Source organism: Pontixanthobacter luteolus (genome assembly GCF_009828095.1).
Taxonomy (GTDB): Bacteria; Pseudomonadota; Alphaproteobacteria; order Sphingomonadales; family Sphingomonadaceae; genus Pontixanthobacter; species Pontixanthobacter luteolus.
Genome location: NZ_WTYP01000001.1, coordinates 678,088 through 735,758, shown reverse-complemented (window position 1 = coordinate 735,758; position 57,671 = coordinate 678,088). Strand labels below are relative to the sequence as shown.

Below are 57,671 nucleotides of genomic sequence, written 5' to 3'. Positions count from 1 at the left end.
CCTTCATCAGACCAACGAACAAAACCCTGTTCAGGTCCGGCTATTCCAATTTTCCGTCGTGCAGGCGCAAAACGCGGTCCATTCGGCCAGCAAGCCGCTCGTTATGCGTGGCGACAATTGCTGCACTGCCCTGCCCGCGAACCAGCGCGAGAAATTCATCGAACACCTTGTCGGCAGTCGCTTCGTCCAGATTGCCAGTGGGTTCATCTGCCAGCACCAGCTGCGGGCTGTTGGCCAGCGCGCGCGCAACCGCGACACGCTGCTGTTCCCCGCCTGATAGCTGGCTGGGCCGGTGGTCGAGCCGGTGGCCAAGACCCAATGCGGTCAGCAATTCGCGTGCCCGCGTCTCGCATTCCGCCTGAGGTTTGCCGAGGACCAGCTGCGGCAGGATTACGTTCTCCTCCGCGCTGAAATCGGGCAGCAAGTGATGGAACTGGTAAACGAAGCCCAGATGATTGCGGCGAACCTCTGTCCGGCCATCTGACGGCAGAGCGCTGGCATCGATACCCGCAATTTCGATCTTGCCGCCAAAACCGCCTTCGAGCAGCCCGACCGCCTGCAGCATTGTCGACTTGCCTGATCCAGACGGGCCGAGCAGCGCAACGATCTCGCCCGGCTCAATGGTCAGATCGACCCCGCGCAGAACATCGATCCGCACACCGCCCTGTTCAAAGGACCGTGTCAGGCCGGTAAGTTTCACGACCGAGTTACTCATAACGAAGCACCTGTACGGGATCAGTGCCGGATGCCTTCAGCGCCGGATACAGCGTCGCGAGGAAACTTAGGCCCATTGCCAGCAGGCAGATCCCGATCACTTCGGCGGGATCGACCCGCGCGGGCAATTCGGTGAGGAACCTGACAGATGGGTCCCACAGTGTGGCGCCGGTCATCGCCTGTATGCCGCCCGAAATACCCTGCCTGAAATACAGGATCAAAAAGCCAAGGGCCAGGCCGCTAAGCGTGCCGAATGCCCCGATAACCGTGCCGGTCGTGACAAATATCTTCAGGATATTGCGGCGCGTCGCGCCCATGGTTCGCAGGATCGCGATATCGCGTGTCTTGGCGCGCACCAGCATGACGAGCGAGGAAAGGATATTGAACGCCGCCACCACGACAATCATCGACAGCGCGAAGAACATTGCGACCCGTTCCACCTCAAGCGCTTCGAAAATGCTTGAATTGATTGTCCGCCAGTCATTGATGACCGCCCGTCCCTGCAGCCTCGGCTCCAGCGGGGCAAGAATACGCCCGACATCCTCCGCATCCGTGGTTTCGACTTCGATCAGACCGATGGAATCGCCGGTCAGCAGCAATGTCTGCGCATCCTTGATCGGCATGATCACGAATACCTGATCGAAATCGTAAACCCCGGTTTCGATCAACGCAGCAACTTCATAACCGACCTGGCGGGGCACTGTCCCGAACGGGGTTGCCCTACCCTGCGGATTGAGCACAGTCACCGTATCACCAATTCGCGCGCCCAAATTCATTGCGAGGCGCGAACCGATCGCGACCTTGCCGGATTCGGGTGCGATCGCCGACAGATTGCCCTGCACCAGATTTTCACCCAGCTTCGCGATATCCTGCTGCGTATTCCCTCGCACATTCACCGCTTCGACTCGTCCGTTGAAGGTCATCAGCAGAGGCTGCTCGATCAGCGGGGATGCACTGACAACGCCGGGCGTATCGCGAACCTCTTCCAAGATTTCTTCCCAGTCCTGCAGCCGCCCGCCGTAGGCCTGGATGATCGCATGGCCGTTCAGGCTGACAAAACGGTCGAGCAATTCGCCTCTGAAACCGTTCATCACGCTCATCACCACAACCAGCAATGCGACGCTGAGCATGACCACGCCCACGCTGATACCGGCGACGAGGGCAATAAAGCCTTCCCCTTTGCCCGGCATCATATAGCGCCGCGTGATAGTCCATTCGAATGGTGAGAGGAGCAAGGTGCTGAGCTTTTCCCGTTGATCGTTGCGCGGATGTTTAGGGTGGCTTTCCTGTCGCTGCAATGAAATCCCTTCATTAAACCGGGACTTCACAGGTTCAGGTCAACAGAGCCGGTGTATTCGGGCCTTGTAATCAGCCCGTAACATCGCCATTGAGCGCCCCGTGATGCGCGATACTCGGCGCATGTTTCGAACACGCATCGGGCGGTCACCAAATGAACCTTACTCACCCGTTTCTGGACGACGACGGCGACAAACTTCGCGAGGAGTGCGGCGTTTTCGGCGCAATCAACGCGTCAGACGCCTCGACAGTCACCGCGCTTGGCCTCCATGCCTTGCAGCACCGCGGACAGGAAGCCGCCGGGATTTCCAGCTTCGACGGCAACAGCTTCTTCACCGTGCGCGGCATTGGCCATGTGGCGGAGAATTTCTCGACCGCAGAGGCGCTGTCGCAGCTTCCCGGCTTCATGGCCGCAGGTCACGTGCGTTATTCCACGACCGGCGGCTCGGGCCTGCGCAACATCCAGCCGCTTTATGCGGATCTGGCCAGTGGCGGTTTTGCCGTTGCCCATAACGGCAACATTTCCAACGCGCAGACACTGCGCGACGATCTGGTCCGCCGCGGCGCTATTTTCCAGTCGACCTCCGACACCGAAGTGATCATCCACCTGGTGGCGACCAGCCGCTACCCCTCGATGATTGAGCGCCTGATTGACGCGCTGCGCCTTGTCGAAGGTGCATATTCGCTGATCGTGATGACCCCCGAGGGGATGATTGCCTGCCGCGATCCGCTGGGCATCAGGCCGCTGGTCATGGGCAAGATGGGCGATAACATCCTGTTCGCCAGCGAAAGCGTCGCGTTTGACGTGACCGGCGCTGAATTTGTTCGTCAGGTCGAACCGGGCGAGATGATTCACGTCGATTTCGACGGGGAAATCAAGTCAATCCGCCCGTTTGGCGATCACCCGGCCCGCCCCTGCATCTTTGAACACGTGTATTTCAGCCGGCCCGATTCCATTTTCGATGGCCGTTCGGTCTATTCGGCTCGCAAGGCGATTGGCGAACAGCTTGCGATCGAAAGCCCTTGCGACGTCGATCTGGTGGTACCGGTACCAGACAGCGGCGTTCCGGCGGCAATCGGATATGCCCAGCAATCGGGCATACCGTTTGAACTCGGCATCATCCGCTCGCACTATGTCGGGCGCACATTCATTCAGCCATCCGACGGTGCCCGCCATTCCGGCGTCAGGCGCAAGCACAACGCCAATCGCGGCCTCGTTGAAGGCAAGCGGATTGTGCTGATCGACGATTCGATCGTGCGCGGCACCACCTCGATGAAGATCGTCGAAATGATGCGCGATGCCGGCGCCAGCGAAGTGCATTTCCGCGTCGCCAGCCCGCCAACGGCGCACAGCTGCTTCTACGGCGTCGATACGCCGGAACGTTCAAAATTGCTGGCCGCGCGCATGGATGTTGAACCCATGCGCAGCTTCATCAAGGCAGACAGCCTGGCATTTGTTTCCATTGATGGGCTGTACCGCGCTGTCGGGGAAAAACCGCGCAATTCAGCTTGCCCGCAATATTGCGATGCCTGTTTCACCGGCGATTACCCGACCCCGCTGACCGATCTGAACGCACGCGATCAGGAAGATGCGCAGCTGAGCTTCGACAAGGTTTCGGTATGACATCTGGCAAGCCATTCGAAGGCAAGTTGGCGCTGGTCACCGGCTCCAGCCGCGGGATCGGTGCAGAAGCGGCAAAGGCGCTGGCAAAGGCTGGCGCGCACGTAATCCTGACCGGGCGCGATGTAAAAGCGCTCGAAGCGGTCGAGGACGAGATTCACGACCTTGGCGGCAGTTCGACGATTGCGCCGGTCGACCTGACCGAAGCTGACGGGATCGTACGGTTGGCCTCTGCCATTTCAGGGCGGTGGGACAAGCTGGACTTCCTCGTGATTTCGGCAGCTTACCTGCCGACGCTCACACCGGTTACACAAATCGACCAGAAGCAATTCAGCCAGGCCATTACGGTAAACGTGCTGGCAACGCAGGCTTTGCTGGCCAGTTTCGATCCGATGCTGAAACGTGCCGATGCCGGTCGCGTTATCGGCCTGACCAGCAGTGTCGGGTCGGATGCGCGGGCATATTGGGCGGCCTATGGCTCGACCAAGGCAGCCTTCGAATCGCTGCTCGACAGCTATGCCCAGGAAGTCGAGAAAATCGGCAATGTGCGCGTCGCGATCGTCGATCCGGGCGCGACTCGCACCGGAATGCGGGCCAAGGCATATCCCGGCGAAGACCCGAAAACGGTCAAGTCACCGACCGTGGTCGGCGACCGCATTGTGCAGATGCTGCTCGATGATTTCGCAACCCGCCACCGCGAACGGGTGGTAAATCCCTCTTAACCTTTCTGCATAACCTGCGCGTAACCAGCTTAAGCCACTTTGTGCAAAGCCTGACCGGAGATCCGCCGGTAAGGTTTGAACAAGTCCTCAAGTCGCAAGGGTACCCGAATGTTGGTAGAGAGCCACGACAGCTACGAAATGGCAGCGCAGGAAGATCGCTGCGCGCCGCGCACCAAGATGATCATCCCGGCACAGCTGCGTGCATCAGGGGGGCGCGCGTTTCAAACCGTGGTCCACGATCTGTCGATTTCCGGTTTTTCAGCCGCAGCAATCAGCAGGATGCATCCGGGTCAGGTGTGCTGGATATCCCTCCCCGGCCTCGAATCGCTTCAGGCAGAGGTCGTTTGGTGGGACAATTCGATCGTCGGCTGCGCATTCATGGAACTGCTCAGCCCGATCGTGCACGATAACATCCTGCAGCGTTACAGCCCGTCCACGGTGTATCGCAGCACGCTGTAAGCAATCACAATCAAACGTCCGCAGCTTTGCCCAAGGTGCGGAACACGGAAGCGAGCCGGTCACCCGGGCGGCTCGCTTCTCATGTTTTCAGGTCAATTGGCGGCAATCGGTTCGGGCGCAGGGGTCAGCGCCTGCTGAACCGCTTTGTAAAACCGCTCACGTTCTGCCCCGACGCCGTCGTAATCGGTCGCCGTGGGCCAGTTGCTGTTCGATGCAATCACGAGTTTGCGGGCAGGATCAATGAAGATGCCCTGGCCGAAGATGCCCTGCGCCGCGAACGAGCCGTCATCATTGGTCCACCACTGATAGCCGTAGCCACGGCCCGGCGCGCCGATATCAGCCTGCTTGGTTGTCGCCGCTGGCAGCCAGTCATCGGGCACGACTTTATTGCCATCCGCAATCGCGCCGCCGAGGATGAACAGACCGAAACGCCCGAAATCACGAGTTGATGCCTGAATGCAGCAGCCGCTGATTTCATGGCCCGTTGATCCCAGAAGCCAGGTCGCATCCTGTTCCATCCCGAACGGCTTCCAGACCTTCTCGGACAGATATTCGGCCAGCGGTTTACCCGTGGCTTCGCTGACGAGAACTCCGATCAGATTGGTCTCTCCGGTCTTGTAGACCCATTTCTCGCCCGCCGGTGCCTCGCGCGGCAGCTTGCGCATATAGCTGACCGTAGCATCGAGACCGTCTTCAGCCTTGTGTTCATTGAACAGGGCCACGTCCGATTTCGGATCGGTATAGTCTTCGTTCCATCGCACACCGGATGTCATGGTAAGCAGCTGACGGATGGTCACGTCGTCATATGCCGATCCTTCCAGGCCCTTGATGTAGGCACTGACCTTGTCGTCCAGGCTCTTGATCGCACCATCTTTCACCGCTGCACCAACCATGGTCGAGGTCAGGCTCTTGGCGACGGAGAAACTGGTCCATTTGCCTTCGGGCCCGAAATCCAGACCATATTTTTCCATCACCACCTTGCCGTCATGAATAATGACGAGGCCGGACGTGCGCTGGTTTTCCATATAGGCATCGACATCGAAATCGAGATCGATCGGATCGCCTTTGGGCAGCGGATAGACAGTGTCGCCGGCCTCGATCACTCTGGCTTCTGACAACACCGGTATCGCATCCAGCGCACGGAATGCGGCATCGCGTTCATCGACCGACCAGAACAGGACATTCCTGTCGGTCGGCATGTTTGCCAGAACGCTGCGCGTATCCTTGTCGAGCGAAAGCCAGAAGCCCCCGGCGCCGATTGCCAGCACCGCCAGCAGCCCGATAATCCATTTCTTCATTGCCTGTTCCTCCCCAAAGCCGGCTTATTTCTTTATCAGCGTAACCTGGCTCACATCGATGCCGCCACCGCGAAAGCCCCCTTCGCAGTACATCAGATAGTACCGCCACAGCCGTGTGAACCGTTCGTCAAACCCGGCGGGCAAGCGACCTTCCCTGGCTGCAAGGTCGAAACGTTCGCGCCAGATTTTCAGCGTTTCAGCGTAATCCAGACCGAAATCTTTCTGATCGCGCCATTCGAGGCCGCGCTCGCTTGCGAGCCGCTGAAACTCGCTGTTGCGGATCAGCAGCCCGCCGGGGAAAATATAGGCCTGAATGAAATCGGCGCTGGCGGCGTAGGCATCGAACAGTTCATCGTTCATCGTGATGTACTGGATCGCCGCCCTGCCGCCCGGTTTCAGATTGCGCGCGATACAGTCGAAGAAACTGGGCCAGTATTCGCGGCCCACCGCCTCCACCATCTCAACGCTGACAATCGCATCGACCTGCTCAGCGGTATCGCGGTAATCCTGCTTGCGAAATTCGATCGCGGGATTTTGATGCGTGCGCGCCCATGCCAGCTGTTCGTCCGACAAGCTGATCGCGGTGACATTCGCACCCTGACCGGCAAAATGATCGGCCAGCGCACCCCAGCCGCACCCGATTTCCAGCAGCGTTTCCGGATTGCCAAGCCGCGCGGAAAGCGCATCCCATTTGTGCCGCTGTGCCGCCTCCAGATCGCCATCTGCGGCGAAGATTGCCGAGGAATAGCTCATCGTCGGGTCCAGCCATTCGGCGTAGAAATCATTGCCGAGGTCGTAATGCGCATGGATGTTGCGCTGCGAACCTTCCTTGCTGTTCCGGTTCAGCCAGTGGGTGAACGATGCTGCCCAGCGAAACGGACCCTTTGCGCGGCCGGTTTCACCCAGCGACACCGCATTCTGGTTGAAAATCGCGAAAATCGCGACGGGGTCTGCGCTTTCCCATTCGCCTGCATCCCAGCCCTGATACCAGCCAATCGAACCGTTGGTGGCCAGCCGGATCAGCGCCCGCCAATCATGCAGCGTAATTTCCGCATCAATTCCCGGCGCACGTCCGCCAAGCACGCGCGTGGTGCCATCGGGCAGTTTGCCGGTGATCGATCCTGTCACCAGCCCGCGGTCGATCCGGTCGATAATCTTGTGAAAGCCGGGGGCGATCAGGCGGCTTAACAGGCCCGGTTTGCGTTCAAAACGCGAACCGCCTTTGATGAGCTCGCGCCCTCTGCCGATACCCTGCGGTCTTCCGATATCCTGCGAAGTCATGCACGCCCTATGCCGCGCTGCCGATGCAGGGGCAAGAGCCGCCCCCGCTAATCACCCTTCATTTCGCGGTAGGCGGAAAGCGCCCTTTCGCGGGCTTCCTTGTGGCCGATTATCTTGGAAGGATAATTCTCGGGCTTGCAGCCATGTTCTTCCGGATCGTGGATTTTCGCATCGGGCAAATCTGCCAGTTCAGGCACGTATTCCCGGATATAGCCCGCTGCATCGAATTTGTCCGACTGGCTGAGCGGCGCCATGATCCGCACGAACATATTGCTGTCGACGCCGGTGCCGCTGACCCATTGCCAGTTCACACCGTTGGATCCGTAATCGGCATCGACCAGACAGTCCCAGAACCAGCGTTCGCCGTGGGTCCATTCGATCAGCAGATGCTTCACAAGAAAGCTTGCCGTGATCATCCGCACGCGGTTGTGCATCCAGCCGGTTTGCCACAGCTGCCGCATACCGGCGTCGACGATGGGATAACCGGTTTGCCCCTGCTGCCACGCCTCCAGATCTTCCTGGATCAGATGTCCGCGATTGGGGTTGCGCCATATCCCGCTGTCATAGCCATCGCGGTAACTTTCCTTGGGATAGGCCGGAAACTGGCAGATCACGTTTTGCGCATAATCGCGCCAAATCAGCTCCTTCTCGAAGGTTTTCCAGCCCTGGTTGCGCTTGTCCTTGAACCGGTGCCATATCTGTACCGGGCTGATTTCCCCGAAATGCAGATGCGGCGACAGGCGCGATGATCCGTCCTTCGACGGCAGATTGCGGCCTTCGTCGTAATCGGCGACGTGATCGTCCCACCATTCCAGCCGTTCATGCGCGGCATCTTCGCCCACGGTCCAGAAATCATCCAGACCGCCAGACCAGTCGGGCCTGGTTGGCAGCAGGCCCCAATCGGCCAGATCATCGCTGGCAGGCCATTTATCAGGCGAATGCAGCGTCTCCGGCTCCGGCAAGTCATCGCGCGGCGGCATCTGTTGCAGGATGGCCTTCGAGAACGGAGTGTAGATTTTATAGGGGTCGCCCGATCCGGTCGTCACATGGCCAGCCGGAAACAGGTAGCAGCCATCATGCAATTGCAGGTCGAGCCTGTCCGCCAGTCTGCCCTGCGCCTTGCGCCACCAGGGTTCGTAATGGCGATTGGCGTGGACGGTTTCCGCGCCTGTTTTTTCGGCGATCCTGACGAGTTGTTCCACCGCATCGCCGCGCCGCAAGACAACGCGCGAATTGCGCGCGCCAAAGCTTCTGGAAAGGCTTTCCAGCGAATGATGCAGCCACCAGCGCGATGCGCCGCCATAGGCGTGATCGCCCGCAGCGTCATCGTCCAGCACATAGACCGGGATAACCGGCCCGGCCTGAGCCGCAGCGAACAGTGCCGGTTGATCGGAAAAACGAAGGTCGCGGCGAAGCCACACGATTTGCGGTTTGGTCATGCGACCAGAACCCACCTAGCGCGCAGGAAGTTCCTCACATTTCACATCGGGCAGAGCGGCGGTGAAACGGTCCCGGGCGCGCGGGTCGTAAAAGCGGGCATCGCGCAACACGATCGAGCCATCTTCAATTCGTTCGGCGAAAGGTGCACGGGACCAGAAGAGGAAAGCGTCGATCTCTGAATTGCGCGTGATAGTCTCAGGCTCACAGACCGAGGTCGAGAGGGGTTTCAGCCGCGTTGTCCCCTGAGCGAAAGTGTATATTGCGCTCTGCCACACGCCTTCGGGTTTTCGGACGATCACTTCGCGCTGCCAGAAAGCGATGGGCAGCGGGCTAACGATCACTTCGGCATCCGCGCCGAATGCATAGTGGGAATGCGAACCGCGCCAGGCAATGTTGGAAAATGCGCCGTTCAGCGCGATGTAAATCAGCGCTGCGGCTATCGCGAGGCGCGCCGGACGTTTCCACTCCCCACTCCGCTTCTCCCGCCGCAGCGAGAACCACGTGGCAACGCCCATCAGCGCCCACAGCCATACATCGATGATGAACAGCGTGTCGCCGTAGGACCAACGCGATGAGAACGGCTCCAGCAGGCGGATGCCGTAGACATTGAGCCAGTCGAGCGCCGGATGCGTCAGACATCCGATGAAGCTGAGCAGATACAGCCATTTGAAACTCACCGGCAGGCGGCTTTCGGGCCGTTTTCCGCGCTTCGCCTGCCAGCGGTCGAAACCCCATAGCAGCCCGGCCAATATCAGCGGCAGCAGCACCAGCGCAGGCGGTCCGTGGGTGATGCCGCGCCGGAAACCGAGGTGTTCTGCGCCGTCCAGCCAGAAGAAACACGCCGCATCAACATCGGGCAGGTTCGCGCCGATAATCAGCGCGGGCATCGCCAGCCCGGTTTTGCGTTTCAGCCCGGCCTGCCCCAGCAAGGCCCCGACCAGCGAGTGGGTTAGATTATCCAACGATCACACCCGATCAATCGGTCGGGTGGCCCTCGCTCGGATCGACAGTCCACGTCTGGCCCTTGCCCAGCAATTTGGCGAGGTTCGCTTCCTTGCCAGCAGATGCGCGCGAGCGTTCTTCGATTACGGCTGCTTCAAAGGTCGGCGCAGGATCGTCATAGATCACGCCCAGCGCCATCGGGAACGGGCCGAACGGCATTTCGACCAGCAGATGCGCCATCGGACGATTGGTTGCATCGTGCACCAACACGCCTGCAGCTTCCCAGTCGCCATCCGCGACATCGACCACGGTTAGCGCCATCTTGTCACGGTCGAGCGCGATACCCTTGTCGAAACCGGTCTTCGGATCGCCGAACAGCATCGGTTCGCCGTGGGTCAGCCACAGCTGCCGGTCGCCTGCACCCTTGGGCGCAGCGAAATCTTCGAACACGTCTTTGTTATAGACGATACAGTTCTGGAAAATCTCGATAAATGCCGCGCCCTGGTGGGCGTGCGCTGCCTTCAGAACATCGGGCAGATTTTTCGAAACATCGAACCCGCGGCCGACGAAACGGGCACCGCTGCCGAGAGCGAAGGCGCACGGATTGGCCGGGCGGTCATACGAACCGATCGGAGTCGACGGGCTCTTGGTCCCTTCGCGGCTGGTCGGCGATGCCTGCCCCTTGGTCAGACCGTAAATCTCGTTGTTGAACAGCATGATCTGCATGTTCACGTTGCGGCGCAGGACATGCATCATGTGATTACCGCCGATGGACAGACCATCGCCGTCGCCTGTCACCAGCCAGATATCGAGATCCGGATTGGCCAGCTTCACACCCGTCGCGATCGCTGGTGCGCGGCCGTGGATCGTGTGGAAGCCGTATGTCTCCATATAATACGGGAACCGGCTGGAGCAGCCGATGCCGCTAATAAACACGGTGTTCGACGGGTCCGCGCCAAGCTGAGGCAAAGTGCGCTGCACCGCCTTCAGGATGGCATAGTCACCGCATCCGGGGCACCAGCGGACCTCCTGATCCGTTTCCCAATCCTTCAGCGTGGTCTCGATCTTTACGGGTGCGTTCATGCGTCCAACTCCGGGCTGGGAAGCTGGGCTTCGTTGACCGCAACCTCTCCGCCTTCATTTCCGGGAATATCGTCGAAATATTTGCCGATGGCGTCTTCCAGTTCGGCAATTGCGAAAGGCTGGCCGCTGGTCTTGGTCAGCGGCTGCGCATCGACCAGATACTGATCGCGCAGCACAGTCTTGAACTGGCCGGTGTTCATTTCCGGCACCAGCACGTGATCATAACTCTTCAGCAGTTCGCCCAGATTACCCGGCAATGGCCAGATGTGGCGAACATGGATCTGGCTGACGTCGAGGCCCTTTCGCCGTGCGCGGTTTACGGCCTGATGGATCGGACCATAGGTCGAACCCCAGCCGACCACGGCCAGCTTGCCGCCCGCTTCGCCCAGATCGATTTCCTGGTCGGGCACTTTCACGCCCAGCACCTTGGCAACCCGGGCATCGGTCATCGCCTGATGGTTGTCCGGCGCGTAATCGATGTGGCCGGTATCTACCGCTTTCTCGATCCCGCCGATGCGGTGCATCAGATCGGGCGTGCCCGGCTTGATCCACGGGCGTGCACCCTTCCCGTCGCGCTTGTATGGCAGCAGCTCCTCGCCGTTCTTCTCTGTCAGGAATTTGGCCGGGAACGGCTCGTATCCCGCAGGATCGGGGACTTTCCACGGCTCTGCCGCGTTCGCGATGTAGCCATCGGTCAGCAGCATGACCGGAGTCATGTATTCGACCGCGATACGGCACGCCTCGATAGCGCATTCGAACGCATCGCCGGGACTGCGGCAGGACACGACCGGCATCGGCGCATCGCCGTTGCGGCCATATACGGCCTGATACAGGTCGCTCTGCTCGGTCTTGGTCGGCAGGCCGGTGGACGGGCCGCCGCGTTGGCTGTTGACGATCACCAGGGGCAATTCGGTCATGATCGCAAGGCCCATAGCCTCCGTCTTGAGCGCAATGCCCGGACCGGACGAACTGGTAACACCCAGCTGGCCGGCATAACTTGCACCGATAGAGGCGCAGATAGCGGCGATTTCATCTTCCGCCTGGAAGGTGGTGACACCGAATTCCTTCAGCCGCGCAAGATGATGCAGGATCGCGCTGGCCGGGGTGATCGGATAGCCGCCAAAGAACATCGGCAACTCAGCCAGCTGCGCACCTGCCACCAGACCCAGCGAAATCGCTTCCGCACCGGTGATGGTCCGGTAGAGGCCCGGCTCGCTCTTGACCGGATCGATATGCACCTTGTGCAGAGGGCCCGAAAGCTCGGCGGTTTCGCCGTAAGCATGGCCCGCATTCAGCGCGGCAATATTGGCGTCGGCAATTTCAGGCTTGTTCTTGAACTTCGCCTTCAGCCAATCTTCGATCGGGCCGCGGTCGCGGTCAAACATCCACAGCGCAAGGCCCAGCGTCCACATGTTCTTGGACCGCAGCGCATCCTTGTTGCCCAGACCGAACGGTTTGACCGCCTCGATCGTGAGCGCAGAAATGTCGAATGCCAGAACGTCCCATTTGGCAAGACTGCCGTCGTCCAGCGGCGAGACATCGTATTTGGCCTTGTCGAGATTACGCTTGGTAAATTCGCCCGTGTCGATGATCACCAGCCCGCCTGGCTTGAGCGCGGCGATATTCACCTTCAGCGCCGCCGGGTTCATGGCAACCAGAACATCGGGGGCATCGCCGGCCGTGTTGATTTCGCGGCTGCCGAAATTGATCTGGAACGCCGACACACCAAACAGCGTGCCCTGCGGCGCACGAATTTCCGCCGGGAAATCGGGGAAGGTCGCCAGATCGTTGCCGGCCAGCGCGGTCGAAAGCGTGAATTGCCCGCCGGTCAGCTGCATCCCGTCACCGGAATCTCCGGCGAAACGTACGACGACCGCATCGGGTGCTGTGGTGGGGTTTTCCGCGGCTTGAGTAGCCATCAATATTCCTTTTCGTGCGCGTTATCTGCGCGCCTTATTTCGTCAGGCCCGTATAGGCTGTGGGGCACCTATGCTCCGGAACCTGCTCCCGCAATGAAGTTTTTCTCCTAGATTGGCAAAAAGTCGAGTGGAAAAACTCTGCATCAGCGTTAGACCCTGCAACCAGATACAAATCGGGAGAAAGATAATGAGCGGCACCGAACCATTCGTGCGCGATGATGTCAAAGCGCTTCTGGCGATGCTGGAACAAATGGGCGGGCCGCCGATGGAACAGGTTCCGCTGGACGAAGGCCGCGCGGGATACATCGCGATGGGCGCGCTGGTCGAAGCCGATCCGCGTGATCTTGCCGTTATCAAGGATCTTACCTGCCCCGGTCCGGCAGGCGACATTCCGCTGCGGCTGTATGATGCGCGCGAAAACAGGGAGCCCGGACCGGTTATCATGTTCTATCACGGCGGCGGGTTCGTGATCGGCAATCTTGAATCGCATCACGCCCTGTGCACCGAAATCGCAGCGGAGATGGATTTGCCCGTAGTCGCGGTGGATTACCGACTGGCACCGGAGGCACCCTTCCCCGCCGCGCCGGACGATTGCGAAGCAGCAACGCGCTGGGTGGCCAGCGGGCCTGACGAACTGGGCCGCAAACCAACCGGCCTGATCCCGATGGGCGACAGTGCCGGCGGGAACCTGACAATTGTGACCGCCAATGCGCTGGCGGCCAATCCGGCAGATGTTCCAATGGTGATGCAGGTGCCGATCTATCCGGTGGCAAGCGAAGTCACCAGTGATCAGAGCCACGCCGATTTCGCTGAAGGGTTCCTGCTGACCGCATCGACAATGGCGTGGTTCCACGAGCAATATCGCGGCGCGGAGGACGATGTCCGCAATTTCCCGATGCTGGAGGAAAGCCCGGCCCGCGTGCCAACCGTGCTGTGCACTGCGGGCCTTGATCCGCTGCGCGATTCAGGGCGCAAATATGCAGCCAAGCTTATTGGCTTGGGCACAGATGTTACCTATCTGGAATTTCACGGAAACATTCACGGTTTCACCAATCTTCGCAAGGCAATACCCAGCGCGCAGAAAGACACTCACGATCTGATCGCAGCTATGAAAAACATGATGGAGCGCCATTATCCATGAATGACCTGACTTCCCTGCCGACAGCTTATCGCCCCTGCGTTGGGGTGATGCTGGTCAATGCCAGCGGCATGGTGTTCGTGGCAGAACGGCTCGACAGCCGGCACGGAACGGATCACACCTCCGGGTTCTGGCAAATGCCTCAGGGCGGGGTCGATCCGGGGGAAGACCTGGAGCAGGCGGCATTGCGCGAGCTGGCAGAGGAAACCGGCGTTTCCGGCAGCATGGTAACCTTGCTTAAGAAAACACGTGAACCGATCCGCTATGATTTGCCGGATGATCTTATCGGCAAGCTGTGGAAGGGCCAGTTTCGCGGGCAGGAACAGGTGTGGTTCCTCGCGCGGTTCTCCGGCAGCGACGCCGATATCGATCTGGAGGCGCACGATCCGCCCGAATTTGCGCAATGGAAATGGCTGGAACCGGATTTGCTTCCGGACGTCATCGTACCGTTCAAACGGTATGTATACCGCACCGTGCTGGACGAATTTCGCGACCTGATCTGACAGGTCAGGCGCACAGCAGGCAGCCAGCGAGGCAAGCACGGGCCGATCAGCGGCCTGCGCTCCTGAGCCTCATTTAGTTTTGCGTAACCTGCGCGTCGGGCATGACCGCCTCTGCCCGTAAGACCTGAGGCTGCGGCCCGCGCGAGATCGCCGTGGCAAGCTCATCCGCTTCCTCGCAGCTATTACCGCACAGCGATTTCAGCTTAGACAGGTTGAGCCGGGCTTTTTCGATTGCGCCCTTTTCGACCAGAGCCTCGCCCTCGCCCGAAATGGCAGCGAGGTTTTCAGGATCGCGTTTCAGCGCATCGCGGTAATACCGGATCGCCTTGCCCTGCAGCCCTTCGCGGCGGGCGGCCTCTGCCAGATCGAGGTAAATCGGCGTGTGTGCCGGATCGACAGTAAGGGCAGCCTCGAACGCGTCGATCGCCTTTTGTGGCTGACCGGCTGCCAGCGCAGACTTCCCTTCCGAAATCAACATTGCCGCGCGCGGATTGGGTGCACGGTCGTCTGCCTGCCCGATGCTGGCGGTAAGGCCGAGAGCGAGCGAAAGTGAAAGTGCGGCTGGTCCAAAGCGCATCAGTAACTCCTTAAAGGCAGGCGATTCGCGTGTTTCGGTGTCTGCCATGGCTCATCAAGTTAACATGGAGAAGTCAGGCTAGCGATGAAAAATCCGTCCGTACCGTCGTGATACGGAGTGAGCCGGGTTCCCTCACCGTGGGCACGCCCAATCGGCAATTCCAGCTTGTCTGCGCTCCATCCGGGATTTGCAGCGAGGAATGCCGCGATGCGGTCCTTGCCTTCTTCATCAAGCAGCGAACAGGTCACGTAGACAATCCGCCCGCCTGGCTTCACCAGCTGCGCGGCGATCGAAAGCAGCCGCGACTGGATCTCTGCAAACCGTAGCAATTCGGCCTTGCCCAGCCGCCAGCGCGCCTCCGGATTGCGGCGCCAGGTGCCAGTGCCGGAACACGGTGCATCGACAAGCACGGTATCCGCCTTGCCCTGAAATTCGCTGAGTGCTTCCAGTTCCTTGCCCGGATTGAGCAGGACCGACTGGATCATCCCTGCCCCGGCTTTTTCAGCGCGAGGGGCAAGGCGCGAGAGGCGGCCACGGTCTGTATCGCTGGCGATCAGCGTGCCTGTGTTTTCCATCGACGCAGCAAGCGACAGTGTCTTGCCCCCTGCCCCGGCACACAGATCGATCACGGTCTGGCCCGGCTGAGCGCGCACAGCGGTGCAGGCCCATTGGCTGCCGTGATCCTGAACTTCCACCTTTCCGTCGCGGTAGGCATCCCATTGTTCCACCTGCGTGCCGGATTCGTAACGCAGGGCGTTCGGGGCAAGCAGCGGCTCACCGCCCTCTGGCAATTCGATCGTATCGCGGGCGGCTTTCAGCGTGTTTATCCGGATGTCGAGTGGAGCCCGCCCAAGCAGCGCCTCCGCTTCGGGCCCGGCGATGTCGGATTTGGCGAGGTGCCGCACGACCCATGGGGGCGCGGCGCCGCCAGTGGCAGCTGCCTCACCCTCGCCGATTGCAGGCGGGCCGTAATTCGACCCGTCGAACAATTCGGCTATTTCCGGCTGGAGTTCAGCAAGGCGCAGCATGGCCGTGCGCCCGCTAAGCGGAACCGGGCCGCATGCCCTGATCGCGCCATAAACCAGTTCGCGGATCGCCCGGCGGTCCTTCGAACCGGCGTAACGATTGCCGCGGGCCCATTCCGCAATGATCCGGTCAGCCGGAGCGCCGCGGTTCTGGGCTGCATCGATGATACTGTCGAGAATACCAATCGCTGACTGGACGCGTGCAGCGGGCGTCATTCTCCGCGCTCTGGCTGGCTGCGGAACAATTCCTCAAACTCGTCAGCGCGGGGCGCCGGCAGGCATCTGAATTCGTATCGGGCACCGCTTTGACTGGCTGCGCGTTCGTTCATCTGGTGCACCATTTTTCCTGCCGCGCTTTCGCATTCGGCGGCTGTTTCAAAAAGAATTTCAGGACGCTGGAGATCGATTTCCCCGGGCCTGTCCGGGTGCCAGCCCAGGATCAGGACCATAAGGGGAATAAGTTCGATCATGCAGCTGCCTTACCGTGTCGGGTAATTCGGTGCTTCGCGGGTGATTGCAACGTCATGGACGTGGCTTTCACTCAGCCCGGCACCCGTGATGCGGACGAATTTGGCCCGTTCGCGCAGGTCAGGGATCGTCGCCGAACCGGTGTAGCCCATGGCAGCCTTGATCCCGCCGACAAGCTGGTGAACCACGTCTCTTGCCGGTCCCTTGTAAGGCACCTGACCTTCGATCCCTTCCGGAACCAGTTTGAGCGCGGACACGTCGGCCTGGAAATACCGGTCGGCACTGCCGCGCGCCATTGCGCCGACACTGCCCATTCCGCGATAGCTCTTGTAGCTGCGGCCCTGATACAGGAACGTTTCACCAGGTGCCTCTGCCGTGCCTGCCAGCATGGAACCGATCATCACGGTGGATGCACCCGCGGCAACCGCCTTGGCCGCATCACCAGAGGTCCGCAGACCGCCATCGGCGATAATCGGGACGCCCGACTTCGCAGCTTCTTCCGCGCTTTCCATGATCGCGGTCAGCTGCGGCACGCCGACACCGGCGACGACGCGGGTTGTGCAGATCGAACCGGGACCGATCCCGACCTTCACCGCATCCGCGCCCGCATCAATCAGCGAACGGGTCGCTTCTGCCGTGGCAACATTACCGGCGATGATCTGGACCGAACTGGAGATTTTCTTCGCCCGTTCGACCGCCCGCGCAACGTCCTTGTTGTGGCCGTGCGCAGTGTCGATGATCACGACATCGCATTCCGCTTCGATCAGCGCCTTGGTCCGTTCGAAACCCTTGTCGCCAACCGTGGTGGCGGCGGCAACGCGCAAGCGGCCAGCTGCATCCTTGGTTGCATCGGGATAGTTGACCGCTTTTTCGATATCCTTGACCGTGATCAGGCCAATGCAGTGATACGCCTCGTCAACGACGATCAGTTTCTCGATCCGGCGCTGGTGCAGCAGGCGCCGTGCCGCTTCTTCGCCGGTGCCGAGCGGGACGGTCGCCAGATTTTCGGTCGTCATCAGTTCGCGAACCGGCTGCTGCGGATTTTCCGCAAACCGCACATCGCGATTGGTCAGGATGCCCACCAGCTTGCCGTCGCGGTCTGCAACCGGGATGCCGCTGATGTTGTGCTGCGTCATGATCGCCTGCGCATCGCCCAGCGTCGCCTCAGGCGTGATCGTGATCGGGTTGACCACCATGCCGCTTTCATAGCGTTTTACCGCCCGCACTGCCGCAGCCTGTTCGTCAATTTCAAGATTGCGGTGCAGCACGCCAATGCCGCCCAGCTGCGCCATGACGATCGCCATGTCCGCCTCTGTCACCGTGTCCATCGCCGCCGACAGGATCGGAATGTTCAAACCGATTTCGCGGGTCAGCATTGTGCTGGTGTCTGCCATGCTGGGCAGAATGTCGCTTTCGGCCGGACGCAATAAAACGTCGTCGAATGTCAGGCCGAGGGGGATATCCATAATCGCCACTTTCAAATCTGTTGCGCGAACCATTCGCGCTGTGTCCCGGGAATCGCCGGGAGCGTTTTAGTGGCGGTCCATGTAACGATGGATTGTGACACTCGCTAGAGGGGGCGAGCGAATTATCCGCCTTCGTGCCTATTCGGGGGCAGCTGTTTCATCAAAGCTGCACTCCGGACCCGGCGCCCGCCTCTACTCAGGGGTGAGACACCTTCGACGCGAAATGACGCACCAGAGCCATATGCAGCAGGACATCCTCCGCTGCTCCGCCAAGCTCCAGCGCGCCGATTTCATCATTGGCGCGGTGATACCGTTCTGCCGTATAGCGTTGCATCAGGTCGGGCCGCGCAAACGCGCTGGATATCATCAACGTGGGCACATCGCTTTGCAACAGCGCCCAGCCATCCTGCCGCCGGACAAAGCGCGCGGCATAGTCGCGCTGCTCGACCTTGCGTCCGGCACTGTTGATGACACCTTCCACTTCCCTGTCGAGCGTGGTCAGATTTTGCCCGACAATCGCCACCGGCCCTCCGGCAGGAGCGAGGGCAATGGTGTCGATATTGAATGCAGCAACAATCGATTCGAGCGGCAGCGGCGGATCGCGGGTGAAAGCGCGCGCGCCAAGCAGGCCCCATTCCTCTGCCGTCGTGGCGACAAAATACACATCACGGTCCATCCGCGCGCCTTTTGCCAGCCGTCTGGCCAGCTCGGTCAGAACCGCGAGACCGCTGGCATTGTCGACCGCGCCGTTGCACACACGGTCAGTGCTGCTTTCATCGCCGCAGGTCCCGAAATGATCCCAGTGGGCCAGCAGCATTACTGCCCCAGCCGTGGGGTCCGAACCCGGCAATTTGGCAATCAGATTATGCGTCCGGACCGTGCCGGGTGTGGAGCGCGCCTCCAATGTAGCCTTGAGGTCGAGCGGCATCGGGCGGAAATCCGCCCTTCTCGCCTGCTCCAGCAGCGCCGCGACCCGTTCACCGCCAAACAGCGCCTCTGCCGCGTCCATCGCCATGATGCCATCGACTACCGCGCCGTCGCTTTCGCCGGTCAGCCGGAACCCGCCATTGGCCCGCGCCAAAGCTTCGTTTTCGAACTGAGCGTTGTCAGTGAAGATGGTGAGCACCGCAGCGGCCCCGTTTGCCACCAACGCTTCACGCTGGCCGGCACGGGCATCGTTTTCGGCAAACAGCACGGCAACGCGACCGGTCAACTCGGGTTGTTCCAGCGATCCGCCAAGCGGGCCGACGAACAGCACGGGCGCATCTTCGATCAAGGCGCGGCGAGCGGCGGTAAATAGTTTCAGGCGGCTTTCGGGATAGGCGAGATATCTGCCCCTGCGCGAAAATCTGGCAGAACTGCTTTCAGGCGCTCGCAAATCCAGGTCGACCGGGGCGAACCACGGATGTGCCGGATCATTGGTTGCAGAAACGAGACCGGCCGCCTGCCACGCTTCGGCCAAATAGCGCAGCGTCTTGCGCTCCCCTTCCGTGCCGGGCTTGCGCCCTTCGAATTCATCGCTGGCGAGGATGGAGATATGATCGCGCAGATCGGCTTCGATAGTTTCCGCCGCCAGTGGATCCGGCCCGGCAGTGCGCGTGGCAACACAGCCCGACAATGCGGACAGCGCAGCCATGCCGGCAACCAGACGGAATATCGCCCCCATTTATGCTCTCGTATCGCCCCTATTCAGCGGTCCAGCCGCCATCGATGCTCCAGTTCGCACCGGTAACATTTCCGGCCTCTTCCCGGCACAGAAACACTGCCAGCGCTCCGATTTCCGAAGGCTGAACGAATTTCTTGGTCGGCTGTTTCGCCAGCAGGACGTCATTGATGACTTCGTCCCGGCTCAATCCGCGCGCCTTCATCGTATCGGGAATCTGCCCTTCGATCAGCGGGGTCCAGACATAACCGGGACTGATGCAATTCGCGGTGACGCCCGTCTGCGCGAGTTCCAGCGCGATCGTTTTGGTAAATCCGTCGATCCCGTGCTTCGACGCGTTGTATGCGCTTTTGAATGGCGATGCGGTTTTCGAATGCGCGCTGGCAGTGTTGATGATCCGACCCCATCCCTTTTGCTTCATGTGCGGCACAGCAAGCCGCGAGGTGTGGAATGCGGCAGTCAGGTTCAGCGCGATGATCGCGTTCCATTTGTCGACCGGAAATTCATCGACCGGCGAAACATGCTGCATCCCGGCATTGTTTACCAGGATATCGACCGGGCCAGCCTTCTCCATCAATTCCTCGCAGCCCTCCGCCGTCAGCAGGTCCGCCCCGACATGCGAGGCGCCCAGTTCATCGCAAAGTTTCGCAATCTCATCTGCATCGCCAAAGCCATTGAGGACGACCTCTGCACCCTCGGCGGCAAATGCACGGGCAATGGCCAGACCGATGCCAGAGGTTGAACCAGTAATCAGCGCACGTTTGCCGGAAAGGAACATTTGAAAACTCCGCGGGTTCTGTAAATAGGGACAATAAGTTCGAACGGACATTTGCGGCCAGCACCGCGGCTGTCCAGCACTATCGGCACCGGATGCCGACTTGAGGGGAATTCAATGCGTCTTAATCGCTTCGACACGAACAACATCAATGTCGGCACCACCGGCGGCAGCCGCTTTCCCGGCGGCGGCGGCGGAAAGGTCGGCTGCGGTACGATCGTGATCGCAATCATCGCAGCGCTGGTTTTCGGGGTGGACCCGATGCAGACGATCGGCGCACTCGGCGGCGCGGACCAGACCGGCCAGATCGAACAGCAAGGCTCCGGCCAGTCGGCAGAGGAAATCTGCACCTCGAACCAGTATTCGATGGAAACATGCAACGCGCTGAGCTCGCTCAATTCCACCTGGCAGCCAGTGTTCCAACAGGCAGGCGTGCCGTTTCAGCAGCCGATGCTGCGGTTTGCCACGTCGGACCGCTTCACCAGCGGCTGCGGCGCTGCCAGCAGCGGCATGGGCCCGTTTTACTGCCCTGCCGATCAGGGCATCTATATCGACACGCGGTTCTACGACACGATGGACAGGCAGCTTGGCGCGCGAGGTGATTTCGCCCGCTATTACGTGATTGCCCATGAATACGGGCATCACATCCAGACGCTGACCGGCGTTTCCGCCCAGATCCGCAGTTTGCAGCAGCGCAATCCGCGCGATGCAAACCAGCTTCAGGTGTTGATGGAACTGCAGGCCGACTGTTATGCTGGCGTATGGGCGGGCAAGAACCGCAACCTGATCGAACCGGGTGATATGGAAGAAGGGCTGAAAGCGGCGAGCGCCATTGGCGACGATACGCTGCAACGCAATTCAGGCCAACGGGTCAATCCAGAGGCATTCACTCACGGAACCAGCCAGCAACGGATGCAGGCACTACAGTTAGGACTTAAGAGCGCAGATGACACACAGTGTGACCGGATTGTCGAACTCAGTTAAGCGCGGGCTGGCGGCAGCATTGCTCGCCAGCTCGTTCCTTGCCGCGCCTGCTGCCGCGCAGGATCAGGACGAGGTCGTAACCGGCCGCAGTCCTGATGTGCGCGACGTTGCAACAACACCAATCCAGGATCTTAACCTGATGAAGGACGAGGTTCCGGAGGCTCTGAAAGACGCGGTGATCGCGCCTTACGCGAGCGAGAAGCTGATCGACTGCGATGCCATTAGGGACGAAGTGACCCGGCTCGACCGGGTGCTAGGCGACGATCTCGATATTGCCACCGATGACCGCCGCGATCTGACAGTGGGCAAAGTCGCGAAGAGCGCGGTCGGATCGCTGATCCCGTTTCGCGGCATCATCCGCGAGGTGTCGGGTGCAGCCGATCGGCAGCGCGATTTTCAGGAAGCAATCCTGGCCGGCGCAATCCGCCGCGGGTTTCTGAAAGGTCTGGGTGAAGCGCGCGACTGCCCCTATCCGGCGCGCCCTGCGTTCATGAAAATCGCAATCGACCGCGATGACGAGGTTGCATACGATGACGATGCGAACACCGAGGCTGTGACCACTCCTGATCCGAACAACCCGTTCTGAGATTTGGAAGTCGCAGTGATTGCGGGCTGTATCTGTTCAGTCCGGTCAAACAAAAAAGGGCGGAGGTCAGACCCCCGCCCTTTTTGATTCCTGCTGATGCTGCGGTCAGCTTTTTGCCTTCCAGGCCTTTATCTTCTCATCAAGCGCTTTCAGCACTTCCGCGCGCATTTCAGAGGGCATTTCCGGGTTTGACGCGATGGCCTTGCGCGCTTCTTTCAGGCCGGTCAGCGCATTTGCCATAATCTCGCTGGTGCACAGCTTTACGATCTTGTGACCATCCTTGCCGGTGACCTCGCCCGCACCGCCGCCGGCTTTGCAGTCGGCTTCGATCCTGGTCATGTCGCCCTTCTCGTCCTGCAGTTCGATCATCACTTCGCGATAGGTCTTCATCGCCTCTTCGATCTCGACATCAACTTCGCTCAGCTCTTCGCGCAATTCGCGCATCATTTCCTCACGCTCCTCTTTTGAAAGTTCGTGATCGCCTTCGATATGGCGAATAACCTTGCGTTCCCGGCGGACGTCCTTGCCGTTCTTGTCCTTTTCAACTTCGCGGATCACGTAAACGTGCTTTCCATCATCTGCCGCCGTAGCTCCGGCTTGCAGAGCCAGCGCCGAAGGAGGTGCTGGAGGAGCCGCCGGCGCGGGCGGAGCGATCCCGCCAATCGCCGGGGCCGCAGGCGCAGCCGGTGCGACCGGCGCAGGCGGCGGGTTCGGCGTGGTTATCGATTCTGCGTAACTGACCGATGCGGTAAGCGGCAGCGCCACCAGTGCGGCACCGATCAGCGCACGCCCTGCGATGCGGCGGCGGGTTGAAATATCAGACATAGTCAGGCTCCTCAGACGATGGATTATGCTTTTTTCGCCAATGACCGGACAGGCCATCGGTGCAGCGAGTGAAATCGGACGCGGCGCATTGGCGCTGGCCGCGAAACTGGCGATCACGGAGGCGTAGGCGGCTTTTTCGCCCTCCCCGCGAGACGCAATGACACGGGCATCGCAGGCGGCTTCCTGATCACGGCGCATCGCACGCCAGCCAAGCCAGCCGAGCGGATTGAACCAGTGCAGCGCAAACAACGGCTGGATCATCACGTTCACCAGCAGGTCGTGCGCACCGTGATGGGCAAACTCATGTTCCAGCGCAAGATCGCGTTCCTTGCGATTGCTGCGCGCCATGAAACCGGTGGGGAGCGCCACGACCTTGTCGAAAACGCCGAATGCGACAGGGGACTTGGTCGCAGGCGTTTCGACAAGGCGGATGCGGCCAGCCTCTCCCACCGGGCGCGCATCTTCCAGCAATTCATCCCGCATCCGGAAATAGAATCCGAAGCGGACAACCAGAAACACCGCAGCCCCGAGCAGCCAGATGCCCAGCACCAGCAGCGACCAGTCAATTGGTGCGGGGGCCGCTGGCAACGTAGACGATGCCTCTGCCGGGCCGGCCGGAATAAACGTGAAGCTGCCTTGCGACGTTTCTGCCGCCGGCAGCGGTTCGGCTGGTGCCAGCCATGCCGGCAGCACGATGGGCGGCAGGACAAGGCGGGCTAGTGGCAGAAACCACAAGGCATAGGCCGCGTGCGGGCCGAAATACCGCGCCACCGGCCTGCGAAGTACAAGGACCAGAGCGATTAGCGCAGCGGTCCAAACGAGCGTGTCGAACAGAAACGACTGAAATTCGCCGGTCATTTGCGCAGCTCCTTCAGCAGAGCTTCCATTTCAGCGAGATCATCCTCGCTCAGCGCTTCAGCCTCGGCCAGCTGTGCAAACAGGGGCGCTGCCCTGCCGCCAAATAACCGGTCAACCAGCCTGCGCGATTCTGCGCCGGTATAGGCGGTGCGCTCTATTGCCGGTGAATAGAGGAAGCGGCGCCCGTCGGGGGTTGTTGCCGCAGCCTGTTTCGCCACCAGACGTGATAGCAGCGTCTTCACTGTCGCCAGGCTCCAGTCGCGCTGCTCGCAGACCGCATCGCAAACTTCGGTCGCGGTCAGCGGGCTGCGTTCCCACAGCACCTCCATCACCGCGTGTTCGGCTTCGCTTATCCGTTCGGGCTTTTCATCTTTCGGCAACGCCACGTAACCGTCTCCCTTCTTCGATTACATCTGTAGCCATTACGACTACGTCTGTAAACATGAAGCCTGGATGAACGCACATTGCCGCTCGTCGAACGACATGAGGTGTTAGCCTGCTTTGCGGAAACGCTTGAGGTCGACAGCCATTTGCGCAGGGCGAAAGCCCTGGCCCGAGAAAAGCTTTTTCAAATCTGAAAAATGATCGAAATGCTGGAGCTGCCGGTGGTAGTAATTGATGTATTCGAGCCCGGCCAGAACCGCGGCTAGCGTGGCGCATATGCGATCAGCAAGCGACGCTGAAATGGCAGGTGATACCCACGCCGCCGCGACCGCGATACCTGCCGCTATCACCAAGATTAGCAGGATCCATTGCAGCCTGTCCGCCCATGCAAGGACCTGGCGAAGAGGGCCGGGCCTGCCTTGCATCTTCAACATTTTGCCGCGCCAGTAAAACCCGCCTAGCAGCAGCAGCACGGACATCGGGATGATTGCGATGCCCGACAAGAGCCCGATCCGGGTGTCCTCCGAGATAGCAACAAACAGCATTGCTGACGGAATGAACACGGCATTCGCGACTTCCATCCGCCAGTATCCAGCAAGGCGTTTTTCAAGCGCCGCCTTCCTGCCCGATTTCACGACATGTTTGCCGTGTGGGCAGCATCAGACAAGCGATTAGCCAAGGATCAGTATACCCGCTTCTTCGGCTTGATGTATTCCGCATCGTCGGTGAGCGTGTATTCGTGGACCGGGCGGTAGTCGATCTTGACCTCGCCGCCCTTGCCGCCCCAGCCGTTGAACCAGGCTGCAGTGTGCTTCATCCAGTTGGCATCATCGCGATCGGGGAAATCCTCGTGCGCGTGGGCGCCGCGGCTTTCCTTGCGGTTTTCAGCCGACGACATGGTCACGCTTGCCTGAGCAATCAGATTGTCGAGTTCCAGCGTTTCGATAAGGTCGCTGTTCCAGATCAGCGAACGATCCGACACCTTGATGTCGTCCATCTTCTTGTAGGTATCGGCAAGCTGCTTGACGCCTTCCGACATCAGCGCGCTGTCACGGAAAACGGCAGCGTGTTTCTGCATTGTCTTCTGCATGTCGGCACGGATTTCCGCAGTTGGCGATCCGCCATCCGCGTGACGGAAATGATCCAGACGGCCAAGCGCAAGATCGGCGCTGTCCTTGGGCAGTTCGGCCTGCGCCGCACCAGCCTTGGTAATTTCCTTCAGGCGGTGACCGGTCGCGCGGCCAAACACCACGAGGTCGATCAGCGAGTTCGAACCGAGGCGGTTTGCGCCGTGTACCGAAACACAGGCAGCCTCGCCCACAGCAAACAGGCCCGGAACCACCGTATCGGGGTTTCCGTCTGCGCCGATGGTAACGACTTCACCGTGATAGTTACAGGGGATACCGCCCATATTGTAATGGACTGTCGGGGTTACCGGCAGCGGCTGCCGGGTCAGGTCGACACCGGCGAAAATCTTGCCGCTTTCGGTGATGCCCGGCAGACGTTCCGCCAGAACCTTCGGATCGATGTGATCGAGGTGCAGATAAATGTGATCGCCATCGGGGCCAACACCGCGTCCTTCGCGCATTTCCAGCGCCATCGAACGGCTGACGACATCGCGCGATGCGAGGTCTTTGGCCGACGGGGCATAGCGCTCCATGAAACGCTCGCCTTCGGAGTTGGTGAGGTAACCGCCTTCGCCGCGGGCACCCTCGGTGATCAGCACGCCTGCGCCGTAGATACCGGTCGGGTGGAACTGCACGAATTCCATGTCCTGCAAAGGCAGTCCGGCGCGCAGCACCATGCCGCCGCCATCACCGGTGCAGGTGTGTGCGGAGGTCGCAGTGAAATAGCAGCGACCATAACCGCCGGTTGCCAGCACGACGTTCTGCGCACGGAAACGGTGGATCGATCCATCGTCCAGACACATCGCGATCACGCCGACGCAGCGGCCTTCGTTCATGATCAGGTCGAGCGCAAAGTATTCGATGAAGAAGTCCGCATCGTATTTCAGGCTCTGCTGATACAGCGCGTGCAGCATGGCGTGACCGGTACGGTCGGCTGCGGCACAGGTGCGCTGGACGGGAGGCCCCTCGCCCATGTTCTGCATGTGGCCACCAAACGGGCGCTGATAGATGGTGCCGTCTTCATTGCGCGAAAACGGAACGCCTGCGTGCTCCAGTTCGTAAACCGCCGCTGGCGCTTCCCGCGCGAGATATTCGATTGCGTCCTGGTCGCCCAGCCAATCGGCACCCTTTACGGTGTCGTACATGTGCCACGACCAATGGTCCGGCGTGTTGTTGCCGAGCGAGGCAGCAATGCCGCCCTGCGCTGCAACCGTGTGCGAACGGGTCGGGAAAACCTTGGAGATATTGGCGGTCTTAAGACCGGCTTCCGCGCTGCCCATGGTGGCGCGCAGGCCCGAACCGCCAGCCCCCACGACGACGACGTCATAGAGGTGGTCGATGATCTTGTAAGCCGGTGCTTGTGATGCGGCGTCAGCCATTTATGCGGCTCCTCCGAGAGCGAGACGGACAACGCAGAAGATACCGAATGCGGCTCCGCCAAGCGTTGCGAGATTGAGAAGTGCGAGCACGCCGAACTTGTTGCCCGCCGTGTGAACGTAATCTTCGACCAGAACCTGCAGACCGAGGCGCGCGTGCCAGAATACGCTGATGATCAGCAGCACCATCGCAGTCGCCGGGATCGGTCCCGCCAGATAGGAACTGACCGTCTCGTAAGACAGGTCAGGCAGCAGGATGAAGCTGGCCATCAGCCAGATGCTCAGCACGACATTGCCGATCGCGGTGAAGCGCTGGACCAGCCAGTGATGCGCGCCCTCGTGTGCAGAGCCGAGCCCGCGCACTTTACCGATGGAGGTTCCGTTACCCATGGTTCAATTCCTCAGAGCAGGATGATCGCGGCCCAGAAGGCGGCGGTCAGCAGAATGGCGATGATCGGGCTGGCGATGGACCACATGCGGTTTGCGTCCAGTTCATACCCCGCGCCGATATCCAGCACGAAGTGGCGCAGACCGGAACAAAGGTGCGTGAAGAATGCCCAGGACAGGCCAATCAGCACGATTTTGAGCAGGATCTTCACGATCGAGGACAGGATCTCTGCACCGCTAAAACTCAGCGCGCCGAAATCGGCCCAGACCCAGCCCTGGAAAGTCGCATAGGCTTCCGGGCCGCTGGCCAGCGCACCGAGCCACCAGAGCAAGATGCCAAGGCCGACAATCGCCATCCCGTCACCGGTAACGCGGTGAAGGATCGAGACCAGCATGTGCGGGCCCCATTTCCAGATCGAGAGGTGCGGTGAGAGTGGTCTGTTCGACATAAGCCTATCCGGTAAGTCCCTGTTTGCCCCGCGCATCGCCTGCGCAGCGCGACGTGAGCCCATCCCCTTAGCGCAATGTGTGCATGAAACAAGGCAGACAGCGTGGACTTCCCTTGCAAATTTTCGGATAGGGTTTGCATGACGCACATCTTACTTACCGGATCGAGCCGCGGCATCGGCGCGGCGATCCGCAGCCAGCTTGAAGCAAGACCCTCTGCAGAATCGATCAAGGTTGTCGGGCACGCCAGCAAGGCATCGGGCTCCGGCACCCTCGGCGCGGACTTTGCCCAGCCGCCTGCACCGCAGATATTGTGGCAGGAAGCGCTGGAAAAATCCGGCGGCACCATCGATGTGCTGATCAACAATGCCGGACTGTTCAAGGGATGCCCGCTCGACTGTTCGGATATCGAATGGCTCGACGCGTGGGAGGAAACACTGCGCATCAATCTGACTGCATCCGCGCAGCTTTCGCGCTTTGCCGTGCGCCACTGGCAGGAACGCGGCGTTCCGGGCCGGATCGTGCACATCGCCAGCCGCGCTGGCCACCGCGGCGACAGCCCGGCACACTGGCATTACGCAGCTGCCAAGGGCGGAATGCTGGCGATGCACAAGACCATCGCACGCGCCTATGCCAAGGACCGGATTTGCAGCTTTGCCATCACGCCCGGATTTACCGACACCGCGATGGCCGGCGACTATCTGGAGAGCCGCGGCGGCCCCGGCCTGCTCGCAGACATACCCTTGGGCCGTGTGGCGCAGCCTGACGAAATCGCCAACATCGCGGTTTATTGTGCGCTCGACGCACCGGAAAGCATGACCGGGACCACAATCGATGCCAATGGTGCCAGCTATGTACGCTAAACTCGCCTCGCTCGCTCTTTTGGCAGGAACATCCCTGCTCGCCTCATGCGCTAACGCATCGGCGATCAACTCTCCTGCCCTGACGGAGATTCCCGCTGACCAGGCCGCCTGGGCGGCTGAATGCGAACGGTGGGACAATTGGGACAAACCCGCCCCACCGTTTCAGATTCACGGCGGAACCTATTATGTGGGTACCTGCGGCATCTCGGCAATCCTGATCACGGGTGACGAGGGCCACATTCTGATCGACAGCGGAACAGAGGCGGGCGCAGATGTCATCGCGGCGAATATCCGTTCGCTCGGCATCGATCCGGCAGCAATCGATATACTGCTGCACAGCCACGAACATTTCGACCATGTCGGCGGCCATGCGACGATACAGGCACTGACCAATGCGCGCGTCGTAACCTCGCTGGAAGCGGCAGAGGTGCTCGGCAGCGGCATCATTTCGGAGGATGACCCGCAATACGGCACTCACGAGCCGATGACCCCGGTCGCAGCCAACACTCTGGTTCTGGACGGCGAGGTCATCACGCTAGGCAGCCTTGAACTGACCGCAATCGAAACGCCGGGCCACAGCCCCGGCGCGCTCAGCTGGGCATGGCGATCATGCGAGGGGAGCGATTGCCGGTCGATCGTCTATGCCGACAGCCTGTCCCCCGTGAGCCGCGAGGGTTACAAATTTAGCGACCACGCAGCCTATCTTGGCAATTACCGGCAAGCGCTGGGCCGTGTCGCCGCGCTTGATTGCGAGATTCTGCTGACCCCGCATCCATCCGCAAGTGACATGGTGCGCAGGATCGAAAGCGGCAACGGGCTTGTCGATCCGTCCGCTTGCCAGCGCTATGCCGACAGCATCAATACGCGCCTCGATGAACGGCTGGACAGCGAAATGGGCGCACCAAATGGCGGATAGCTGGAAGGTCACCGCCTACGGCAAGAAGCCGCTGATCCAGGGCGCTTTGCTGGCGCATGACGACGCGCTCGACTGGGACCCCGAAGTAGTTCTATCCGGCTGCGAAATCGCAGACGATCAACCCGACGACTGGATGCTCGAGGCGTGGTATCCGCGCAAGCCCGGCGCCGCCGACAAACAGGCGATCAAGGCGTTGTTCGCCGGTCAGGCCCCCGCACTTTCGGTCGAGAAACTGGAAGATCAGGACTGGCTGACACTTAGTCAGGAGGGAGTCGAACCGATCACCGCCGGCCGGTTCCACGTCCACACCCCCGATCACCCGCCCAGCGAAGACGGGGACCTGACCAGTTTCGTGATCCCCGCCAGCCAGGCTTTCGGCACCGGACAGCATGAAACGACCGCCGGATGTCTCGCGATGCTTACCTTGATGAAAAGCAGCGGCGTAACTGCGCGCAATGTGGCGGACATCGGGACCGGCACCGGACTGCTGGCCTTTGCCGCGCTCGATCTGTGGCCCCGCGCCCACGCGACCGCCAGCGATATCGATCCGGTCTGCACCGGTGTGGTGGAAAGTAATGCGGAAGCGAACGGTTTTGTCATGGGGCACCGCGCGGGCGAATTGACCATGATCATAGCCGACGGGATGGAGCATCCGCTGCTGCAGGCGCGCGGCCCATACGATGTACTGATCGCGAACATTCTGGCCGGGCCGCTGGTGGAACTTGCCCCCGGCTTTGCAGCCAGCGTGCCTGCTGGCGGGCATATCCTGCTGGCCGGACTGCTTACAGAGCAGGAGCAAAACGTGCGGCGGGCTTACAGGCGCGCAGGCTTCCGCCTCGCCAAGCGGCTGGTAAACGGGGATTGGTCAATATTGTGGCTGCGCAAGCGGACAACCGGCTGAAAACGGCCCTAGGCATAGCGCGCAACTCCGCCGCCTGGCTTGCGCTGGTGGCCGGGCTGTTCATGGCCAGCGCCTGGATCGGCAGCTCCGTCCCCCGCAACGCCGATTGGCAAGAGGCCGATGACGGGGTGACAATCCTGATCGAGACCAACGGTGTCCACACCGCAATCGTGATGCCGGCGATCACCGATCAGAAGAACTGGCGCACCCATTTCCCGACCAGCGATCTGAAATTCGATCTGGCCGGTTACACCCACGTCTCTGTTAGTTGGGGAGAGCGCGAGGTTTTCCTAAACACGCCCGCATGGGCCGACATAACGCCGTCCACGGTCATCGGCGCGGCAACCGGCGGTGATGGTTTGCTGCATATCGCCCATTATGTGCGCCCCGCCCCTGCATCCAACATTCGCCCGCTGACCATCAGCCGCGCGCAATATGCGCGCCTTGTCGGCGCGGTGGAGAAGAATGTCCTGCCCGTTGCCAACCGCGAGCGATATCCCGGCTATGGCGGGCAGGACGTGTTCTACGATGCGCCGGGCACCTATCACATCGGCAACACCTGCAATCAGTGGGTCAGCGACACTCTGGCGCAGGCCGGCATCAGGACCGGCTGGTGGACACCCTTTGCCGGCGGGGTGATGAAATGGGTTCCGCCGCTGGAACAATGAACGGCGCCGCAACTGCCAGACCGGCGTTCTTCATTGAGTTTTCAGGATTAACCGCGCAGGATGCCTACAGGAGCAATCAATGAACGCGGCGCAGCAGACACTTCTAAGCAAAATCGGCGAGCACATGATGCACGCGATGTATTTCGACCTGTCGCGGTACCTGATCGCGGCGGGCGTGCTCACCGCGATCCTGTGGGCAGGCGGGCGTTGGCTGGAAGTCCGCCGTATCCAGAACCGCCGGGCGAAACGGCAGGATTACACGCGCGAGTTCTTCTCCTCCATCCGCACTGTGTTCTTCTTCGGAGTAACCACCATCAGCACGCTGGTTATGCGCGAATACGGGCTGGTCAACTTCACGATCCAGGAATTCTCGATTCTCACCCTGGCCTGGCAGACCGCAGTGATGGTGATCGCGCATGATGCGTATTTCTATTGGATGCACCGCGGCCTGCATCACCGTAAGCTGTTCAAGGCGACCCACCTGCATCATCACAAATCGCGCACCCCCACGCCGTGGGCAGCCTACAGCTTCAGCACTTGGGAGGCGATTACGGAGGCTGCCTTCGTGCCCCTGTTCCTGCTCGCAACCAGCCTGCTGGGCATCACCTATGTCGGTTTCGCGATCTTCCTGTTCCTGTGGCACATGATCATCCGCAACGTGATTGGCCATGCGGGCATCGAGATTTATCCGCGGGGCTGGGTCGATAACCGCGTCACTCAGTGGTGGAACACGACCACGCATCACGACCTCCACCATTCCAGCGGCAATTATAATTTCGGGCTGTATTTCACCTGGTGGGACCGTTGGATGGGAACCGAGCATCCGCGCTACAAGCAAGAATTCCGCAAGGTCACCAGCCGGCAGGGCGAAACGGTTACGGGCGAAGCTGCCGTAAACTAGGTTCCCCCGCGCCTTCGCAGCACAGGATCAGGAACCGCAGCCGCCCGCAGGGTTTGATGATGTAACCGATCACATCAAACCAGCGAGCTTTTCATGACCAAGACACTTCTCATCACCGGCGCATCCACCGGCATCGGCGCCGCCACCGCACGCGCCGCTGCCAAAGCAGGCTGGAACGTCGCCCTGCTCGCCCGTTCGAAAGACAAGCTTGACCAGCTGGCGGATGAAATCGGCGATTGCGCGCTGGCTGTCGAATGCGATGTGACAGACCGGGCTGCGGTGAAAGACGCAGTGGACCAGACCGTTGCAAAATTCGGCGGCCTCGATGCCGTGTTTGCCAATGCTGGCACCGGGGTAAACACACCCGGCGTGGAAAAGGGCGATCCCGACGAATGGCACGACATGATCCACCTGAACATTCTCGCGGTGCTTTATACAGCTCACGCATCCTTGCCTGAACTGCGCAAGACCAAGGGACATTTCGTCGTCACCGGTTCCAAGGCGGGCCGGGAGCATTTCAAAGGCTCGATCTACAGCGCGACCAAATGGTTCGTGCACGGATTTGCCGGTAATCTGGCAGAGGAAATGCGCGAATTCGGCGGGCGCTGCACGGTGATTTCGCCGGGAATGGTCAACACGCCGTTCTTCGACGAACCAAAGCCGGAAAAACTCCAGCCCGAAGATGTCGCAAACGCGGTGATGTTCGCGGTCGAGCAGCCTGAAACCTCCGCTATCCGCGAGATTCACCTCATGCCCAACGACTGACGCGGGTCCTTCAACCCGCCCGGCAGTCAGCCGATCAGCCAGCCAGTGCTTTTTCGAGCGCAGCCAATGCGGCGCGGGTGAAATCCTCCATATTGGCAATCCGGTCGTTGCTGCCGGTCTCGGATACTGACACGAATTCTGCATCCGGGCTGACGATGGCGACACAGCTGCGCCCGGCGGGGGCGCCAGTCGGGTGTGTGCTGCCCCCTACCGAACCGCTTTCGGCGATGCCCCAGTCGGCCCCGAAATTGTCGCGAATGGACCGCGCCTGTAGCAATGCGTATTCCTCGCTCGCGCCGCGCATCCCATGATAGGCTTCGCGCGGCTGGGCAAAAAGCACGTCCCGCGCGCGGAAGGAATAGACCACCCCGCCCCCGACAAAGAAATCCAGCGCACCCGGCACGGTTAGCAGCGAGGCCGCAATCAGCCCGCCTGTCGCCCCGTCGGCCACAGCGATCTTCTCCCCCCGTTCGCGCAGCAAGCCAGCAATACGGAGCGCCTGCGGATGTGTTTCGGTAAGCATCAGCTGTTCAGCCCTTTCATCCCGGATTGCCAAGGATCGAACCTTCGGCAAGTTCGGCGTGACCATAGATCCCAAGTCTGGCTTTAAACAGGGGATCATTGGAACTTGCATTGCAAATGCGCCCGCCCCCAATACTTTCCAGCCAGTCGTCGCCAGAGGCTCTTACGCTTGAGCAACTACCGGCACGGCATTTGCAGCGGTTTTCGGACACGAGATCAGCGATCAGCTGTTTCGCGCCCTCCGCCTCATCGAAGATTGCGCCATGTCAGGAACACGCCGAACAGCACTTCGATAATCGCGACCGTCAATGTCACTCCGTCGGGAAGCGGTACGAAGCTGTAGATCCCGGCAAAGCCTGCGACCGTGACAAGCGCAGCAAGCAGCCAGAACAGCTTGTCTCCATAGGCGGTTCTGAACGCAAAATAGTGCGTCCCGACCATGATCGCCGACAGCGGCATGACCAGACCTAGATCGTAATTCAGGAAGAGCCACGCCGCGAACAGACCGGCGATCATCGCAATGGTCGATTCCATCACCAGCGGCCCGCCCGGATTGCCCGCCATTTCCTTCCCGCGCTTCAGAAATACGCGGTTCACAAGCAGCGCCGCAGGATAGATCAGCATCCCGCCAAAAAAGAGCACTCCAAAGCCGGTCGCGATCCCGGCGCGCGTTTCAGCAAGCCAGGCCGCCGTCCAGATCAGGCCCGAGATGATTACACCCGGTCCGCCGCCCGTATAGGCGCGGCTCAGATCGCTCTGTGCTTCTGAGATCTGCATGTGTTCCCCCTTGCGACAATATCCGTCAGCCTGCGGCCTTTACGATTTCGGCCCAGCCTGCTTCGTCAATCGTTTCAATCCCGAGATCCTGCGCCTTTTTCAGCTTGCTGCCCGCGCCGGGCCCGGCAACCAGCAGGTCGGTCTTGGCACTGACAGAACCGGAAGCTTTCGCCCCCAAGCGTTCAGCCTGCGCCTTGGCCTCGTCGCGGCTCATGGTTTCCAGCTTGCCGGTGAACACCACGGTTTTGCCGGCCACGGGGCTGTCCAGCGTTTCGACCTCGTAACGCGGCGGGCTGACTTCGCTCAGCAGGTCTTCCCAAACCGCAACGTTATGCGGTTCATGGAAAAAATCGCCCAATGCCTCGACCACCGCGCCGCCGATCCCGTCTATACTGGTCAGCAGGCTGGCGGCTTCTTCGTCGCCGGCGCGGGCCTTCTGCGCGGCATCGCGGATTGCGGGCAATTCGTGGAAATATTTCAGCAAATCGCGTGCGGTCACCGCGCCTACGTGCCGAATGCCGAGGCCGAACAACAGCCGCGCAGCATCGGGCTGGCGGCGGTTTTCCACCGATGCCAACAGTTTCTCCACAGACTTGTCCTGCCACCCCTCAAGCGCGAGAATCTCGTCCTTGCGCTGGTGCAGGCGGAATATATCTGCCGGACTTTCCAGCCAGCCAAGCGCAAAGAACTGGTCGATGGTTTTCTCGCCCAGCCCGTCGATATCCAGCGCCGCACGGCTGACGAAATGCTTCAGCCGCTCGGTCCGCTGTGCCGGGCAGATCAGCCCGCCGGTGCAGCGCACATCGACCTCGCCCTCCTCCGCCACGGCTTCGCTGCCGCATTCTGGGCAATGGTCGGGAAAGACATAGGGTTCGCGCTGTTCATCGCGGGTCAGGTTCTCGACCACTTGGGGGATAACATCGCCGGCGCGCTGGACCTTGATCCGGTCACCGGGCCGAACGCCTAGCCGCTCGATCTCGTCCTTGTTGTGCAGCGTCACATTGGTCACCGTGACCCCGCCGACCAGCACCGGCGCGAGGCGGCCGACCGGGGTCAGCTTGCCTGTGCGGCCAACCTGGATGTCGATGTTTTCCAGCGTGGTTTCGGCCTGTTCCGCAGGGAATTTGCGGGCAATGGCCCAGCGCGGAAACTTGGTCACAAAACCAAGCCTTTGCTGCCAGTCCAGCCGGTCGACTTTGTAGACAACTCCGTCGATTTCATAGGGCAGGTCAGCGCGCGCCGCCGCAATCGCAGCGTAGGCGGCGAACATCTGGTCGAGAGTTTCGCAGCGCTGGAACAGCGGTGAAACCGGCACGCCCCACTTGGCCAGCTGCTCCACCACATCGACCTGCGTCGCGCCCGGCACTTGCGACACATCGCCCCAGCCATGCGCCCAGAATTTCAGCGGGCGTTTCGCCGTGACGCTGGCATCTTTCTGGCGCAGGGAACCGGCAGCGGCGTTGCGCGGATTGGCGAACAATTTCCCTCCGGCTGCCTCCTGCGCCGCATTCAGTGCAGCAAAATCGGCGCGCGCCATGTACACCTCGCCGCGAATTTCGAACACGTCAGGCGCGTCGGCAGGCAATTGCTGCGGTATGTCGGAGATATGCGCAACGTTGGGCGTCACATCTTCGCCAACCTGCCCGTCCCCGCGGGTCGCCGCGCGCACCAACTTGCGGTTTTCGTAGCGCAGCGAGCAGGATAGCCCGTCGATTTTGTCCTCCGCTGTGAAGGCGATCGCGGCGTCTTCCGGCAGTGCAAGAAACCGCCGGACACGGGCGACAAACTCCGCCACTTCCTCGTCCGCGAATGCATTGTCGAGGCTCATCATGCGAACTTCGTGGCGGACCTTGCTCAGCGGTGATGCTGCGATCTGGTGCCCGACCTTCTGCGAGGGACTGTCGGGCCGCACAAGATGCGGAAACTGCGCCTCCAGTTCGGCATTCCGGCGCACCAGCGCATCATATTCCGGATCGGAAATTTCCGGCGCATCCTTGGCATGATACAGTTCGTCATGCCGCGCAATTTGCCTTGCCAGGCGCATGAGTTCATTGGCAGCTTCGGCTTCGGTGATGTCCGGCATTTACACCCCTTCCAAAAGCCTGTCTGCCTGCGCCCGTGCTTCATCGGTCACCTCGGCACCCGACAGCATTCGCGCGATTTCTTCCTTGCGCTGACCCGCATCCAGCAAGCCGACCGAGGTCCGGGTAACGGTGCCCTCGGATGACTTCGCAATCATGTAATGTTCGCCGCCCCGGGCGGCCACTTGCGGGCTGTGCGTTACGGCGAGCAATTGCCCGCCGGACGCTAGCCGTGCCAGCCGGTCGCCAATAGCGCTGGCCACCGCGCCGCCGACCCCGCGGTCGATCTCGTCAAAGATCACTGTCGCCGCGCCGCCTTTTTCCGCCAGCGCGACTTTCAGCGCCAGGATAAAGCGGGACAGCTCGCCGCCCGATGCAATCTTGCCCAGCGGGGCGAAATCGGCACCCGGATTGGTCGCGATAAGGAATTCCACCCCATCCATCCCGCTCGCGCCCCAGCGTTCTTCCGGCAATTGTTCGACCGAAGTTTTAAACCGCGCGGCATCCAGTTTCAGCGGCGCCAGTTCTGCAGCAACCGCCTTGTCCAGCCTGGCCGCGGCTTTCACCCGCGCTTCGTGCAATGCGCCTGCCTTTTCGCGGTACGCATCGCCCGCTGCGCCAGCCGCTTTTTCAAGCGCGCCGATGCCAGCCTCCCCGCCTTCGATGGCGTCAAGCTGGGCGCGCATTTCACGCGCCAGTTCGGGCAGCGTGTCGACGTCGCAGCGATGCTTGCGCGCTGCCGCCCGCAGTTCGAACAACCGTGTTTCCGCATCATCGAGAGCGGCTGGATCGTGGATCAGCTGGTAACCGGCTTCGGTCAGCTTTTCCTCTGCCTCCCCCGCCTCGATCACCGCACGATCGAGCGAGGCCAGCGCATCAGACAACAGCGGATGTTCTTCCGCAATCCGGTCCAGCTTGCGTGCAGCACTGCGCAGCGAGGCAAGCGGCGAGTTCGACCCGTCCCAAACCTTGCGCAAATCTTCCAGTTCGCCCTGCAGCCGCTCGCCCTTCTGCATGTCGGCACGCAATCCGGCCAGGCGCGCTTCCTCGCCCACTTCGGGCTGCAGTTCGGTCAGTTCGGCGAGATGCGCGATCAGCAGATCCTGATCTTCTTTTGCCTGGACGATCGACGCCTTGGCTTCTTCCAGCGCAGACATCGCCTGTCGCCATTCGCCCCATGCTGCCGCGACAGCGCCGGTGTTTGCCCCGGCATATCGATCGAGCAGCATCCGGTGCCCGCGCGGGTTTACGAGGCCGCGATCATCATGTTGACCATGCAGTTCGACCAACGCGCCCGCCATTTCGCGCAGCAGTGCCACGCCAACCGGCTGGTCGTTTACGAATGCCTTGGAACCACCATCTGCCTTGACCCGGCGGCGCAGTATCAGCGGTTCGCCCGGTTCGATCTCTACCTCGGCATCGTCCAGCACCTGCGATATCGATTTGGGTACCACTTCAAATTCGAACGTGGCCGTTACGCTGGCCTGTTCTTCGCCGGCACGAACAAGACCGCTATCGGCACGGTTGCCGAGCACGAGGCCAAGAGCATCGAGCAGGATCGACTTGCCAGCCCCGGTTTCACCGGTCAGCACACCAAGACCGCCCGCAAATTGCAGGTCCAGCGCCTCGATCAGCACGATGTTACGAATGGAAAGCTGGGTCAGCATAGACCCTGCAAGCTGTAGCCGAATGAAAACCGCGCGTCACGATGCCAAGGACGGTTTGCAAACAATCTTTTCGCCCAGTCAGACTGGCGGCCTGACATAAGAAAGGGGCGGCCCGCTTTCGCATGGACCGCCCCGATCAATTCAGCTTTTCGGCTGGCTTAGTTTACGACACCGATCGTGTCGGCATTGCCGTCTGGATCGCCGTTCACGCGGCCACCGTTACCAACCGCGCCCTGCAGCAAGATGCCGGCGAGATGCGGGGTGGCCATCGAGGTGCCGGAGATGGTGTTGTAACCACTACCGGTCCAGGTCGATTTGATCGACGAGCCCGGCTCAGCAAAATCAACCGGCGGGTTGCCGAAGTTGGAGAAGCTGGACCAGTTATCGCCAATCGCAAAGGACGAAACGGTAAACACGTTCGGGCCATTTGCACGGGCTGGCGAATGGTTGTTTGCGTGGTCGCTTTCGTTACCGGCAGCCAGTGCGAAACGCACACCGCCAGCTGCTGCGTTGACGACTGCCGTATCCAGCGCATCGCTGACACCGCCGCCAAGGCTCATATTGGCAACATCGCCCGGACGGCCATACTGCGCGACATAATCGATCCCGGCGATAACGCCTGAGAACGAACCCGAACCGCGGCGGTCAAGCACGCGAACCGAGACAACCGGTGCACCCGGCGCAACACCGATCACGCCGATATTGTTGTCAATCGCAGCAATGGTGCCGGCAACATGGGTTCCGTGACCGTTCTGGTCATTCGCATCGCCCCGGCTGAGGAAGCTGGCTGAACGAGCCAGATCGACGTTCAAATCGGGATGATCGAGCTGAATGCCGCTGTCGATTACCCATGCGGTTGCAAAGTTACCTGCGCCGCCGCCGTTAACGCGGGCGATACCCCACGGAGTTTCCTGCGCCGGCTGACTACCGCCGCCGCCGCCGCCCGGCTTGCCCTTCTGGCCGCGGAACTGGATCGCCGTGGCGACCTGGTCCTGCTCGCAATAGGCAATGTTGGCGTTGTTGCGCTGCATGTTGGCAACCGCCTGCGGCGCGGCATTGACTGCGAAGCCGCGCAGGGCGACGCTGTAGACATGCTTGAGCTGGGCCTGTTCGGCCTGTGCCGAACGTTGCGCTTCTGCACGGGCGTTGCCGCGAGATACCTTGCCATTGAATACGCAGATATAGCTGTTGGCGATCTTGTCGCCCGCCTTCTGAGCCTGCGCCGGCGTAGCCATCGCAACTAGCGGCAACGCCGCGACCACGACGAGAGTTTTGAAGTTCATTATTGTACCCTCCAGTACGTTTTCAGTCCCTACAACCGCCCGCGACCCGGAACGGCTGAAGTCAGTGAACGTATCGAAGAATATTTCCCTGTCGAGTGTAAATTACGCTTAATTCCAAATTAATTTGGAAAACCGTGAATAATCAATCGGGGCAATAGTTTACGGACAAGTAACGATGCCAGTATATCGGCAAATGACAAGCAAGGCTAAACTTCGCCAGAGGCGGATCAATCGGAAATATTGTATTTTTCAGGAGGGCAGCGACTTACTGCTTCAATATCCGGCCGTCTCTGGCTCCAATTCCTGTTCAACTGAATCGCCCGTCGACCTTTGATCTTCGAAACGCCGGTGGCGCACGATCCGCGGGGTTATGACGATATAGAGTTCGGTCTTCGTGCTGGTCGAACGTTCGTTCCGGAACAGATTTCCCACCAGCGGTATATCTCCCAGCAGAGGAACCTTCGATTTGGTGGTCAGAACGTTTTCCTGTGTCAGCCCGCCGATGACGAAAGTTTCCCCGTCGCGTACCGAAGCGCTCGTCTCTGCCTCGCGCTGGCTGATGGTGGGATACCCTTGCGAGAAGCCGGTCACACTGGAAACGACGCCGTAAATCTTGGACGTGATGTAACCATCGCTGCTGACTCGCGGCGCGATCTGCAGGGTCACGCCGACATTTACATACTGCACCTGCTGGGAAACGCCGTTGACGCCCGAAAGCTGGATGGATGTCAGGATGGGCAGCGCGTCTCCGGTGATGATCTTTGCCGTCGAACCGCTTTGTGCGGCGATGCGCGGACGGGAAACAATGCGCCCCTCTCCCTTCTGGATCTGCGCATAAATCGCAGCCTGGAGCACGCCCGAAGGCAGCACATCGTTCGGATCGATGCCAAACGGGAGGAATGATCCAGTCGTCAGCGTGCCAACGCCGATCTGGCCGTTCTGATTGTTCAGATCGAGCCCCAGATTGCGCGCCCCGGTTTCGGTCAGTTCGACAAATTGTGTTTCCAGAATCACGCTGTCTACCGGCACGTCGATCAGCTCGATCTGACGTTTCACCCGGTCGATCCTGTCCGGCGTGCCGGTTATCCAGATCGCGTTAAGCCGGCGGTCGACCGCCAGGCCGTTGCCGAAATTCTTCCCCAAGGGAACGCTTTCACGCTCTGCCTGCTGCGGGGCACCGATATAGCTTGTTTGCTGGTTGGCGGCAGGCGATCCAAAGCCCGGCTCGCGCCGGATGAAGACATCGTTGGGCGAAATCTCAACACCCTCGGCCAGCAGCCCGACCACTTCGGAAACATCCGCATATTTCAGGAACACCAGCTCATAGGCATCGCCCGGCTGATAGGCATCGATCGGTCCGCGGCTGAGTTCCTGCTGCGGAACGACATCCTCGCCGGCGGAACCGATCGGCCGGCTGCCGAGCACTTCCTCCTCGGAAACCCGGTCGACGCTGACCTGAATAGAGTTTGCGCCCATACGTTCTGCCCGGATCGTGGAAGGCAATGCAGTGCTGAACCGTAATACGAGGCTGCTTCCCTGCGTCTCGAACTGGAGCGATCGCACCAGCCCGCGATAGGTCTGGCGCGAGGCAATTCGGCCGGTCTTGAGCGTGGTCGCCATGACCAGCTCCGGGCGATTGGGGTCGCGGTCGACGGTGGCGACGCGCGGTTCGGCGGGCGAAAAGCGCAGGATGAATTTGGCGGAGCCTTCGTCCTGCGTAACCAGCCGCAGTTCTTCGAGGACCGATGGCACCACTTGTGCAGATGCGCCCGGCACAAAAATTGCCGCACCAAGCACAAACGCAAGCGCGGCGGCACAAATCAGGCCAAAAAGCGATTCTCGAATTTTATAGTTCAATGCGACCCCAGCGTCATAAGAATGCAGACGCGTCCTCTGGGATTATGTTTATCGGGCCAAGAGGCAAATGCAAGCGCGCGGGCAGCGCCTGTCGATAACCGGGGGCAACCTGCCGCAAATGCGGGCGGTTACCGGCCTGCGCGCGCCGACCTGAGCCAAGCGAGCAGGCGCCTTTCGCGGCGCCTGCAATGCAATAAAAACGGGCGTGTGCGGCTATTTAGCCGGCGGTTGCGCCAGGGGCCTCGTCCTGCACAAGGTCATAGGCCTTGTCGTACCATTCGCTGCCCGGATAGTTTGCACCGAGAACAGCGGCATATTTCACCGCTTCCTGAGGGATGCCCAGCGCGAGGCTGCTTTCTGTCAGACGGTAGAGCGCTTCGGGTGCGTGGCTGGTGGTCTGGAAATTGTCGACCACGTTCTGGAACCGGATTTGCGCCGCGAGCCAGCGGCCCGAACGCTGGTAATACCGCCCGATTTCCATTTCCTTGCCCGCGAGGTGGTCGTTCACCAGGTCAAGCTTGAGGCGCGCATCGGCTGCGTATTCGCTCTGCGGGAAACGGCGGTTCACTTCGGTCAGCGCGACACGCGCCTGCTCGGTGATTTTCTGGTCGCGCTGCACATCGCTGATCTGCTCGTAATAGCTGAGAGCGATCAGGTAATAGGCATAGGGCGCATCCTTGTTACCCGGATGGATCGACAGGAAACGCTGCGCGCTTGCCACCGCCTTGTTGTAATCGCGGGCCGAGTAATAGGAGAACGCGCTCATCAGCTGCGCGCGGCGGGCCCACGGCGAATAAGGGTGCTGACGCTCCACCTCGTCAAACAGGGCCGCGGCGAGTTTGGTGTTGCCGCCTTCCAGCCGCCGTTTCGCCTCGGAATACAGCGATTCCACATCGCGCGCGACATAGGCTGTATCGGTGCCGTCGTCCCCGCCGCCGCCAAACGCCGCACACCCGCTGAGCAGGGTGGAACCGGCAACCATGGCTGCAGTGAGGGTCAACTTGAGCGAGCGGCGCGATGTCGTGATCATGCGCTGCCTATAGCCACTGGCTTTCTGAACGCCAAGTGAAGTCTGGGCCGCCCGCGCGCAAAGACGTGGAAATCAGCCCGCCTGCACAAACCGCTGTCCTACACACCGCGCGCCATGCTTTGCCCCCGCGCATGACGCGCCGCACCGATCCCCGCACCGTTCGCACAACCCTCCCCGCTGCAAACCCCGCTGGCCAGCTGCCCGATTTCACCCCCGTCCCACGCCAGGGCAACCGGCATGACGGCTGGACCGAACAGCGCCAGCGCGCCTTTATCGAGGCGCTGGCCGACACCGGCAGCGTCCACGCCGCGTGCAAGGCGGTGGATATGAGCCAGCCCGGCGCATATTATCTGCGCCGCCAGCCGGGCGCCGAAAGCTTCCGCGCCGCATGGCAGGCCGCACTGGATCTGGGCGTGCAGCGGATAGAGGATACCGCGATGGACCGCGCGCTGAACGGGGTGGAGGTGCCGGTCTATTCCTATGGCAAACTGGTCGGCACCCGCCGCGTGGTGAACGACCGGCTGCTGATGTTCATGCTGAGGAACCGCGCGCCCGAACGGTTCGCCGAAGGCAGCGCCAAATCGCTGAACGCGGTCGGCAAGATGGAACTGAAGCGGCTGAAAAAACAGTGGCGGCAGGAATACCGCAAGGAATGGGAAGCTGAGCAGCAAGCAGGCCAGAAGGCGGATCAGGAACCCGCCAGCCCGCAGCAAAAGATGGAGACCGCCCAGCGCGCCCGCCAGATCATCGATGCCAAGCTGGATGAACTGCGCCAGAGCATAGAGGCCCGCCATGCCGCCGAATGGAAAACCCTGTCCCCCGAAACCCGCGATGCCTACCGCCGATACGAGGAACTGCGCGCCCGCGACCTGAAACGCGAGGTTCAGATGCCCGCCCACCTCGCCAGCGAAGAGGATATCGCCACAGAACACGCCGAGATCGAACGCGCCGTGCAATTGCGCAAAAGAGGCGGCAGACCGGAGGAAACCCCCACCCTACCCCCGCCCGGCTGGGGCAAACGCAAACCAGCCGAGCGGCCCGCAGAGGAAAACCCGCGCTGGCGGTCGATCAAGGATGATGGGTGGCAGTGAGTCTGTTTGTGATGGCCTCAAGCGCCGGCGGTCGCATCCGCTCGCTCAGGCTACCGCGCTAACCGCGCGCCGCGCAGTCGCGCTCTGGCTGCCGCGACCAGGATCAGGCGCGAGATAGATGGCTTGCGATGACCCGAGGCCAACGGCCTCGCAAGCGCAACCGCCCGCCCGAGCTTGTGCGAGGAAGCAAGGGAGCCGGATGGCTCCCGCCCGCAGGGGCCAAACAAAAGGCTTACGCATTTTGGGAAAACCGTCGTGACCTGCCCTCCCCTCCCGTTTGTGAGAGAGGACCAAGTCAAGCCGCGAAGGCGTGATACTCCCGGCGCCACGCCAAGCACTTAAAGGGCGAGAGAATGAATTAAGTACACTGTCCCCGGAATTTCCGAACGAGGCTCCCACGGATTATGAATTATTTCTTCGGACTTCGTCTCGCCGCGATTATTACGTTTCATACTCGGTTGCTCGCCAAGTGAAAACATGCGCCCCAATCGAGTCTTGTTTTATGGACTTGTGTTCGGGAATATTTCTCCTATGACTGGCAGGTGTGAGCATCACCGTAAATCACTGTAAAGAAAGCATTTGCATGGCGCATATCCAGGCAGTGTCTGGTATGGCGGGCACACTCCTGACCGCCAAGCCGGAATATGACTACGGTGTTGACGGTCAGTTTGACTCGGTAATCTTCCGCGAAAAGCGCCGTGTGCAGTCCGGACTTCCACTTCAATTCCAAGCAAAAGCATCCGTGAACTGGGAGATCAAAGGCGGCGAAGTTATCTATGACTTGGAAGGAAAGACATACAATGATCTCGTGAGCCGAGAGCCGCACGAAACCACACTAATCCTAATTCTTCTCTGCCTACCGAAGAACGCGGTGGACTGGCACCTGATTAATTCGGCAACGACTACCTTAAAGACCGCATGCTACTGGGACATTATCACTGGCACGCCCCTAGCGAACGAAAACACAACGAAGCGCATCAAAATTCCTGAGACACAGGTTTTCACCCCCAAGGCACTTCTTGAGCTTCTGAAAGCCGAGAAACTCCGCAGGTTGGGAATGGTGACATGAGCGCTGGATCAATAGAGCTTGGCGGAGTTCCGCTGGGACTTCTCCGAAGATACCTAAAAGTTCGCGCTTGGGACGATAAACACGCAGCGAAGCCTTCGAAAGATTTGGAAGGGTCGAGACTTAGCGAGACAATGCTTCGCCTTCTTAAGGCGCGCAGGACTGAAGTTGATTCACAGGACGAGACCTTCACTGTCTTCACATCGAAGGACCCGGCACTCAACAATATTGAGTTAGTCGTACCGACCGCTAGAGACACTAAGGAATACGAACTGCTAGTCGGAAGGGTGGTTCATGCCCTAGCTGCAGTCGAAGGGCGGAACCCAAAAGACGTCATAAGGAGTATTAGGCAGATTGGCTTCGACGTTGTCAGGTCACGCATTCCAGACACTTACGTCGTCAACGACACAATCGTGTTAGAGCGCGCGGAAAGCTTTATAAAGGGCTTTCGCAACGTCTTGGCGGCCACAGCCTCTACTGAGTTAGATCCTAAGCCTTACTACGAACGGTCGCTGAAAGCTGGCGGTCATTATGCAAATAACTGTCGCTTCGGTCACACTTTCCGCGGCAGCTTCGGCTTTACGATCGAATCGCCGCTCAGCCCTCATGACCAGACGGGCATGCCGGATGTCGAACCTCAACAGCCGTTTGAACGCAGAGTTATTGAGCGCCTCGCCGTTGGCCTGAAGACACTGGAAGAGGCCGTAATTGCGGATAACATTGACCCGATCGTTGAAGGGTACAAAAGTGGTCTCAGCGCTAACATGTGCGACCACCTTTCCGCGCTCGTCGAATCCACCTCCCACGCCGAAATGGTTTTCGATTTCTCGCTCAGTCCTGAGTGGAAAAGTTCAATAGTCGCTGCAGAACAAAAGAAAATAGTGATTGGCCCTGCACATCTCGAAGCCTCGAAAGCAGCAGCGAAAAAACTACGCAGACCTCCAGAGCCGATAGATGCTGATGTCCGTGGGCGGGTTGTCTCACTGTCCAGTACTGGTGATCCATCGAATGTTCAGGACAAGTTTGGGGACCGTGAGGTAGCGCTACATTGGGCTAGCGAGAAACATGGAGATATCACCGTTCGCACTTCACTTAGCCCAAAAGACTACCTCAGAGCCTTGGACGCGCATGGCAGTGGTCGTCCTATTCGGTTGAAAGGAAAGCTGGAGCATTCAGGCCGGAAATGGGAATTGAAGGACCCATTCATGGTGGGATAATCAATTTGCCAACAAAACAGTAAGGGGTAGGAGGCCCTTACAAAACATTCAAACGGACATGTGCCCGCCGTCTAAATTGAGCACTTTGGAGTGAGACTGATTGGCATACATAAAGCCGAGTCGGAACTTAAAACGGGTGCTACTCCTCCCCCATCCGCAGCGCAGCGATAAACGCTTCCTGCGGAATGCTCACATTGCCGTATTCGCGCATCTTGGCCTTGCCCTTCTTCTGTTTTTCCAGAAGTTTCTTTTTGCGCGAGATATCGCCGCCGTAACATTTGGCGGTCACGTCCTTGCGCATGGCGCTGATCGTTTCGCGGGCGATTACCTTGCCGCCGATGGCCGCCTGGATCGGGATTTTGAACAGGTGGCGCGGGATCAGGTCTTTCAGCCGTTCGCACATGCCTCGTCCGCGTGCCTCGGCCACATTGCGGTGGACGATCATCGATAGCGCGTCGACCGGTTCGTTGTTCACCAGGATGTTCATTTTCACCAGATCGCCTTCGCGCAGGCCGATCTGTTCGTAATCGAAGCTGGCATAGCCGCGGCTGATGGATTTCAGGCGGTCGTAGAAATCGAACACCACCTCGTTCAGCGGCAATTCGTATGTCACCTGCGCGCGGCCGCCGACATAGGTCAGGTCGGTTTGCACGCCGCGCCGGTCCTGGCACAGTTTCAGGATCGCGCCGAGATGTTCGTCGGGCGTGTAAATGGTCGCCTTGATCCACGGTTCCTCGATGCTCTCGATCCGGCTGGGGTCGGGATAATCGGCGGGGTTGTGCAGCTCTATCGTGCGGGCATCGTCGTTCTTCGATTTGTTCAGCTGGATGCGGTATACAACGCTGGGCGCGGTGGTGATCAGGTCCAGATCGTATTCGCGGCTGAGGCGTTCCTGGATAATCTCTAGGTGCAGCAGGCCGAGGAAGCCGCAACGGAAGCCGAAGCCGAGCGCGGCGCTGCTTTCCATTTCAAACGTGAAGCTGGCATCGTTCAGCCGCAGCTTGCCGATGGATTCGCGCAGTTTCTCGAAATCGGCGGCGTCGACGGGGAACAGGCCGCAGAACACCACGCTCTGCACTTCCTTGTACCCCTTCAGCGGCTGGGTCGCCCCGCCCTTCACCGTGGTGATGGTGTCACCCACGCGGGCCTGTTCGACTTCCTTGATCTGCGCGGTGATGAAACCGATTTCGCCGGGGCCGAGTTCGGGCAATTGCTCGATCTTCGGGCGCATGCAGCCGACGCGGTCGATCAGGTGCTCTGTCCCGCCCTGCATGAATTTGACCTGCTGGCCTTTCTTCACCACCCCGTCGATCACGCGGATCAGGATGACGACGCCGAGATACGGATCGTACCAGCTGTCGACCAGGCTGGCCTTGAGCGGGGCGTCGCGGTCACCCTTGGGCGGGGGGATCTTCTTGACCACCTGTTCCAGGATATCCTCGATCCCGATGCCCGATTTTGCGCTGGCGAGCACCGCTTCGGACGCGTCGAGGCCGATGACATCCTCGATTTCCTTGCGGACCATTTCGGGTTCGGCGGCGGGCAGGTCGATCTTGTTGATGACGGGCACGATTTCGTGGTCATGCTCGATCGACTGGTAGACATTGGCCAGCGTCTGCGCCTCGACCCCTTGAGCGGCGTCGACCACCAGCAGCGCGCCTTCGCACGCGGCCAGGCTGCGCGAAACCTCGTATGCGAAATCGACGTGGCCGGGCGTGTCCATCAGGTTGAGCTGATAGGTCTCGCCATCCTTCGCGGTGTAATGCAGGCGCACGGTCTGGGCCTTGATGGTGATGCCGCGCTCCTTCTCGATGTCCATGTTATCAAGCACTTGCTCGGACATCTCGCGGTCGGTCAGCCCGCCGGTGAACTGGATCAACCGGTCGGCCAGCGTCGACTTGCCATGGTCGATATGGGCTATGATGGAAAAATTGCGGATTTTGGAAAGTTCAGTCATCGCCCGCGCAAATAGCGACGAAGCAAAGCAATGTCAGCTTTATTGCGTGCTCGTCCGCGCTTTTTGGTAGCGGTTGAGCAAAAGCGTCAGCTTCCGTAGCTGGCTTTCGACAAATCGATCTGCATGAAAGCCGGTATAGACGGTGTCCCATCGGCATGCTGGTTCTTGATCAAGGGGTAGTTTCCAGCTGGCAGCGCGGCCAACGGCATACCCGCAGCGGCCAAGGCGTAAGGAGAGACACGGTGACGCGTGCACAATCCGTCTGCCCCGTCGCTCACCAAGGCCATTTCAAATTCCAGGCCCTGCGATGCGCCGTTCGATCTGCGCACGGTGCAAACTGCCAATTGCCCCCCGCCAAGATCAAGCACCAATTTGGTGCCCGTTGGCACGTCGAGCAGCCCTTCGATCATGGCACCGGTTTTCGACAAATTTCGAAGAACGGCATCGTAGCGGTGATCCTCATGGATCACGCCAATCTTGCGAAACACCGTTTTTCGATCTGCACGGTGCCGTGCCGGGCCAACCGGTTCGAATTCCAGAGATCCCGAGCCTAGCCTTTCCAACACGTCGCTTTGCGGCATCGCCTTGGCAAAAATGTAACCCTGGATCGTATCTGCACCGCGTGCTGTGACGAGTTCCAGCTCGTCCATCGCCTCCACGCCTTCTGCGACTGTCTCCATGTTGAGAGCGCCGGCAAGGCTGACGATGGCGGTGATGATTGCAGAATTGTTATTGCCCTGTTCGGTTGCACCCCGGACAAAGCTCTGGTCAATCTTGATCTTGTCGAAAGGCGCGTCACGAAGGTAGCCGAGCGAGGAATATCCGGTACCAAAATCGTCGAGTGCCAGCCGCACGCCCAGTTCCTTGAGCTGGGCGAACATCCGCTTCGTCGCATACGGGTCCGACATGAACACGCTCTCGGTAATTTCGAGTTCCAACCTCTTCGGATCAAGGCCCGACTGGCTCAACGCACGCTCTACAATCGACGGAAAGTCTTCATCGGAAAATTGGACGGCCGACACGTTGACCGCAACAGTAATGCCATCCGGCCATTGCGCTGCATCCATGCATGCGCGCTTCAGTGCCCACTCCCCGATTTCGGCAATGATGCTGGTTTCTTCTGCAATCGGAATGAATTGTGCCGGGCTGATCCAGCCGCGATCCGGGTGGTGCCAACGCATCAGCGCCTCGAAACCCTTCGCCTGACGGGTGCTCGCCTTGACCAGCGCCTGATAATGCAGTTGCAACTGCTCATGTTGCAAGGCGTCACGCAAATCTTCCTCGATCTGCTTTCGCGCCCTCGCCCCGTCTTTCAGATCGCTAGAGTAAAAGCGGAATTGCCCGCGTCCGCCGCCCTTGGCAGCATAGAGCGCCAAGTCTGCACTGCTCACCAGTTCCTCAGAGGCAAGCCCGTCATACGGGGCGATGGCGATGCCCAGCGACGTGCCGATAATCGCTCTTGTACCGTCGATCGAGTAAGGCTGAGAGATCATCTGGATAATCCTCTGCCCCAGATCACCGAGCTTGCCGCGATCATCCATATCCGGAAGCATGATCTGGAATTCATCGCCGCCCAGACGCGCAATCTCACCCTTGTCCTTGATGATTGTCTGAAGCCGCTGTGCGACCTGTTTCAGCAATTCATCGCCGGCCGGGTGGCCAAGTGTGTCATTCACCTGCTTGAACCTGTCGAGGTCGAGCATCATCAGCGCGCAGCTGCGTTTGGCGGACTGGTAAGCGGTCAACGTCGTGCTGAGGCGCTTTTCCATCGTATGGCGATTGGCAAGGCCCGTAAGCGTATCAAATTTCGCAAGCCGCGAGGCGTCTCTGTCTCGTTCGCGGTCGGCGGTTATATCCTTCGCGCCGCCGCGATATCCGAGAAACTCGCCGCCACTGCCGAACTGGGGTTTCCCCGAAATCGCCCACCAGGTTTCTCGCCCGCTATCCACCAACAGGCAAACCGAGAGGTCAGCAAATGACTGGCGCGCGCTGATGAGGAACGGCAACGGCCTTTCGACCTTATCCTGATCGTCTATTTTGCCCGACACGAACATGCTGGAAAGCTGCGTTCCGATAATCTCCGAACTCTCTTTTCCGAGAGTCCGTGCCGCGCTCTCGGACAGATATACCAAGCGGCCGCGCGGATCGGTCGCCCAGAACCATCCGAGGCCCAGCTCTTCAAAATTGTCCAGCAGCGCAAGTCGCTGCGCGGCGTCGGCCCTGCCTATGGGCATCAGGCCATGCCCGCTGCCAGCACCCACGCTGAACCGGCCGAGGAACCCGTTCTTACCCATGGCGACTGCCTTGCAGATGCAATAGCCGGATCATGCGGAACGTCTCGCTTCTTCTTCAATCGGTTGTGCTGAACGATGGATTGTCGGCTTCATCGCGCCAAGTTTTTCCATGTCGACCGGCTTGGCGAATTTTACACCCATCCGGTCGTCCTGTCCCCAAATCGATCGTGCGGTCAGGATCACGCTTTCGGAAAAGGCTATGTTGAATTCCGTGCCGGGTGGGACATTCCACAACCCTTCAATCATGGCACCCCCGACCGACATGTTCCGGATAGTGCCGTTGTAATAGTGGCCGCCGCTTTCGAGCATGACTTTGCGCAGCATCGTCTGGCGCGGCGCACGTGAAGATCTTGGTCCGCGCGCAGTCAGGCGGCCACCGGCAAGAACGAACTTGGTCGCTTCGGCGCAGCTCACAGCCTTTGAATAGATGTAGCCCTGAATATGACTGCAACCCAGGGACCGGACGAGATCAAGCTCATCCAGCGTTTCCACTCCTTCTGCGGTCGTATCCATCCCCAGTGACTTGGCGAGGCTCGTTATCGAGGTGATGATCGCACCATTGCGGCTACCAGGCTCGGTCGCGCCCCTGACGAAACTCTGGTCGATCTTGATCTTGTCGAACGGAGCTTTCTTCAAATAGCCGAGCGATGAATAGCCGGTACCGAAATCATCGAGAGCAAGACGTACGCCCACGCGTTTCAGCGCCGTGAACATCGCATCGGTGCCTTCATCGTCGTTCAGGAATACCGTTTCGGTAATCTCCAGTTCGAGGCGGGACGGATCAATCCGTGCGCGCGCAATCGCATTCGTGATGATCGACGGTAATTGCGGGTTCGAGAACTGCAAAGCCGAGACGTTGACCGCGCACCGAATATGTTCGGGCCACCGGGCAAGATCGTCACAAGCCGTCCGAATTGCCCATTCGCCAATGGCAGCGATAAGGCCGGTATCTTCTGCAATCGGGATGAACCGCGCAGGGGACAGCCAGCCCTGCTTCGGGTGGTTCCACCTCAGCAAGGCCTCGAAACCGCTCAGCGTATCATCCCCTGCATTCACAACGGGCTGATAAAACAGCTGGAGATCGCCATTGGCGATGGCGTCACGCAGATCCTGCTCCAGCGCACTGCGTTCCTCTGCTGCAGAGTGCAGGTCGTTGGAATAGAAGTGATACCGCCCGCGTCCGCCGTCCTTAGCCGCATACAGGGCAAGGTCGGAATTGCGGATTATCGATTCGCTGGTCAGGCCATCATCAGGCGCGACGGCGATACCGATAGATGCACCGATAACCACGCGCTGGCCCTCGATCGAATAGGGCTGCGAAAGCGAGTGAATAATTTGCTGGGCGAGCTGCGCGAGACGCTCTCTCTCTGTTCGTCCAGCAATGATCACCTTGAATTCATCGCCGCCCAACCTGCCGACGCGGCCATCACTTCCAACCGCCCGTTCCAACCGCTGAGAAACTTGCTTGAGCAGGGCATCTCCAGCCGGATGACCAAGCGTATCGTTGACGTGCTTGAACCGGTCCAGATCAAGCAGGAAAACACTGCATTCGCGCTGCTGTTCCTGCGGGGCGGAAAGTATCTTTTCCAGCGTCTGCTGCATCTGGAACCGGTTGGCGAGCCCGGTAAGCGAATCATACTGCGCAAGGCGGGTTACGCTTTCCTCGCTGCGCTTCTTCTCGGTCAGATCGGTACCCGAACCGCGGAAACCCACGAAGTTGTGGAAGCTGTCATAAGCCGGGCGTCCGTTAATGGACCACCAGCGTTCTTCGCCGGGCGTGGCTGCACGCACGCCGAGTTCCTGAAAAGAAGACCGCGCTGAGAGATGGAAGGTCAGGGTCCGTTCGCCATCGCGGTTGTCATCGCCAAGGTCGAACAGATCGGCAAACGGCCTGCCGAGTATTCTCGATTCCGGTTTTTGAGTGACCCGTACGACGGACGGCGAAACATAGGTCAACAGACCCCGACGATCAGTCTCCCAGAACCAGCCCTGTCCTGTTTCTTCGTAATCGCGCAGAATATCCTCGGCGCGGTTTTGTTCTCGGGCACGAACCTGCTGCACAGCCAGCCGCGCCCGGTTCACTTTGATCTGATAATGACCGATCAGCATCGTCGTGAGGGAGGCGAGGATCAGCGCGCCGATAGCATCGGCATTGCCTACGAGCACGGCAATTGTACCCCATGACGTCAGCAGGCAGCTGACTTGCTGTACCGGGCGGTCGGTCAGCAAGCTGAAACACAAAGTGTTCATTGTCAGGATACCGGCCACAATCCATGGCCAACCCAGCCCGGCGTGCTGGTTCCACAGAACGAGCGATGCGGCGAAAAGTCCTATCGGCGCGACGATTGTAGCCCAGGCAAGGGGCTTGTAATAGCTCGGCGTCTCTCGTCCTGCCCGTTCAATCTTGGCCAGCTTTAGCGACAGAACACTGATGCCAACCGCCGGACTGATCGAAACCAGAATTTCGCGCGATGGCAACGACCAAGTGATGCCCATTGCAATAAACAGGCTCAAGCCGAGCGCCAGAGATACAAACCACCAGGGGCCGGGAATTATCGGGGGGTCGAGAGATTCCTGCCGCGGGGGAGACTGTTTGCTCCGCCGCAGGGGATTGCGCCGCTCACCATCTGAACGGCGGTCGGCAGTGTGGGCTTGTTTCTGCTCGTTATTCGGCTTTGCGCTGCTGTGGTCCGCATTGGCAGGGCGCACGCGAACGGGTGCGCTTTCACGCACCGTTTGTTCACCATTTTCAGGCCGCTTTTGCGGTTGGAGTACGCCCATGCCTCGGCCATGCCAAATCCGCTTTGAAAAACCGTTAACCAGACGGACGATTTACGAGAGGGGCCAAAGCCGCCATCCGTTCGCTTGCCAAGACAGCGGCTGCCGTGCATGAAATGCAAAACAGAACAGAGTATCAGGAGAGCACATGGCCAACGGCACGAAGCTTGAAGACGAAGCAGCCCAGTCGACAACCGCATTGGGGCCAATGATTGGCCTCGCCAGAGAAGATTTTGTCGGCGCTATCGCATTGTTATTACGGGAAACTGCCTCTGATCCGGTTCGGTCCATGAAGCACGCTCAAGAGATGGGTCAGGACATGATCAAGATCATGACCGGCAAATCCGATCTTGCGCCCGATCCGAAAGACAAACGTTTCCGTGATCCCGCATGGCAGTATAATCCGTTCCTGAGGGCGGGCGCGCAGTATTATCTCGCCGTACAGAAAGGCATGAAAAGCTGGCTCGACGATCTCGAACTTGACGATCTTGAGCGGGACCGGGCCAATTTCATTTCCAACATCATTATCGACGGGTTGGCACCGACCAACACCCTGATCGGTAACCCGACCGCGCAAAAACGGCTCGTCGATAGCGGTGGACTCAGCCTCATCAAGGGTCTGAAGAACGCCTATAACGACATGGTCCATAACAAGGGGATGGTCAGTCAGGTCGACAAGCGTCCGTTCAAGCTGGGCGAAAATGTCGCAATTTCAAAAGGTTCTGTGGTTCTGCGGACAGAGATGATGGAACTTATCCATTACGCTCCGACGACTGACGAAGTTTACGAAATTCCGCAGCTGACGATCCCGCCGCAGATCAACAAGATGTATATCAACGACCTCAGCCCGGAAAAATCCGTGGTCAAATGGCAGGTCGACAACGGCATCCAAACATTCGTGATTTCGTGGCGTAACCCGACCAAGGAACAGGGCCATTGGGATATGGCCGACTATGTCCGTTCCTGCCGCGAAGCGATGGAAGCGGCCGCAGCCATCACAGGGTCAAAGAAAGTTAACGTATCGGCCGGTTGTTCGGGCGGGCAAACCGCTGCGATGGTCGCCAGCAAGATGGCTGCCGACGGGGACGACCTGCTCGGCGCGCTCACCCTGATGGTTTGCGTGCTTCATCCCAAGCAGAACGATATCGAAGCCGGATCGCTGGTCAGCGAAAACGGCATGGCACTGGCTCGCCGCCGTGCAGCGAAGAAGGGCGTGATCAAGGGAGATGATCTGGCGCGCGGATTTGCCTGGCTCAGGCCGAATGACCTGATCTGGAATTACGTGATCAACAATTACCTGCTCGGCGATGACCCGCCTGCATTCGACGTGCTGTTCTGGAATGCCGACGCAACCAACCTCTCCGCGAGCCTGATGGGCGATTTCCTCACGGCTTTCGAAACGCTGGCCTTCACCCGCAAGGGCGAAGTCGAAATGGTGGATCACAAGGTCGACCTTTCGAAGGTCAAGAGCGACCTGTTCATTCTGGGCGGCGTAACTGACCACATCACCCCGTGGAAGGCGACCTATCGTTCGACCCAATTGTTCGGTTCCAAGGACGTGACCTACGTCCTCAGCCAATCCGGGCACATGCAGGCGATCCTTAACCCTCCCGGCAATCCCAAGGCCAAGTATTTCGTCCAGAAAGGCGGCGGAAAGCTGCCAGCAACTGCGGATGAATGGCTTCAGGGAACAGAGGAAGTTGCGGGTAGTTGGTGGCCATACTGGGCAGAATGGGTAACCAAGCGCTCGGGCAAGAAGAAAGCGGCTCCCAAGAAACTTGGCAATACCAAGTATAAGCCACTTGATCCTGCACCGGGGCTTTACGTTTCCGAAGAGGTCTAAGAATTATCTTTCTGAATTATCAAAGGAATTTTGCTTGAGCGATCCTATGGCCTCGGCCGAAGTGACGATGGAAAGCGTGGGCGGCAGAAAGCTGCGAGTTGCACGCTGGAACCTTGACAAACCAAGCGACCATCCGCCGATCCTGTTTTTCAACGGTATTGGTGCAAACATTGAAGCCGTTGCACCCTTGGCCGAAGCCATGAGCGATCGCGGGTTCATCATGTTCGATATGCCCGGTGTCGGCGGTTCGCCAGATCCGGTCATTCCATATAACACCATCACGATGGCGTGGACCGCTACCCAGCTTCTTGACCGTTACAATCTCGATGTTGTGGACGTGATGGGCATCAGCTGGGGCGGCGGCATGGCCCAGCACTTCGCGATCCAGCACCCGGGCAGGACCCGCCGTTTGATCCTGGTTGCAACCAGCGCCGGAATGCTGATGGTACCCGGCAATCCCGCTGCATTGACCAAGATGGCGAACCCTCGCCGCTATGTCGACGCAGACTACATGGCGAAACATTTCAAGACGTTATACGGCGGAGCATTGGGCAATGAGCTCGGTGTGGACGAAGGCAAGAACGAGCATATCGACCGCCTGTCACCCCCCAGTCCGCGCGGATATATGTACCAACTTCTCGCCATGATCGGCTGGACCAGCGCGCCCGCCCTGCCCTTCATGCGCAAGGAAACGCTGATCCTGATGGGCGACGATGACCAAATTGTCCCGTTGATCAACGGCAAGTTCCTTAAAAGCCTGATCCCCAACAGCGAACTGGTGGTGATGGCAGGCGGCGGGCATCTGTTCCTGCTCAGCCACAAGGAAGAAAGCGTGATTGAAATCAAGAACTTCCTTGATGCACCTCACGGAGATGACCTGTCAGCTGCGGCATGATCAAAGCGCGCCGATAAACGGGAGAAGTTATGCGGCACATCGCGATTATTGGTTCAGGGCCGGCAGGGTATTACACTGCCGAAGCGGCGCAGAAACAATGGGGCGATGATGTCCGCGTCGATGTGTTCGACCAATTGCCGGTCCCATATGGATTGATCAGGACGGGTGTCGCGCCCGATCACCAGTCGATCAAGGGCGTGTCACGCAGGTACGAGAAAACCGCGTTGACCGAAAATGTTCGGTTTGTCGGCAATGTTACCGTCGGTAAAGACGTCTCAGTCGCCGAGTTACAGCAACATTATGATGCTGTCGTGCTGGCCACCGGCGCGCCCAATGACAAGATGCTAGGCCTTCCGGGCGAAGACCTCGCCAATGTTTATGGGAGCGCCAGTTTCGTCGGCTGGTATAACGGCCATCCCGAATTCGCCCGGCTCGATCCCGATCTGTCGGGAAAGCATGCGGTGGTCATCGGCATGGGCAACGTCGCGCTCGACGTGGCGCGGATTTTGGCCAAAACCGAAACGGAATTTTCAGGCAGCGACATCGTCGGCCACGCGCTCCAGAAACTGGTCAACTCGGGGATTGAAAAGATTACCATCCTTGGCCGGCGCGGGCCGCATCAGATCATGATGACGCCGAAGGAATTGGGCGAGCTTGGAAATCTGGAACGGGCCTCGCCCCGCGTCGACCGTGCAGACTTGCCGGATGAAGCAGAAGATGCCCTGCTGGAGCCTGGCCTGAGGAAATCTGTCACCCATCTGCGCAGTTTTGCAGCGATCCCGGAAGACATGCACGCGGAAAAGAAGATCGAGATCGAGTTTGATTTCTTCGCCAGCCCCGTTGCGATGGAAGGTAGCGGCAAGGTCGAGAGCGTTCGGGTGGAACGAACCGAAGTGAAAGCAGGCCGCGCGGTCAGCACCGGCGAAAGCTATTCGATCCCCGCAGACGTTGTCGTGGCGTGCATCGGATATCGCACCTCGCCTATTACAGGGGTACCCTTCGACGATAGGGCCGGCCGCTTCGCCAATGACGAGGGACGTATTCTGACCGGCCTTTACTGCGTCGGTTGGGCACGGCGCGGGCCATCAGGCACGATCGGAACAAACCGTCCGGACGGGTTCGGACTGATTGAAAAGATCGCCGAGGATATTGATGGCGGGCTGCTTGGACCCGCGAAGCGCAAGGGACGCAGCGGGTTCGACGAACTCGTCAAGGAACGCGGCCTCGACGTGGTAACCTTCCAGGACTGGAAGAAGATCGAAGAAGCCGAAGCCGCCGCCGCACGTGAAGGATCACCGCGCGAGAAATTTATCGATATCGAGGCAATGATCAGCGCGGCAAACTAGCTGAGCCAGGCCTTCAATTCAGCGTTCACTTCATCAGGCACGTCTTGTTGGACCCAGTGCGATGCATCGGGGAAACGGCGCACGGTCAGATTAGGCACAAATTCCGCCAACCCGTCGAGACAGTGGATATCGATGGCGACATCCTGTTCGCCCCACAGGACCAATGTGGGCGTGTTCACTTTGCCATCTCCAATTTCCCGAACATCGGGAAAGCGCAGAAGTGCACGGTAGTAAGCGAGCATTGCACGGATCGCACCCGGCTTATTCGCCGCCGCGCGATAGGGGGCGAGCTCGCGGTCACCGAAACGCGATTTGTTGATGGCCGAGCGCCGAAACGCCTGAACGATCGGCTCTGCCCGATTGCGCGAGAGGAGCCTTTCGGGCAGCCACGGCAGCTGGAAAAAGAAGATATACCAGCTTTTGCGCAATTGCCGCCATTTGCGCAGCTCGCGCTCCGAACATTTGGGATGCGGGACGTTGAGGATGACCAACCGTTTTAGCGGACGCAGCCTCTTGATCGCAAAATGCCAGGCGACCAGTGCGCCCCAGTCATGCGCGATCAGAGTGACTTCGCTGGCACCGCTTGCATCGATCAGCGCCGCGACATCTTCAGCCAGCACATCGAGCCGGTAATCGCCGACATTGTCCGGCCTCGTCGTCCCGCCATACCCGCGCATATTGGGCGCCCACACCCGGTAACCCATCTCCGCGAGCACCGGCATCTGGTGACGCCAGCTGTAATGCAGCTCCGGAAAACCGTGCAGGCACAGCGCAAGCCGATCCCCGTTTCCCGCCTCAGCGACTTCGAACCTTAGGCCGTTCGCATCGACCCACTGCATCGTGATTCCGCTATCGGGCGCGGGTTGCCAGCTGAATTCCTGATCCATCTGTCCCGTATAGCGGGCCGCGGTCTGATATGCTAAAACAGTTGCAAATAAAAATGGGAGAGAGACCATGGCATCATTCGATCTGATCATCCGGGGCGGCACAATCGTCGATGGAACCGGCGAAGAACGCTTTATTGGCGATATCGCCGTCAAGGATGGGCTAGTCGCTCAAATTGGCGATATTCGCGGTGACGCGGCCGAAGAGATTGATGCTGCCGGAATGATCGTGACCCCCGGATTTGTCGACATCCACACACATTACGACGGCCAGGCCACTTGGGATCAGGAAATGGCCCCGTCGAGCTGGCACGGCGTCACAACCGTGGTGATGGGCAATTGCGGCGTGGGATTCGCCCCGGCCAAACCTGACCGGCACGAATGGCTGATCAGCCTGATGGAAGGGGTTGAGGATATTCCCGGAACCGCGCTGGCCGAAGGGATGACCTGGGACTGGGAAACCTTCCCCGAATATCTCGACGCGCTGGAAAAAATGCCCCGCGCTGTCGATGTCGGCACCCATGTGCCGCACGGCGCTGTTCGCGCCTACGTATTGGAAGACCGCGAACAGCCCGGCGCAGTGCCAACCGATGAAGACATCAAGCGTATGTCGGAAATCGTGCAAGAGGGCGTTGAGGCAGGCGCTCTGGGGTTTTCGACCAGCCGCACGGTTCTGCACAAATCGATCGATGGTGAACTGGTACC

At 59.9% G+C, this 57,671-nt stretch carries 51 protein-coding genes (1 of these 51 running past the window's edge); 20 read left to right on the top strand and 31 right to left on the bottom strand.

Features of this window, described 5'->3' with window-relative positions:
* Positions 1-40: 40 nt before the first annotated feature.
* Positions 41-715 (bottom strand): ABC transporter ATP-binding protein, encoded by a 675-nt coding sequence (locus GRI43_RS03530; RefSeq protein WP_160729694.1) that lies wholly within the window; start codon positions 713-715, stop codon positions 41-43.
* Complete coding sequence (locus GRI43_RS03525) at positions 708-1,949, bottom strand: lipoprotein-releasing ABC transporter permease subunit (RefSeq protein ID WP_160730617.1); 1,242 nt, start codon at positions 1,947-1,949, stop codon at positions 708-710. Before GRI43_RS03525 ends, GRI43_RS03530 begins: the two co-directional genes overlap by 8 nt.
* A gap of 215 nt (positions 1,950-2,164) precedes the next feature.
* Between GRI43_RS03525 and purF the strand changes: the two genes are divergently transcribed.
* From purF to GRI43_RS03510, 3 genes are all read left to right on the top strand, one after another.
* A complete protein-coding gene (gene purF / locus GRI43_RS03520) occupies positions 2,165-3,634 on the top strand; it encodes an amidophosphoribosyltransferase (RefSeq protein WP_160729693.1) in 1,470 nt (489 codons plus the stop codon).
* On the top strand, positions 3,631-4,353 hold the full coding sequence (locus GRI43_RS03515; RefSeq protein WP_160729692.1) for an SDR family NAD(P)-dependent oxidoreductase: 723 nt from the start codon (positions 3,631-3,633) through the stop codon (positions 4,351-4,353). Before purF ends, GRI43_RS03515 begins: the two co-directional genes overlap by 4 nt.
* Positions 4,354-4,461: 108 nt before the next feature.
* Complete coding sequence (locus GRI43_RS03510) at positions 4,462-4,812, top strand: PilZ domain-containing protein (protein ID WP_202391582.1); 351 nt, start codon at positions 4,462-4,464, stop codon at positions 4,810-4,812.
* A 92-nt stretch (positions 4,813-4,904) separates the two neighbouring features.
* Here GRI43_RS03510 and GRI43_RS03505 read toward each other — a convergent pair whose 3' ends face one another.
* Genes GRI43_RS03505 through GRI43_RS03480 form a run of 6 tightly spaced genes read right to left on the bottom strand, consistent with a single transcriptional unit; the run spans position 4,905 to position 12,775 of the window.
* Positions 4,905-6,110: a serine hydrolase domain-containing protein gene (locus GRI43_RS03505; protein WP_160729691.1), complete on the bottom strand. Its 1,206-nt coding sequence runs from the start codon at positions 6,108-6,110 to the stop codon at positions 4,905-4,907.
* 24 nt (positions 6,111-6,134) lie between these two features.
* The gene (locus tag GRI43_RS03500) at positions 6,135-7,391 is read right to left on the bottom strand and encodes an SAM-dependent methyltransferase (RefSeq protein ID WP_160729690.1); all 1,257 of its coding nucleotides are present in this window, start codon (positions 7,389-7,391) and stop codon (positions 6,135-6,137) included.
* Between the two features lie 47 nt (positions 7,392-7,438).
* Positions 7,439-8,830 carry a cryptochrome/photolyase family protein gene (locus GRI43_RS03495; RefSeq protein WP_160729689.1) on the bottom strand — a complete coding sequence of 464 codons (1,392 nt, stop codon included), beginning with the start codon at positions 8,828-8,830 and terminating at the stop codon, positions 7,439-7,441.
* 15 nt (positions 8,831-8,845) lie between these two features.
* Positions 8,846-9,793, bottom strand: a complete 948-nt coding sequence (locus GRI43_RS03490) for a metal-dependent hydrolase (RefSeq protein WP_160729688.1) — start codon at positions 9,791-9,793, stop codon at positions 8,846-8,848.
* 13 nt (positions 9,794-9,806) lie between these two features.
* Complete coding sequence (locus tag GRI43_RS03485) at positions 9,807-10,856, bottom strand: 2-oxoacid:ferredoxin oxidoreductase subunit beta (protein ID WP_160729687.1); 1,050 nt, start codon at positions 10,854-10,856, stop codon at positions 9,807-9,809.
* The gene (locus tag GRI43_RS03480; RefSeq protein WP_160729686.1) at positions 10,853-12,775 is read right to left on the bottom strand and encodes a 2-oxoacid:acceptor oxidoreductase subunit alpha; all 1,923 of its coding nucleotides are present in this window, start codon (positions 12,773-12,775) and stop codon (positions 10,853-10,855) included. Before GRI43_RS03480 ends, GRI43_RS03485 begins: the two co-directional genes overlap by 4 nt.
* 187 nt (positions 12,776-12,962) lie before the next feature.
* Between GRI43_RS03480 and GRI43_RS03475 the strand changes: the two genes are divergently transcribed.
* Positions 12,963-13,916: an alpha/beta hydrolase gene (locus tag GRI43_RS03475; RefSeq protein WP_160729685.1), complete on the top strand. Its 954-nt coding sequence runs from the start codon at positions 12,963-12,965 to the stop codon at positions 13,914-13,916.
* Entirely contained in the window at positions 13,913-14,416 is a 504-nt protein-coding gene (locus GRI43_RS03470; RefSeq protein ID WP_160729684.1) for an RNA pyrophosphohydrolase, read from the top strand. The genes GRI43_RS03475 and GRI43_RS03470 overlap by 4 nt, the downstream gene beginning before the upstream one ends.
* Before the next feature lie 73 nt (positions 14,417-14,489).
* Here the strand turns inward: GRI43_RS03470 and GRI43_RS03465 are convergent, their stop codons facing one another.
* The 6 genes from GRI43_RS03465 to GRI43_RS03440 all read right to left on the bottom strand — a co-directional run bounded on the left by GRI43_RS03465 (position 14,490) and on the right by GRI43_RS03440 (position 20,393).
* Positions 14,490-14,993, bottom strand: a complete 504-nt coding sequence (locus GRI43_RS03465) for a tetratricopeptide repeat protein (RefSeq protein ID WP_160729683.1) — start codon at positions 14,991-14,993, stop codon at positions 14,490-14,492.
* Between the two features lie 59 nt (positions 14,994-15,052).
* On the bottom strand, positions 15,053-16,234 hold the full coding sequence (locus GRI43_RS03460; protein ID WP_160729682.1) for an RsmB/NOP family class I SAM-dependent RNA methyltransferase: 1,182 nt from the start codon (positions 16,232-16,234) through the stop codon (positions 15,053-15,055).
* Entirely contained in the window at positions 16,231-16,488 is a 258-nt protein-coding gene (locus GRI43_RS03455; RefSeq protein WP_160729681.1) for a hypothetical protein, read from the bottom strand. Before GRI43_RS03455 ends, GRI43_RS03460 begins: the two co-directional genes overlap by 4 nt.
* Before the next feature lie 9 nt (positions 16,489-16,497).
* Entirely contained in the window at positions 16,498-17,952 is a 1,455-nt protein-coding gene (gene guaB, locus GRI43_RS03450) for an IMP dehydrogenase (RefSeq protein WP_160729680.1), read from the bottom strand.
* A 196-nt stretch (positions 17,953-18,148) separates the two neighbouring features.
* Complete coding sequence (locus GRI43_RS03445) at positions 18,149-19,618, bottom strand: M28 family metallopeptidase (protein ID WP_160729679.1); 1,470 nt, start codon at positions 19,616-19,618, stop codon at positions 18,149-18,151.
* A 19-nt stretch (positions 19,619-19,637) separates the two neighbouring features.
* Positions 19,638-20,393, bottom strand: a complete 756-nt coding sequence (locus GRI43_RS03440; RefSeq protein ID WP_160729678.1) for a 3-hydroxybutyrate dehydrogenase — start codon at positions 20,391-20,393, stop codon at positions 19,638-19,640.
* 114 nt (positions 20,394-20,507) lie between these two features.
* Here GRI43_RS03440 and ypfJ point away from each other — a divergent pair, with 114 nt between their 5' ends.
* Together ypfJ and GRI43_RS03430 are read left to right on the top strand one after the other, a co-directional pair.
* On the top strand, positions 20,508-21,374 hold the full coding sequence (gene ypfJ, locus GRI43_RS03435) for a KPN_02809 family neutral zinc metallopeptidase (RefSeq protein WP_160729677.1): 867 nt from the start codon (positions 20,508-20,510) through the stop codon (positions 21,372-21,374).
* On the top strand, positions 21,337-21,960 hold the full coding sequence (locus tag GRI43_RS03430) for a hypothetical protein (RefSeq protein WP_202391581.1): 624 nt from the start codon (positions 21,337-21,339) through the stop codon (positions 21,958-21,960). The genes ypfJ and GRI43_RS03430 overlap by 38 nt, the downstream gene beginning before the upstream one ends.
* A 105-nt stretch (positions 21,961-22,065) precedes the next feature.
* On the opposite strand, the gene GRI43_RS03425 is transcribed toward GRI43_RS03430, so the two are convergent.
* The 6 genes from GRI43_RS03425 to sdhC form a co-directional block, all read right to left on the bottom strand.
* Positions 22,066-23,643 carry a M56 family metallopeptidase gene (locus GRI43_RS03425; RefSeq protein WP_160729676.1) on the bottom strand — a complete coding sequence of 526 codons (1,578 nt, stop codon included), beginning with the start codon at positions 23,641-23,643 and terminating at the stop codon, positions 22,066-22,068.
* Complete coding sequence (locus GRI43_RS03420) at positions 23,640-24,029, bottom strand: BlaI/MecI/CopY family transcriptional regulator (RefSeq protein WP_160729675.1); 390 nt, start codon at positions 24,027-24,029, stop codon at positions 23,640-23,642. The genes GRI43_RS03425 and GRI43_RS03420 overlap by 4 nt, the downstream gene beginning before the upstream one ends.
* Before the next feature lie 105 nt (positions 24,030-24,134).
* Positions 24,135-24,662, bottom strand: coding sequence for a hypothetical protein (locus GRI43_RS03415; protein WP_160729674.1), 528 nt, complete (start codon positions 24,660-24,662; stop codon positions 24,135-24,137).
* Between the two features lie 47 nt (positions 24,663-24,709).
* Positions 24,710-26,533, bottom strand: a complete 1,824-nt coding sequence (sdhA, locus tag GRI43_RS03410) for a succinate dehydrogenase flavoprotein subunit (protein WP_160729673.1) — start codon at positions 26,531-26,533, stop codon at positions 24,710-24,712.
* Positions 26,534-26,920: a succinate dehydrogenase, hydrophobic membrane anchor protein gene (sdhD, locus tag GRI43_RS03405; protein WP_160729672.1), complete on the bottom strand. Its 387-nt coding sequence runs from the start codon at positions 26,918-26,920 to the stop codon at positions 26,534-26,536. It lies immediately after the preceding gene.
* An 11-nt stretch (positions 26,921-26,931) separates the two neighbouring features.
* Positions 26,932-27,366 carry a succinate dehydrogenase, cytochrome b556 subunit gene (gene sdhC, locus GRI43_RS03400; RefSeq protein ID WP_160729671.1) on the bottom strand — a complete coding sequence of 145 codons (435 nt, stop codon included), beginning with the start codon at positions 27,364-27,366 and terminating at the stop codon, positions 26,932-26,934.
* Between the two features lie 138 nt (positions 27,367-27,504).
* On the opposite strand from sdhC, the gene GRI43_RS03395 reads away from it, so the two are divergent.
* The 6 genes from GRI43_RS03395 (at position 27,505) to GRI43_RS03370 (ending at position 32,378) form a co-directional block, all read left to right on the top strand.
* A complete protein-coding gene (locus GRI43_RS03395) occupies positions 27,505-28,227 on the top strand; it encodes an SDR family NAD(P)-dependent oxidoreductase (RefSeq protein ID WP_160729670.1) in 723 nt (240 codons plus the stop codon).
* On the top strand, positions 28,217-29,143 hold the full coding sequence (gene bla, locus GRI43_RS03390) for a subclass B3 metallo-beta-lactamase (protein ID WP_160729669.1): 927 nt from the start codon (positions 28,217-28,219) through the stop codon (positions 29,141-29,143). Before GRI43_RS03395 ends, bla begins: the two co-directional genes overlap by 11 nt.
* Entirely contained in the window at positions 29,100-30,044 is a 945-nt protein-coding gene (locus GRI43_RS03385) for a 50S ribosomal protein L11 methyltransferase (RefSeq protein ID WP_235903595.1), read from the top strand. Before bla ends, GRI43_RS03385 begins: the two co-directional genes overlap by 44 nt.
* Positions 30,017-30,712 (top strand): DUF2459 domain-containing protein, encoded by a 696-nt coding sequence (locus GRI43_RS03380; protein ID WP_338090000.1) that lies wholly within the window; start codon positions 30,017-30,019, stop codon positions 30,710-30,712. Before GRI43_RS03385 ends, GRI43_RS03380 begins: the two co-directional genes overlap by 28 nt.
* Positions 30,713-30,791: 79 nt before the next feature.
* Positions 30,792-31,613, top strand: coding sequence for a sterol desaturase family protein (locus GRI43_RS03375; protein ID WP_160729668.1), 822 nt, complete (start codon positions 30,792-30,794; stop codon positions 31,611-31,613).
* Between the two features lie 93 nt (positions 31,614-31,706).
* Positions 31,707-32,378, top strand: coding sequence for an SDR family oxidoreductase (locus GRI43_RS03370; protein ID WP_160729667.1), 672 nt, complete (start codon positions 31,707-31,709; stop codon positions 32,376-32,378).
* A 34-nt stretch (positions 32,379-32,412) separates the two neighbouring features.
* On the opposite strand, the gene GRI43_RS03365 is transcribed toward GRI43_RS03370, so the two are convergent.
* The 7 genes from GRI43_RS03365 to GRI43_RS03335 all read right to left on the bottom strand — a co-directional run bounded on the left by GRI43_RS03365 (position 32,413) and on the right by GRI43_RS03335 (position 41,595).
* Positions 32,413-32,901: a CinA family protein gene (locus GRI43_RS03365; RefSeq protein ID WP_160729666.1), complete on the bottom strand. Its 489-nt coding sequence runs from the start codon at positions 32,899-32,901 to the stop codon at positions 32,413-32,415.
* A 245-nt stretch (positions 32,902-33,146) separates the two neighbouring features.
* Positions 33,147-33,677, bottom strand: coding sequence for a DUF7010 family protein (locus GRI43_RS03360; protein ID WP_160729665.1), 531 nt, complete (start codon positions 33,675-33,677; stop codon positions 33,147-33,149).
* 25 nt (positions 33,678-33,702) lie between these two features.
* Positions 33,703-35,760, bottom strand: coding sequence for an NAD-dependent DNA ligase LigA (gene ligA, locus GRI43_RS03355; protein WP_160729664.1), 2,058 nt, complete (start codon positions 35,758-35,760; stop codon positions 33,703-33,705).
* A complete protein-coding gene (gene recN, locus GRI43_RS03350) occupies positions 35,761-37,425 on the bottom strand; it encodes a DNA repair protein RecN (protein ID WP_160729663.1) in 1,665 nt (554 codons plus the stop codon).
* Between the two features lie 158 nt (positions 37,426-37,583).
* The gene (locus GRI43_RS03345; protein ID WP_160729662.1) at positions 37,584-38,708 is read right to left on the bottom strand and encodes a S8 family serine peptidase; all 1,125 of its coding nucleotides are present in this window, start codon (positions 38,706-38,708) and stop codon (positions 37,584-37,586) included.
* 273 nt (positions 38,709-38,981) lie between these two features.
* Complete coding sequence (locus tag GRI43_RS03340; RefSeq protein ID WP_160729661.1) at positions 38,982-40,565, bottom strand: type II secretion system protein GspD; 1,584 nt, start codon at positions 40,563-40,565, stop codon at positions 38,982-38,984.
* Between the two features lie 217 nt (positions 40,566-40,782).
* Entirely contained in the window at positions 40,783-41,595 is an 813-nt protein-coding gene (locus tag GRI43_RS03335; protein WP_235903594.1) for an outer membrane protein assembly factor BamD, read from the bottom strand.
* A gap of 131 nt (positions 41,596-41,726) precedes the next feature.
* Here GRI43_RS03335 and GRI43_RS03330 point away from each other — a divergent pair, with 131 nt between their 5' ends.
* The 3 genes from GRI43_RS03330 to GRI43_RS03320 all read left to right on the top strand — a co-directional run bounded on the left by GRI43_RS03330 (position 41,727) and on the right by GRI43_RS03320 (position 44,969).
* The gene (locus tag GRI43_RS03330; protein ID WP_160729660.1) at positions 41,727-42,686 is read left to right on the top strand and encodes a hypothetical protein; all 960 of its coding nucleotides are present in this window, start codon (positions 41,727-41,729) and stop codon (positions 42,684-42,686) included.
* A gap of 583 nt (positions 42,687-43,269) precedes the next feature.
* Positions 43,270-43,755, top strand: a complete 486-nt coding sequence (locus tag GRI43_RS03325) for a DUF4365 domain-containing protein (protein ID WP_160729659.1) — start codon at positions 43,270-43,272, stop codon at positions 43,753-43,755.
* Positions 43,752-44,969 (top strand): hypothetical protein, encoded by a 1,218-nt coding sequence (locus GRI43_RS03320; protein WP_160729658.1) that lies wholly within the window; start codon positions 43,752-43,754, stop codon positions 44,967-44,969. Before GRI43_RS03325 ends, GRI43_RS03320 begins: the two co-directional genes overlap by 4 nt.
* Positions 44,970-45,108: 139 nt before the next feature.
* On the opposite strand, the gene lepA is transcribed toward GRI43_RS03320, so the two are convergent.
* From lepA to GRI43_RS03305, 3 genes are all read right to left on the bottom strand, one after another.
* Positions 45,109-46,926 carry a translation elongation factor 4 gene (lepA, locus tag GRI43_RS03315; RefSeq protein WP_160729657.1) on the bottom strand — a complete coding sequence of 606 codons (1,818 nt, stop codon included), beginning with the start codon at positions 46,924-46,926 and terminating at the stop codon, positions 45,109-45,111.
* Positions 46,927-47,012: 86 nt separating this feature from the next.
* Positions 47,013-49,220, bottom strand: coding sequence for a putative bifunctional diguanylate cyclase/phosphodiesterase (locus GRI43_RS03310; protein ID WP_235903593.1), 2,208 nt, complete (start codon positions 49,218-49,220; stop codon positions 47,013-47,015).
* 30 nt (positions 49,221-49,250) lie between these two features.
* Complete coding sequence (locus GRI43_RS03305; protein ID WP_160729656.1) at positions 49,251-52,001, bottom strand: EAL domain-containing protein; 2,751 nt, start codon at positions 51,999-52,001, stop codon at positions 49,251-49,253.
* A gap of 145 nt (positions 52,002-52,146) precedes the next feature.
* Between GRI43_RS03305 and GRI43_RS03300 the strand changes: the two genes are divergently transcribed.
* From GRI43_RS03300 to GRI43_RS03290, 3 genes are read left to right on the top strand one after another with little or no spacing between them, the layout of a single operon-like run.
* Positions 52,147-53,841, top strand: coding sequence for a PHA/PHB synthase family protein (locus tag GRI43_RS03300; protein WP_160729655.1), 1,695 nt, complete (start codon positions 52,147-52,149; stop codon positions 53,839-53,841).
* Between the two features lie 34 nt (positions 53,842-53,875).
* On the top strand, positions 53,876-54,736 hold the full coding sequence (locus tag GRI43_RS03295; protein WP_235903591.1) for an alpha/beta fold hydrolase: 861 nt from the start codon (positions 53,876-53,878) through the stop codon (positions 54,734-54,736).
* 29 nt (positions 54,737-54,765) lie between these two features.
* A complete protein-coding gene (locus GRI43_RS03290; RefSeq protein ID WP_160729654.1) occupies positions 54,766-56,082 on the top strand; it encodes an FAD-dependent oxidoreductase in 1,317 nt (438 codons plus the stop codon).
* On the opposite strand, the gene GRI43_RS03285 is transcribed toward GRI43_RS03290, so the two are convergent.
* The gene (locus GRI43_RS03285) at positions 56,079-56,969 is read right to left on the bottom strand and encodes an alpha/beta fold hydrolase (RefSeq protein ID WP_160729653.1); all 891 of its coding nucleotides are present in this window, start codon (positions 56,967-56,969) and stop codon (positions 56,079-56,081) included. The two genes, GRI43_RS03290 and GRI43_RS03285, sit on opposite strands and share 4 nt — an antisense overlap.
* 67 nt (positions 56,970-57,036) lie before the next feature.
* On the opposite strand from GRI43_RS03285, the gene GRI43_RS03280 reads away from it, so the two are divergent.
* On the top strand, positions 57,037-57,671 hold the start of the coding sequence (locus GRI43_RS03280) for an N-acyl-D-amino-acid deacylase family protein (protein ID WP_160729652.1). It continues 1,120 nt past the right edge of the window; 635 of the gene's 1,755 nt are visible here — the first part of the coding sequence; the start codon lies at positions 57,037-57,039; its stop codon lies beyond the right edge, outside the window.

Coding starts and splice junctions, on each gene's coding strand:
- GRI43_RS03310 (WP_235903593.1), bottom strand. CDS start 49,220: ATGGGTAAGAACGGGTTCCTCGGCCGGTTCAGCGTGGGTGCTGGCAGC.
- GRI43_RS03285 (WP_160729653.1), bottom strand. CDS start 56,969: ATGGATCAGGAATTCAGCTGGCAACCCGCGCCCGATAGCGGAATCACG.
- GRI43_RS03470 (WP_160729684.1), top strand. CDS start 13,913: ATGAATGACCTGACTTCCCTGCCGACAGCTTATCGCCCCTGCGTTGGG.
- GRI43_RS03345 (WP_160729662.1), bottom strand. CDS start 38,708: ATGAACTTCAAAACTCTCGTCGTGGTCGCGGCGTTGCCGCTAGTTGCG.
- ypfJ (WP_160729677.1), top strand. CDS start 20,508: ATGCGTCTTAATCGCTTCGACACGAACAACATCAATGTCGGCACCACC.
- GRI43_RS03360 (WP_160729665.1), bottom strand. CDS start 33,677: ATGCAGATCTCAGAAGCACAGAGCGATCTGAGCCGCGCCTATACGGGC.
- GRI43_RS03510 (WP_202391582.1), top strand. CDS start 4,462: ATGTTGGTAGAGAGCCACGACAGCTACGAAATGGCAGCGCAGGAAGAT.
- GRI43_RS03505 (WP_160729691.1), bottom strand. CDS start 6,110: ATGAAGAAATGGATTATCGGGCTGCTGGCGGTGCTGGCAATCGGCGCC.
- GRI43_RS03320 (WP_160729658.1), top strand. CDS start 43,752: ATGAGCGCTGGATCAATAGAGCTTGGCGGAGTTCCGCTGGGACTTCTC.
- GRI43_RS03375 (WP_160729668.1), top strand. CDS start 30,792: ATGAACGCGGCGCAGCAGACACTTCTAAGCAAAATCGGCGAGCACATG.
- GRI43_RS03530 (WP_160729694.1), bottom strand. CDS start 715: ATGAGTAACTCGGTCGTGAAACTTACCGGCCTGACACGGTCCTTTGAA.
- GRI43_RS03330 (WP_160729660.1), top strand. CDS start 41,727: ATGACGCGCCGCACCGATCCCCGCACCGTTCGCACAACCCTCCCCGCT.
- bla (WP_160729669.1), top strand. CDS start 28,217: ATGTACGCTAAACTCGCCTCGCTCGCTCTTTTGGCAGGAACATCCCTG.
- lepA (WP_160729657.1), bottom strand. CDS start 46,926: ATGACTGAACTTTCCAAAATCCGCAATTTTTCCATCATAGCCCATATC.
- GRI43_RS03365 (WP_160729666.1), bottom strand. CDS start 32,901: ATGCTTACCGAAACACATCCGCAGGCGCTCCGTATTGCTGGCTTGCTG.
- GRI43_RS03445 (WP_160729679.1), bottom strand. CDS start 19,618: ATGGGGGCGATATTCCGTCTGGTTGCCGGCATGGCTGCGCTGTCCGCA.
- GRI43_RS03455 (WP_160729681.1), bottom strand. CDS start 16,488: ATGATCGAACTTATTCCCCTTATGGTCCTGATCCTGGGCTGGCACCCG.
- ligA (WP_160729664.1), bottom strand. CDS start 35,760: ATGCCGGACATCACCGAAGCCGAAGCTGCCAATGAACTCATGCGCCTG.
- GRI43_RS03480 (WP_160729686.1), bottom strand. CDS start 12,775: ATGGCTACTCAAGCCGCGGAAAACCCCACCACAGCACCCGATGCGGTC.
- sdhA (WP_160729673.1), bottom strand. CDS start 26,533: ATGGCTGACGCCGCATCACAAGCACCGGCTTACAAGATCATCGACCAC.
- guaB (WP_160729680.1), bottom strand. CDS start 17,952: ATGGATATCCCCCTCGGCCTGACATTCGACGACGTTTTATTGCGTCCG.
- purF (WP_160729693.1), top strand. CDS start 2,165: ATGAACCTTACTCACCCGTTTCTGGACGACGACGGCGACAAACTTCGC.
- GRI43_RS03475 (WP_160729685.1), top strand. CDS start 12,963: ATGAGCGGCACCGAACCATTCGTGCGCGATGATGTCAAAGCGCTTCTG.
- GRI43_RS03335 (WP_235903594.1), bottom strand. CDS start 41,595: ATGATCACGACATCGCGCCGCTCGCTCAAGTTGACCCTCACTGCAGCC.
- GRI43_RS03485 (WP_160729687.1), bottom strand. CDS start 10,856: ATGAACGCACCCGTAAAGATCGAGACCACGCTGAAGGATTGGGAAACG.
- GRI43_RS03325 (WP_160729659.1), top strand. CDS start 43,270: ATGGCGCATATCCAGGCAGTGTCTGGTATGGCGGGCACACTCCTGACC.
- sdhC (WP_160729671.1), bottom strand. CDS start 27,366: ATGTCGAACAGACCACTCTCACCGCACCTCTCGATCTGGAAATGGGGC.
- sdhD (WP_160729672.1), bottom strand. CDS start 26,920: ATGGGTAACGGAACCTCCATCGGTAAAGTGCGCGGGCTCGGCTCTGCA.
- GRI43_RS03495 (WP_160729689.1), bottom strand. CDS start 8,830: ATGACCAAACCGCAAATCGTGTGGCTTCGCCGCGACCTTCGTTTTTCC.
- GRI43_RS03370 (WP_160729667.1), top strand. CDS start 31,707: ATGACCAAGACACTTCTCATCACCGGCGCATCCACCGGCATCGGCGCC.
- GRI43_RS03305 (WP_160729656.1), bottom strand. CDS start 52,001: ATGGGCGTACTCCAACCGCAAAAGCGGCCTGAAAATGGTGAACAAACG.
- GRI43_RS03460 (WP_160729682.1), bottom strand. CDS start 16,234: ATGACGCCCGCTGCACGCGTCCAGTCAGCGATTGGTATTCTCGACAGT.
- GRI43_RS03290 (WP_160729654.1), top strand. CDS start 54,766: ATGCGGCACATCGCGATTATTGGTTCAGGGCCGGCAGGGTATTACACT.
- GRI43_RS03385 (WP_235903595.1), top strand. CDS start 29,100: ATGAACGGCTGGACAGCGAAATGGGCGCACCAAATGGCGGATAGCTGG.
- GRI43_RS03300 (WP_160729655.1), top strand. CDS start 52,147: ATGGCCAACGGCACGAAGCTTGAAGACGAAGCAGCCCAGTCGACAACC.
- GRI43_RS03465 (WP_160729683.1), bottom strand. CDS start 14,993: ATGCGCTTTGGACCAGCCGCACTTTCACTTTCGCTCGCTCTCGGCCTT.
- GRI43_RS03430 (WP_202391581.1), top strand. CDS start 21,337: ATGACACACAGTGTGACCGGATTGTCGAACTCAGTTAAGCGCGGGCTG.
- GRI43_RS03500 (WP_160729690.1), bottom strand. CDS start 7,391: ATGACTTCGCAGGATATCGGAAGACCGCAGGGTATCGGCAGAGGGCGC.
- GRI43_RS03440 (WP_160729678.1), bottom strand. CDS start 20,393: ATGTTCCTTTCCGGCAAACGTGCGCTGATTACTGGTTCAACCTCTGGC.
- recN (WP_160729663.1), bottom strand. CDS start 37,425: ATGCTGACCCAGCTTTCCATTCGTAACATCGTGCTGATCGAGGCGCTG.
- GRI43_RS03425 (WP_160729676.1), bottom strand. CDS start 23,643: ATGACCGGCGAATTTCAGTCGTTTCTGTTCGACACGCTCGTTTGGACC.
- GRI43_RS03515 (WP_160729692.1), top strand. CDS start 3,631: ATGACATCTGGCAAGCCATTCGAAGGCAAGTTGGCGCTGGTCACCGGC.
- GRI43_RS03395 (WP_160729670.1), top strand. CDS start 27,505: ATGACGCACATCTTACTTACCGGATCGAGCCGCGGCATCGGCGCGGCG.